The organism is Sphingomonas sp. Leaf38 (genome assembly GCF_001421825.1).
GTDB lineage: Bacteria > Pseudomonadota > Alphaproteobacteria > Sphingomonadales > Sphingomonadaceae > Sphingomonas.
Window position 1 is genome coordinate 134,117 of sequence record NZ_LMLD01000010.1, and the last position, 56,105, is coordinate 190,221.

A 56,105-nucleotide genomic window follows, 5' to 3' on the forward strand; every position below is an offset into this window, starting at 1 on the left:
GGCGACCGGGTCCTTCGCGGCGGTGGCGAGCGACGGTTCGGGATCGCGACCTTCGGCGTGCGCAACCCAGGCGTAGAGCGAGGGCGCGAGGACCACGAGCGGACCGGTCGCGAGCGTGGATATGGCGGCGCTCGCGGCTTTGGTATCGCCCTGTCGTGCGGCCTCGGCGAGCGGGAGCAGCGCGGCATCGGCGGGGGCAACGCCCGCCCTGCCGAGGACAGCGGCGGCGCGCGTGGCGAGCGGCATGTCACCCGCCTTGAGCGCTTCGCGATAGGCGCGGATCGCGACGACGGGATCGGCGGGCGATGCCGCCAGCACCTTGGCATAGCTGGCGGCGGCAAGGTCGGGTCGCCCCGCGGCATCGGCGGCGCGCGCCTTCAGATAGGCGGAGAGATCCCCCGTCTCGGCCGCGGCGGGTGCCGCCACGGCGAGACCGAGCAGGAGGAGGAGAGGCAGACAAAGGGGCTTACATGTTGGGATAATTGGGGCCTCCGCCGCCCTCGGGTACGACCCAGTTGATGTTCTGGGTGGGGTCCTTGATGTCACAGGTCTTGCAGTGGACGCAGTTCTGCGCGTTGATGACGAACTTCGGATCGCCCTCTTCGACGCCGACGACCTCGTAAACGCCGGCCGGGCAATAGCGTTGCGCGGGCTCGTCGTACATCGGCAGGTTGTAGGCGATCGGCACCGCCGGATCCTTGAGCGTCAGGTGGACCGGCTGGTCCTCCTCATGGTTGGTGTTCGAAATGAACACCGACGAGAGACGATCAAAGGTAAGGACGCCATCCGCCTTGGGATAGTCGATCGGCTTGACCAGATCCTTGCGCCACAGGCTCTCGTGATCGGGGTGATGGTGCATCGTGAAGGGCACCTTGATCCCCAGATGCTCGAGCCACATCGTCACGCCGGCGAGACCCGAGCCGACCAAGTCGCCGAACTTCTTGACCAGCGGCACGACGTTGCGGACGACCGACAGCTCCTTCTTGACCCACGACGTCTCGAACGCCGCGGGATAGGCGGCGAGCTCGTCATGGCCGCGCTGCGACACGATCGCCTCGACCGCGGCCTCGGCGGCCATCATGCCGGACTTCATCGCGGTGTGCGTGCCCTTGATCCGCGGCACGTTGAGGAAGCCGGCACTGTCGCCGATCAGCGCGGCGCCGGGCATCACGAGCTTGGGGATCGACTGCAGCCCGCCATCGCTGATCGCGCGCGCGCCGTAGCTGACGCGCTTGGCGCCCTTGAGCAGCGCGGCGATCTCGGGGTGCGTCTTCCAGCGCTGCATCTCGTGAAACGGCGAGAGATGCGGGTTGGTGTAGTTCAGCCACGTGACGAAGCCGATCGAGACCTGGCCGTTGGCCTGGTGATAGATCCAGCCGCCGCCGTTCGAGCCGTCGGTTTCGGTCAGCGGCCAGCCCTGCGTATGGATCACGCGGCCGGGGCTGTGGAGCGCGGGATCGATGTCCCAGAGCTCCTTGATGCCGAGGCCATAGACCTGCGGATCGCTGTCCTTGGCTAGATCGAACTTGGCGATCAGCTGCTTGGTCAGGTGACCGCGGCAGCCTTCCGAGAAGAAGGTGTACTTCGCGTGGAGTTCGAGGCCGGGGGTGTAGTCGCCCTTGTGCGTGCCGTCGCGCGCGACGCCCATGTCGCCGGTCGCGACGCCCTTGACCGAGCCGTCGTCGTTGAACAGGATTTCGGCGGCGGCGAAGCCCGGGAAGATCTCAACGCCGAGTTCCTCCGCCTTGCCCGCGAGCCAGCGACACAGATTGCCGAGGCTGCCGGTGTAGGTGCCCTTGTTGTGCATGAACGACGGCGTGACGAAGTGCGGCATTTCGCTCTTCTTCGTCTTGCTGAGGATCCAGTGGTGGTTCTCGGTCACCGGCACCTCGGCGAGCGGGCAGCCGTCCTCGCGCCAGTCGGGGAGCAGTTCGTCGAGGCTCTTCGGATCGATGACCGCGCCCGACAGGATGTGCGCGCCGACCTCGGAGCCCTTTTCGAGCACGCAGACGCTGATCTCGGCGTCCTTCTCGGCCGCCATCTGTTTGAGACGGATCGCTGCCGAGAGACCGGCCGGGCCTGCGCCGACGATCACCACGTCATAGGGCATCGATTCACGTGTCGTCATCATCGTCTCCCGGGGGATGTCCCCTGTCTGCCTGGCTTTCCGTCCGGCCCGCGCGCTTCGGCGTTCGTTCGGGCTCGGGCCGGCACCGTCTTGTCCATTATGGCGATTGCGCGAGTTGACCGCCACGTCAACCGTGCAGCATAGGTTACCCTGTGGGGGCGGACCAAACCATCGACTGGCGAAATGCCGCGGCGAGCGCGCTCGACTGGTGGCACGAGGCTGGCGTCGACACGCTGGTCGACGACGTCCCGCGCGACTGGTTCGCGGCGCCGGAGCCACTCGTGGTGCCCGCCGCGGCGCCTGCCGGACCGGTCGTCGCACAGTCCGCGATGCCGCTTTTGCTTGCCGATTTTCTCGACTGGCGGCGCGGCGCGGCGGTTCCCGAGGCGGACTGGAGCGGGGTGTCGCTGGCGGCCATGGGCCCGGCTGACGCTACGGTCATGGTGCTTGTCGATTGCCCGGATCGCGACGATGGCGATGCCGGGGCGCTCCTGAGCGGCGCCTCGGGGCGGCTGCTCGACCGGATGCTCGCAGCGATCGGGTTGACGCGCGATGACGTGCATCTCGCGGCGGTCTGCGCAAAGCGGCCGACCGCAGGGCGGATCCATAGCGACGTCGAGGAGCGATTGGCAGAAATCGCCAAGCATCACATCGGGTTGGTTGCGCCGCAGCGGTTGCTGCTGCTGGGCAATGCGGCGAGCCGTGCGATCCTCGGGACGGAATTACAGGCGGCGCGCGGGCGTTTACACGACTTTAACCATAAGACCGGAGAAACGGGGGCTGGTTCTACGGCGGTCGTCGCGAGCTTCCATCCGCGGTTTCTGATCGAGAAGCCGGCGGCCAAGGCCGAGGCCTGGAAGGACTTGCAGATGCTGATGGGCGCACAGATGTCGCAAAAGGGCGCACGATGATTCGAACTCTTGCTATCGTTCTGGGGCTAAGCGCCCTCCCCCTTCCGGCTTTCGCCGCTAAGATCGCGGGCGAGCCCGGTGGCAATACCCGGCTCGGCGCGACGCAGCTCGTCGGTGCGCCGACATTGGAGCAGATCCCCGACCAGCTCGATCCAGACCAGCGCGAGGCGTACAGGACCGTGTTCGCAGCGATCCGCGACGGCAAGTGGACCGACGCGCAGATCGGGCTCGACACGATGAAGCCCGGCCCGCTGCACGCCATCGCGCGTGCGGAGATGTATACGGCCAAGGGTTCGCCCAGGGTCGAGATGGAGCCGCTCGTCGCGCTGCTCAACGAAGCGCCGGAGCTGCCCGAGGCCGAGCAGATCTCGCGCCTCGCCGCGATGCGCGGTGCCGTCGACCTTCCCCCGCTGCCCGTCGCGCAGCGTCTGATCTGGCAGGACGGCGCGCCGCGTCGCGTCCGCGCCAAGAGCCTCAAGGGCGACATGATCGCCGCCGATCTCGCGCTCAAGATGCAGCCCTACGTCAAGGCGGACATGGGCCGCGAGGCGCAGTCGCTGCTCGAAAGCACGCCCGGGCTCACCCCCGAGGCGCTGACCGAGTGGCAGCAGAAGATCGCGTGGATCTATTTCCTCCAGGGCGACGATGCGAACGCACGGGTCATGGCTACCAAGGCGCAGGACGGCGTCGGCGACTGGGCGGTGCAGGGTCGCTGGGTCAACGCGCTGTCGGCATGGCGGCAGAACGACTGCGCGAATGCCGAAACCGGGTTCGAGGGCGTCGCGGCGCGCGCCGGCGACGTCGACCTGCGCGCGGCGGCGCTGTACTGGGCGTCGCGCGCGGACATGGTGTGTGCGCGCCCCGACAAGATCGAGGGTCGCCTGAAGGCGGCGGCGCAGTTCAGCGAGAGCTTCTACGGCCAGCTCGCGCGCCAGCAGCTGGCGATGAAGGACAAGGGGACGTCGGTCGGCGGGCTCGTCGCGAGCGACTGGAAGGTCGTCGGCAAGCGCCCCAACGTCCGCGTCGCCGCGGCGCTGGTCGAGGTCGGCGAGACCGATCTCGCCGATACCGTCATCCGCCAGCAGGCCAAGATCGGCGACCCGCGCGAATTCGCCAATCTGGTCCGCGTCGCCGAGGCGCTGAGCCTGCCCGCGACCACCGTGTTCCTCGCGCACAACTGCCCGCAGGGCGTCACGTCGACCGCCGAGGCGCGCTATCCGACGCCGAACTGGACGCCGGACAGCGGCTGGCACATCGACAAGGCGCTGGTCTATGCGCACACGCTCGAGGAATCGCGGTTCCGCAACACCGTGAAGAGCCCGGCGGGCGCCTATGGCCTGATGCAGATCATGCCCGCCGCCGCGACCGACTTCGCGCGCGAACGCGGCACCGCGATCGACATGAAGGCGCTCACCAAGCCGTCGACCAACATGGATATCGGCCAGCGCCATCTCGAGCGGCTTCGCGACATGGCGGGCGTGACCGGCGGGCTCCTGCCCAAGGTGATCGCCGCCTATAATGCGGGTCCCCGTCCGGTCGGCGACTGGAACGCGATCGTCCATGATAACGGCGATCCGCTGCTGTACATCGAGAGCATCCCCTATTGGGAAACGCGCGGCTACGTGACCACGGTATTGCGCAATTACTGGATGTACGAGGCACAGGGCGGCAAGAAGGCATCGACCAGCCGCAACGCGCTGGCGCAAGGCATGTGGCCGCGCTTCCCCGGTCTGCCGGGTGCGTCCGCGGTCCGGATGGCCGCCAAGCCGTACACGCAATATCACGCCAGCGTGACGCCGGTGCAGGCGACCCTCGCGGTCAATGCGAACGTCGGACCACGCTCCACCACCGTCACGCGCGCGGACTGAGTTTCATGCCGATCGATGAAAGCCGGACGTTCCTGCCGGTACGGATTGCCGTGCTGACGGTGTCCGACACGCGCGGCCTCGCCGAGGATCGCTCGGGCGACACTCTCGTCGCGCGGCTGACCGAGGCGGGTCACATCCTCGCCGATCGCCGGATCGAGAAGGACGATGTCGAGACGATCGTCTCGCGGCTGCACGCCTGGGTCGGCGATCCCGAGGTCGACTGCGTCATCACCACCGGCGGCACCGGCGTGACGGGGCGCGACGTGACCCCCGAGGCAATCGAGCAGGTCGCCGAGAAGATGATCCCCGGCTTTGGCGAACTCTTCCGCATGCTGAGCTACCAGACGATCGGCACCTCGACCGTGCAGTCGCGCGCCTGCGCCTGCGTGTCGCACGGCACCTATATCTTCGCGCTGCCCGGCTCGACCGGCGCGGTGAAGGACGGCTGGGACGGCATATTGCGCGACCAGCTCGACAGCCGCCATCGCCCCTGCAACTTCGTCGAACTGATGCCGCGGTTGCTGGAACGCTAAAAGCACCAATACCCCGTACATGGCACCAAATCATGGTGTTGCGATCGGAACACCGCTTCCGGTGCAAAACGGTCAGCCTCAAGAATATCGCATGATTCGAGCCCGCTGCGTGCGTGTATCGCCGTATTAGGAAACTGGCACACTCGATGCATTGGTCGTCATGCACCCGATCAGGGGTGCGACACCAACGATCCGAAGGACGCCATCATGCCATCGCTCATCCTGAACAGCTTCATCGCCGCCGCCATGGTCGTGACCGCTGCGCCGGCCCTCGCCGGCGAAACACAGCCGACCACGGCACTGAAATACGATGCAAAGACGCAGAAATATTGCCTGACCGATCCGGCCGTCACCGGCACACACCTCCAGCGCAAGACGTGCAAGAGCGCGACGCAGTGGAGCGCCGACGGACTCGACATGCCGAAGACGACGATGGCCGAGACCACGGTCCAGTCCACGACGGTGATGGTCGCGCAGAAGTGACGCGCCGCGGGCGGCGGCGGCACCGTACCGGTGCCGCCGCCGCCCTAGAGCCCGGTCATTTCGCCAACAAACGCTCGGCAAACGCGCGGACACCCGGGCCGATATCATCGCGCGACAAGGCAATCGCCAGATTGGCCTGGATATACCCGCCCTTGTCGCCGCAGTCATAGCGCTGGCCGTCGAAGGTAAAGCCGTGGAACGGCTGGACACCGATAAGCTGCGCCATCGCGTCGGTCAGCTGGATCTCGTCGCCTGCGCCCTTCTCCTGCGTTTCGAGTATGCGCATCACCTCGGGCTGGAGAATATAGCGACCGGGGATCATCAGGTTGGACGGTGCACTACCCCGTTTGGGCTTTTCCACCAGCGCCGTGACTTCGGTCAGGCGCCCGTCGATCGCCCCCGGCGAGATGATGCCGTATTTATCGGTCTCCGAATCGGCGACCTCAAGTGCGCCGATGACGTTGCCGCCGACCTGATTATACGCCTCGACCATCTGCTTGAGGAAGCCGGGCGTCCCGACCATCAATTCGTCGGGGAGCAGCACGGCAAAGGGTTCGTCGCCGACGATCTCGCGCGCGCACCATACCGCATGGCCGAGACCGAGCGGTTCCTGCTGGCGCACATAGACCGGCGAACCCGGCTTCATCCGGATATGGCTGATCGCATCGAGCGATTTGCCGCGCGCCTTCATCGTATCCTCTAGCTCGTAGGAGATATCGAAATGATCCTCCAGCGAGCCCTTGTTGCGGCCCGTGACGAAGATGATCTGCTCGATCCCCGCCTCGAGTGCTTCCTCGACGGCATATTGGATCAACGGCTTGTCGACGACCGTCAGCATTTCCTTCGGCATCGCCTTGGTGGCGGGGAGGAAGCGCGTACCCAATCCTGCAACCGGGAAGACGGCCTTACGCAGCGGTTTGATGGTCATTCGAAACTCCAATATCTATGTCACGGCACTATCCGCCCCTGCCCACAGGTGCAAATCCCCCCGCACCCAGGGTGCAGATTGCCCCGCACCCAAGGTGCAGATTGCTACGATCGTTTAGCGCGCCGTTAAGCACGCTGCGCTAGAGGCGTTACATGCAAAAGATCCTCGTCATCTTCGGAACGCGCCCGGAAGCGATCAAACTCTTCCCGGTCATCCGGGCATTGGCGGCGCTTCCCGACGTGACGGTGCGGACCTGCGTCACCGCGCAGCACCGCGGGCTGCTCGACCAGGTGCTGGCAATCGCCGATCTCGCGCCCGACATCGATCTTGACCTGATGGAGCCCGGCCAGACGCTCGATCGCCTGACCGCGCGGCTCCTGACCGGGCTTGGCGACGTGATGGACGCCGAATCGCCCGATCTGGTCATCGTCCAGGGCGACACCGCGACCGCGATGACCGGCGCGCTCGCCGCCTATTATCGGAAGGTTCCGGTCGCGCATGTCGAAGCGGGACTGCGGTCAGGTGATATTTATCATCCCTGGCCCGAAGAGGTGAACCGCCGGATCGTCGCACCGATCGCCGCGCTCCACCTCGCGCCGACCGAGACGTCGGCCGAGGCGCTCCGCCGCGAGACGATCGCACCCGACACGATCCACGTCACCGGGAATACCGTGATCGACGCGCTGCACTGGACCAGCGCGCGGGTTGCCGCCGATCCCGCGCTTGCCGCCGGCCTCGACGACATCGCCGCCCGGTTCGCGGGCAAGCGGATCATCCTGGTGACGACGCATCGCCGTGAGAATTTCGGTGACGGCATGGCCGCGATCGCACGCGCGATCGGCCGCATCGCCGAGCGGGACGACGTGGCGGTGCTGTTTCCGGTTCATCCGAACCCCAATGTCGTGTCGGTGATGGACGCCATCCTGGGCGAACGCGCGAACGTCGCACGGATCGCACCGCTCGACTATCCGCACTTCGTCCGCGCGCTCGGGATGGCGAACATCGTCCTGACCGATTCGGGCGGCGTGCAGGAGGAAGCGCCCGCACTCGGCAAGCCCGTGCTGGTGATGCGCGAGACGACCGAGCGCCCCGAGGGGGTGGCGGCGGGCACCGCCAAGCTGATCGGCACCGACGAAGATCGCATCGTTGCCGAGATAGTCGCGCTCCTCGACGATGAACCAGCCTATGCGGCGATGGCCCGCGCGCACAATCCGTTCGGCGATGGCCACGCCGCCCAACGGATCGCGACGATCATCGCCGATCTGTTTACCCCCGCCAACGCACAGGGACCCGCCGCGCATGCTCACCGAGACTGAACTCACCGTCGTCGTCATGGGGCTCGGCTATATCGGCCTGCCGACCGCCGCGGTAATCGCGCGGACCGGCGCGCGCGTGCTTGGCGTCGACGTAACCGAGCCGGTGGTCGAAACCGTCAATTCGGGCCGCGTCCATATCGAGGAGGTCGATCTCGACGGGCTCGTCTCGGGCGTGGTGGCGCGTGGTACGTTGCGCGCCTCGACCGTGATCGAGCCTGCCGACGTCTTCGTCATCGCGGTGCCGACGCCGTTCGACGACGATCACGCGCCCGACATCGGCTATGTCCTCGATGCCGCGACGACGATCGCCACGGTCTTGAAGGCCGGCGACACGATCATTCTCGAATCGACCTCCCCGGTCGGCACCACCGAGCGCGTGCGCGACCTGCTGGCCCGGCTCCGCCCGGATATCCGCGTGCCCGGCCGCGCGGGTGAGCAGGCGGATATCGCGATCGCCTATTGCCCGGAGCGCGTGTTGCCCGGCCGCATCCTGGTCGAGCTGATCGACAACGACCGCGTCATCGGCGGGATCACGCCGCGGTGCGCGCGAAAGGCCCTCACCTTCTACCGCCGCTTCGTCCGCGGCGCCTGCGTCACCACCACCGCGCGCGCCGCGGAAATGACCAAGCTGACCGAGAACGCGTTTCGCGACGTCAATATCGCCTTCGCCAACGAATTATCGCTGATCGCCGACACGATGGGCGTCGATGTGTGGGAGGTGATCCGCCTCGCCAACCGTCACCCGCGCGTAAACATCCTCCAGCCGGGCCCCGGCGTCGGCGGGCATTGCATCGCGGTCGACCCCTGGTTCCTGGTCCATGCCGCGCCCGACCAGACGCCCCTGATCCGGACCGCGCGCGAGGTCAATGACGGCAAGACCAATCACGTCATCGCGCAGGTCGCGGCGCTGGTCGACTCGATGCCCGGCGCACCGGTCGCGTGCCTCGGCCTCGCGTTCAAGGCGAATATTGACGACTTCCGCGAGAGTCCCGCGCTGAAGGTCGCGCAGGCCGTCGCAAACGCTTTCGGCGACCGGGTCCGGATCGTCGAACCCTATGCCCGAACGCTCCCCGCGGCGCTGGCCCATAGCGGCGCGACGCTGATCGATGTCGATACCGCGATCGAGACCTGTCCGATCATGGTCGTGCTGGTCGATCACGACGTCTTCAAGTCGATCCCTCTGGAAGAGCGCGCCGACAAACTGGTGCTCGATACACGCGGAATCTGGCCGGATCAGCCCCGCGCGTCGCCCGATCGGCGATAGTCAGCGAAGCGGCTCGTTCCGGGTCGCCACGACCGGCGGGATGAGGGGCCGGGCCGGGGTGGCGGCGATCGTCCGCGCCACCGCGTCCAGCGTGTCGGCGCGCGCTTTCGACGAGGCATGCGTCCGGCTGCGGAACAGCCCGCCATCAACCGTGCCACCCTTGTGTCGCCAGAACGCGGGCGCGGACATCGGATCATAACCGGCATTGGCGAGCAGGTAGATCCCGAGCAGGTCGGCCTGGTCTTCGGTTTCGCGGATCAGGCGGCCGTTGCGCCCGAGCTCCGCAAGCAGCCCCCGATTGATCTTCACGGCATCCAGCCGCGTGCGATGCCGCAGGATGTTGTGCGCGAGTTCATGCGCCACGACGACCGCAATTTCGGCATCGGTATAGCCCTCGAAAAACCGCTCGCCGATCTGCACCACGGATCCGTCGGCGCTCGCGTCAAGCCCGCTGCCGAGCAGAATCTCGAACCGCGATCGGCAGCCGGTCACCGGGTTTACCGCGATGGTCTGTCGGCGTCCCTGGCGCAGCACCGTCAACTGCAGCGGCCGACTCGGTGTGGCATCGGCGATCGTCGCTTCGGCGATGTCGCGACTCGCCGCGTTCTCGGGGGCGTCGGCAGCGGGCAAGCCCGGCAATGCGACATCGCCGATTGCCGCCAGGGAATCGTTCGCGCGAATCCCGGCGCGATCTGCCGGCGCGCCCGCCACCACCGCCTCGACGCCGATCAGCGACTCGAATCCGAACGCCGTCGCCGCCGGTCCGCGCGCTGCCGGGCCATATTGCGTCAACGCGTGGATCGGCATGCCGATCTGCGGCTGGACCCGGTCGCACAGCGCCGCATTGGCGGTCGTCAGCCGGTACGCGATCGTCGCCAGCCGCAGGTCCGCGGTCCGCAGAGCCTCGAAGAACGCTGGGGGCGGCGCGGCTTCCGGGGCGGGTGCGGCGGCGGTCAGCAGGAGAAGCGGCAACAGCCGGGCGGTAAGCGTCATAGCCTTGCATTAGCCGCGTCCGGCGACCGCGTCATGCGCACAAAGCTGGTCGCGGCCACGGGTCGGCGCGCGAACGTTGCGACCTGCCGCGTAACCCGGTACGCGCCACACCTCCGTGGTATTGCAGTTCGATACCGCACTGCACACATCTCGGCTTCATGATTTCAAAGCTTTTCAAGTCTCGCACCGCTGCCAAGGCGTCAGCCCCCTCCGTGCCCGAAGGCCAGCGCGTCTATGCGGTCGGCGACATCCATGGCTGCGCCGACCTACTCGACGAGTTGATCGCGCTGATCGACGCGGACGATGCCGAACGCGGCCCAGCCGACACCCTGCTAATCTTCCTTGGCGACCTGGTGGATCGTGGTCCCGCCTCGGCGGCGGTGATCGAGCGGTTGCGCACGCTGTCGGCGACTCGCGGCAACGTCCGATGTCTGCTCGGCAATCACGAGGAGATATTTCTGGGCGCGCTCGACGGTGAACCCAAGGCGTTGCGGCTGTTCTGCCGAATCGGCGGGCGTGAGACCGTGCTGAGCTACGGTATGGAATCGACCGAATATGAGCGGCTCGACTATGAGGAGCTCGTCCATCGTCTTACCGATCTCGTCCCGGGCGAGCATCGCGCATTCGTCGGCAACTTCGAGGACATGATCGTGATTGGCGACTATGCCTTCGTCCACGCCGGGGTGCGCCCCGACGCCCCGCTCGACCGTCAACGCACGGCCGACCTGCGCTGGATCCGCGATCCGTTTCTCGACCATCGCACCAGGCTGGAAAAGACGATTGTCCACGGCCATACGATGACCGACGACATCGAGCATCGCACGCACCGGATCGGCGTCGACACCGGCGCTTACAAATCCGGCAAGCTTACGGCTCTGGGGTTGGAAGGCAGCGATGTCTGGCATCTTCAGACCGCCGGACCGAGCCTTGAAGATGCTTCGACCTAGATCCGCGCTGTTTCAGCCGGTATTTATCACATCTGAGCGCCACGCCCCCTTCTCGAATTTCGGGCAGCCGCTATAGAGCGCAATGGCAGATGCATGTTGCACTGCCGCAACAGTGGGGAACGCTTCCGTTCCTTACCGGTTACGTTGGTTGCCATGTCACTGGTTTCGTGCCATTGGCAGCGCGACGAGCACAAAGGGAGTTCATCATGCGTCTTGGGAAGTACATCCTGACCGCAGCAGCCGCCACGATGGCAGTTGCTCCGGCCATGGCAGCAAATCCAGCAGCCAACCTGTCGGTTTCGAAGTCGGTTCGCACCGGTTCGGCGTCGGCAAAGAAGAACGAGCTTGCTGGCGGCGGCATCATCGTTGCCATCCTGGCAGCGGCTGCAGTCGTAGCCGGGATCGTCATCGTTGCAGACAACGACGACAACTCGGACAGCAACTAAGTCTAACGACTTCGTTGAAGGAAATAGCGGTCTTCGGGCCGCTATTTTTTTGCCCGGACTCCGTCACTCGCCGGCAGCGCATCGGAAGGTCCGCTCGGTGAGGTCCGCTCCGCAGACGCGCGCATGCGTTGGGCGCCGATTCTGCTCGGCGCGTCAGGTGCCAGACGACGCGTCTGGATCGAAGGACACGGCATGGACGAACTGACGCTTACCGTGGTCGGGATCGACTTTCCCAACGCAGACCGGAGCGGGAGCAACCGACGGATGGAGCTGATGCTCTGCACACCGGGCGAACCGGTCGAGCTCCGTCGCGAGCCGAAGAACCCGCATGACGCCAATGCCGTGGCGGTCTTCAGCGAACGCGGTGTGCAGATGGGATATCTTTCCGCCGAGCGCGCACCGCTGATCGGCCGGCGGATGCAGCAGGAGGGGTATGTCGCGGTGTTCCAGGCGCTGGTCGGCAGCATGGGCTATCTCCGCCTCCGCTTTGGCGGCGGCATGCCGACGCTCCCCCGTCCAAGCGAGGCGGAAACACCCGCGCCCGGCCGCACCGCCGCGTTCGATCCGGACGCCTTCTATCCCGATCCCGAAGGCCCCGAATGGGGAGCCTGAATCGCGCGCCGCGCTAGATCCCCTGTGCGCTGACGATTCGCCCGGTCGCTTCGAGATCGCGCGTCAAATCGGCCATGCAGCGGTCGACCAGCGCCTCGTCCGAACTCCGCACGACGAAGTTCGCACCCGTCCGCCCGTCGCGGAAGAACGGATAGCTGCCGATCGCGACGCCTTCATGCGTCTTCTCGGCGTCGCGCAGCAGATCGGCGACTTCGCTCTCCGCCACCCAGCAACCGATCGTCTTCGACACCACCGGGCGCCCGCCCTCGAGCGTCCCGGTCAGCGCGTCGAGCATCCCCGCGGTGATGTGCGGCACCCCCGCCATGATGAAGATGTTGCCGATCCGGATCCCCGGCGCGCCCGACACCTTGTTGTCGATCAGGTCCGCGCCGACCGGCACGCGCGCCATCCGCGCGCGCGTCTCGGTCAGCCCGCCGCGAGTCGCGTAATAGGCCTCCAGCACCGCCATCGCACGTGGATGATGCTCGACCGCGACGCCCAGCGCCTCGGCGATCGCATCCACGGTGATGTCGTCGTGAGTCGGCCCGATCCCGCCGGTCGTGAACAGATAATCGTTGCGTGCGCGCAGCGTGTTGACCGCCTCGACGATCGCCTCGGTCTTGTCGGCGACCACGCGCACTTCGGCGAGGCGGATGCCATGCACGTTGAGCCAGGCCGCGATCTGCGCGACGTTCTTGTCCTGCGTGCGGCCCGACAGGATCTCGTCACCGATGATCGTCAGCGCGGCGGTCCAGATGCGTTCTTGTGCCATGCCCCCGCATAGCCTCGCAAAAGAGCCGTCGCTACGCTATATCGCGCGGCATGACCGAATATGTAACCGTCACCTCGGACCAGCCCGACGCGCGCACCGGCGCCATCAAACTGCACGGCGCGTCGGCGTTCGCCGGCATGATGAAGGCGGGCCAGCTCGCCGCCGAGACGCTCGACATGATCGTGCCGCACATGGTGCCCGGCGTCACCACCGCCGAGATCGACCGGCTGATCTACGACTTCATCATCGCCGGCAGCGGCGTGCCCGCGACGCTCGGCTATCGCGGCTATACGCACAGCGTCTGCATCTCGATCAACCATGTCGTCTGCCACGGCATCCCGAGCGAGAAGGCGCTGAAATCGGGCGATATCGTCAATGTCGACGTCACGCCGTTGCTCGACGGCTGGCATGGCGACACGAGCCGGATGTACCTGATCGGCGACGTGCCGATCAAGGCGCGCCGCCTCGTCGAGGTGACGTATGAATGCCTGATGCTCGGCATCGAGCAGGCCAAGCCCGGCAACCGGATGGGCGACGTCGCCAACGCGATCCAGCGGCATGCGGAGAAGCACCGCTACGGCGTGGTCCGCGATTTCTGCGGTCACGGCGTCGGCCGGCTGTTCCACGACGCGCCCGAGGTCGTCCATGTCGGCAAGCCCGGCACCGGCCCCGAACTGCGCCCCGGCATGATCTTCACGATCGAACCGATGATCAACATCGGCCGCCCCGACGTAAAGCTGCTCGACGACGGCTGGACGGCGGTGACGCGCGACCGCTCACTGTCGGCGCAGTTCGAACATTCGATCGGCATCACCGAGACCGGCTGCGACATCTTCACGCTCAGCCCCAAGGGCTACACGCAGCCGCCCTACGTCTGAGCGGCGCTAGCGCGGGTCGTTTAGTCGGCGGGTCGCATTGCTGCAAACGCGGTCATTGCCGCGCATCGCCTGGTTTCCGTCATCCTGACTTTCGGCAGGATGACGGAATACTGGAACGGCCCCATCTCCCGCCGAGCTTTGCGCCTTGGCCAACCATACGCTGGCCGCGCTCGTCTCTTCCGGTATTGAAACAGCGCGCGATTTATCCACCCGCGTAGCCTATTCGCTCCGCTGGCAATGAACGTCGACCACGTTGGCGCTGCTTGTCGTTGTCGGGTCACGACGCCATCGATCCGAATCGGCGTCAACTGGTCGAAACGTTCTTCACCGTGCAATCGGTGATGACGTGGCCGCCATAGTCGAACGATCCCTTGCCGTTCCAGTCCTTGGTCACCGCGAGCGCCGCGCTGAAATGGGCGAGATACGATCCGATTGCGGGCGGCGGCACCGACACGACATATTGCCCAGTAAGATGCACGAGCAGCGTGTCCTGTCCGAAGCCGGTGTGCAGGATCGCACCCGTGATATAGGGAATCATCGTCGTTCCATAAGGTGGCGGCAGCGCCTGCGTGATCTGCGCCGATCCGGCAACCTGTCCGGTTACGGCATTCACGCCCAGATCGAGATGAAGTACCGGCGCACCGGCGAACCCGGCGTGCTGAACCTGCAGCTTTACTTGATAAAACCCCACCGACTCGGTCATGAATAGTTCCTCCTGTGGATCCTTGCTGGTCCTGTAGTGGATTTCCTCATAGCGCGACTGGCGAGTCCAGCGAGATTGGGTCCGAAACGAATGCGGCGAAGCCATCTGGACTTGGCCGTGACCTTTCGCGTGAATCTGACGCACAAAGGGTGACGCGGCCCCTCGCCGCCGCTATCTGCCCCCGCATGACCGAGATCACGCCCCAGATCGTCGCCGACCACGGCCTGTCCCCCGAAGAATATGAGCGCGTCCTGCACGCGATCGGCCGCGAGCCCAATCTCGTCGAGCTCGGCATCTTCTCGGTGATGTGGTCCGAGCATTGCAGCTACAAGTCGAGCAAGATCCACCTGATGAAGCTGCCCACCAAGGGCCCCCGCGTCATCTGCGGCCCGGGCGAGAATGCCGGCGTCGTCGATATCGGCGACAACCAGGCGGCGATCTTCAAGATGGAGAGCCACAACCACCCGTCCTATATCGAGCCCTATCAGGGCGCGGCGACCGGCGTCGGCGGCATCCTGCGCGACGTCTTCACGATGGGCGCGCGGCCGATCGCCAACCTGAACGCGCTGCGCTTCGGCCGGCCCGATCACCCGAAGATGCGCCACCTGATCTCGGGCGTCGTCCACGGCATCGGCGGCTACGGCAATTGCGTCGGCGTGCCGACCGTCGGCGGCGAAGTGAACTTCCACAGCGCGTATGACGGCAACATCTTGGTCAACGCGATGACCGTCGGGATCGCCGATCAGGACAAGATCTTCTATTCGGCCGCCAGCGGCATCGGCAATCCGATCGTCTATGTCGGCTCCAAGACCGGTCGCGACGGCATCCACGGTGCGACGATGGCGAGCGCGGACTTCGGCGAGGATTCGGATGCCAAGCGCCCGACCGTCCAGGTCGGCGATCCCTTCACCGAAAAGCTGCTGATCGAGGCCTGCCTTGAGCTGATGGCGACCGACGTCATCGTCGCGATCCAGGATATGGGCGCCGCCGGCCTCACCTCTTCGGCGGTGGAAATGGCGTCGAAGGGCGGCGTCGGCATCGAGCTGACGATGGACGACGTGCCGCAGCGCGAGACTGGCATGACGCCGTACGAGATGATGCTGAGCGAGAGCCAGGAGCGCATGCTCATGGTCCTCAAGCCCGGCCGCGAGGCCGAGGCCGAGGCGATCTTCAGGAAGTGGGAGCTCGATTTCGCGGTCATCGGCCGGGTCACCGACACCGGCCGCATGGTGCTGACGTTCAAGGGCGAGACGGTCTGCGACATTCCGCTCGGGCCGCTCGCCGACGAGGCGCCGCTCTACGATCGCCCGCACGTGCCGACGCCCAAGCCCGCGCCGCTCGAAAACGCGCCGCACAGCAACGACATCGCCGCCGATCTGGTAACGCTGATGGGCTCGCCCGACATCGCCTCGCGCCGCTGGATCTGGGAGCAGTATGACCACATGGTCGGCGCCGACACCGTCCAGCGCCCCGGTGGCGACGCCGCGGTCGTCCGCGTCCACGGCACGCAGAAGGCGCTGGCGATGACCACCGACTGCACGCCGCGCTATTGCTTTGCCGACCCCGTCGAGGGCGGCAAGCAGGCGGTCGCCGAAGCATGGCGCAACCTTACCGCGGTCGGCGCGCTGCCGCTGGCGGTGACGAACTGCCTCAACTTCGCCAACCCCCAGCGGCCCGAGATCATGGGCCAGATCGTCGGCTGCCTAGAGGGGATGAGCGACGCGTGCATCGCGCTCGACTTCCCGATCGTGTCGGGCAACGTCTCGCTCTACAATGAATCCAAGGCCACCGGCGGCGGCTCGGCGATCCTGCCGACTCCCGCGATCGGCGCGATCGGGTTGCTCGCGGACTGGCAGAAGAATGCGACGATCGCGTTCAAGGGCTCGGGCGACATCATCCTCGCGGTCGGCACGCGCGGCGGGCATCTCGGCCAGTCGCTGTGGCTGCGCGAGTGCCATGGCCGCGAGCAGCTCGACGCCGGCCCCCCGCCGCCCGTCGATCTCGCCGCCGAGCGCCGCGTGGGCGACCTGATCCGCGAGGCGATCAGCCTCGGCCAGCTGACCGCGGTCCATGACGTCTCCGACGGTGGCATCGCGGTGACGCTCGCCGAGATGGCGCTCGCGGGCGGCATCGGCGCGATGATCGACCGCAAGCAGCCGTTCGACTGCGCGCGCGCATTCTTCGCCGAGGATCAGGGCGTCTATATCGTCACCGTCGAGGACCATGCGATGCTCGACTTCCTCGGTGCGGCACACGCCGCCGACGTCGAAGCCGAACCGCTCGGGCGCACGGGCGGCAAGCGCCTGATCTTCGAGCGCCCCGACCGCGACGACGTCATCGCGCTGGAAACGCTCCGTACCGCGCACGAAGGCTTCTTCCCCAAGCTCATGGGCGTCGACGCCGCGCTGGCGTGACCGGATCGGGGCGCGAGTAAGTTAGAGCCCCCCCACACACAAACGCCCCCCCCGGTGAAGGCCGGGGCCCAATTGGAATGGCCGCAGTAACCTCGCGCTGCCATCCTTACCAAAGCCCTCCCATTTGGGCCCCGGCCTTCGCCGGGGTGGTCGCAGTTGTGGAGCACGGACGCCCAGCACGAACCGCGCCTTGCTCCCCCGCGAAGGCGGGGGCCCAGACTGGACTCCCGCCTTCGCGGGAGAACAAGAAATCCGCGCCCCCCCAGAACCCGTCCTGACGGTGCGCACAGCGACCGCACATCCCTGCGATCCAAAATCGCGCTGTCCTACGCCCCCCGGCTATGCGAGCAGGCCGGAATGGCACCGCCGCTCCCCTCACCCACTCCAACGCCGTCGCCCGACGCCATGCCGGTCCGCCATCAAGACACGCGTGAGCGTGTGAACTTCCTGATCTTCACTTTTCCCGCATGACCCCCGCCCCCGCCAGAATCGCCACGCTGGACGTCATCCGCGGCGTCGCCGTCATGGGTATCCTCGCCGCCAACATCGCCGCGTTCGGCTTGCCCGAATTCGCCTATATGACCCCCGCGTCGATGGGCTGGCCGAGCACCCCCGACCTGATCGCTTGGGTCACCACCTTCATCGTCATCGACGGCAAGATGCGCGGGCTGTTCTCGTTCCTGTTCGGCGCGTCGATGATGCTGGTGATCGACCGTGCGCGGGCGCGCGACGAAGACCCCGCCACGGTGCATCTGTGGCGGATGGCGTGGCTGTTCGTGTTCGGCATCGCGCACCTCTATCTGCTCTGGTGGGGCGACATCCTGACGCAGTACGCGCTCGTCGGCGCGTTCGCCTTCATGTTCGTGCGGCTGCCGGTGCGGTGGCTGATCGGAATCGGGCTCGCCTGCATCGCGGTGCAGATGGTCGAACTCACGACGCTGGTAGCGTATGCGTTCGATCTGCACGCTTCCGCCCATAAAGCCGGCGCCGCGCCCCGCGTCGTCGCGAACTGGCAGCGTCTGGCGGATCAATTTGGCCAGCCCAGCCCCGCCGTCATCGCCCGAGACCTCGCGATCGGACGCGGCGGATGGCGCGATCTGGTCGCATGGCGCTGGACGCACGCGGCCGGCCCGATCACGTCGCTCACGGTCAACGGACCCGAGACGCTAGGGTTCATGCTGTTCGGCATGGCCGGGCTGCGATCGGGGTTCCTGACCGGCCAATGGACACGGCGACGCTATCGGGTGATCGCGGTCGCCGGGATCGGGATCGGCTGGCTCTGCTATGCGGCGATCGCGGCCTTCGCCATCGCCCACCGATTCGACGCGCGCTACGTCGCGCTATCGTGGCTGGCGCTCGCGGCACCGCTCCGGCCGCCGACGATCATGGGCTATGCCGCCGCGATCATCCTGCTTGCCCGTCCCGGCGGCTGGCTGACGCCCCGCTTCTCGGCAGCCGGTCGGATGGCGTTCTCCAACTATCTCGGCACCACGCTGATCTGCACCACCGTCTTTTACGGCTACGGACTAGGCCTCTACGGCGGCCTGTCCCGCGCGCAGCTCTATCTGATTGTGGTCGCGGTCTGGCTGCTGATGCTCGCGTGGTCGAAGCCCTGGCTCGATCGGTTCCGCTACGGTCCGCTCGAATGGTTGTGGCGAAGTTTCGCGCGATTCGCGTGGCAGCCCATGCGAGGTTCCGCGTTCACGGTGAACCGATGACGCTTGTTGCGAACGCGACGCAATTTAGCTTGCGAGCGTGTCGCATTAGCTATACCTGAGTCGCAGAGCGAGGGAGCATTCATGGTCGTCTGCGTTTGCAATGCCATACGAGAATCCGACGTCCGCAGCTGCGCACGTGGTGGCTGCACGACCCCCTGCCAGGCGTTCCGGTCGATGGGCCGCACACCCAAATGCGGCCAATGCGCGTCGATAGCGCGAGCGATTATCGACGAGGAACGCGCTGCTGCATAAGCGTCGCAGCAGCTGACAAAGCCCAGAAAACTGCCATTCTTTGGGGTTGTATTGATCTGCGTCAGCCCGCTACATGACCGTCAGAGGTGACGGAGATATGGCCATGCGCGGCGACCCACAAGTAATCGACTATCTGAACGAGGCGCTCAAGAACGAGCTGACCGCGGTCAACCAATATTGGCTCCATTACCGGATGCTCGAGCATTGGGGCGTCTACAAGCTCGCCCAATATGAGCGGATGGAGTCGATCGACGAGATGAAGCATGCCGACTGGTTGTCGGAGCGCATCCTGTTTCTCGATGGCTTGCCCAACTTCCAGCTGCTCGGTCGCCTCCGCATCGGCGAGACCGTCGAGGAGGTCCTGAAGTCGGATCTCGCGCTCGAGGTTGAGGCGACCGTCCAGCTCAAGGGCGCGATCTCCTACTGCGAAGAGGTCAAGGATTACATCAGCCGCGACCTGTTCGCGCGGATCCTCGCGAGCGAGGAAGAGCATGTCGACACGCTTGAGCGCCAGTTCGAGATGATCGCGCGGATGGGCATCCACAACTACATCCAGCTGAACTCGATCTCCGAGCATGACTCGCCCAAGGCTGGCGCGGCACCGTATCTGAAGGGGTAATCACCTGAGGCGGTAATCACCAGGCGATGCCCCTGCCGGGTATCGCCTGTGCCTATCGGGCGGCCTGTATGCTCCCCCGTGCGGGCGAGGACGGGTCGGCTCGATCCTAGTGTTCGCCGAAACTGGTCGGCACGGCGCGACGGCCGAAACCACCCGCTACGGGCTTCCGCGCGATGATCGGGTTGGCCTCACGCTCGAGCAGCGTCAGTGTCTGGTCGAAGAGCGGGCGCAGGTTGACGATATGCTCCAGCGCCTCTTCGGGTGTGTCCTGCATCTCCACGCAGTCGCGCGCGATCGTCTCGATCGCCTCGGCCAGATCGGCGAGCGGCTCGGCTCCGAACTGCCGCGCTTCGCCCTTGAGCGTATGCGCCGGGATCACCATCGCGGCTGCGCTCAGCGACCGCATCGCGGCCTCGATCGACGCGACAGATTTCACGCCGTCCTCGCGAAAATAGCCGAGGATACGGACAAACCCGGCACCGAGTTCAGCCCGCGCCTGCGAAAATGCCGGCCAGTTGACCAAGGTGCTTCCTTCGAACGACACTGTCGCCTTCTCCCGTTGAGCAATAGCGCCACGAAGCTCAGAACCGCAACTTAGCCGGTCCGAGTAAATACAATGTTGTCACACTACCGACAAGTGACGACAAAGATCGGGTAAAAATTGTCCAAAACGATCTTCACCTCGGCATTCGACGCCTCGGCGACCGCCGAGAGTTCGGCCGGGGCCTGCGGGTCGTCGGCAAGTACCTCGACATGCCGCGCACCGTCGCGCAACGCGCGCGCCAGCCGCACCGCCGGCCAGGGACAGCGCATTCCCCGGGCATCGATGTGGACCACCCCGTACACCAGCGTCTAGCTGCCGCCGCCGCCCTTGCCATTATCGTCATACGGGTTCTTCGGTGCGCGGAACATCAGGCGCACTGGCACCGCGCCGAAGCCGAGGTCCTTGCGCATCGAATTGACCAGATACCGCTCATAGCTGGCGGGGAGCTGATCGACGCGCGTACCGAAGATGACGAAGCTTGGCGGGCGCGTCTTGACCTGCGTGACGTAGCGCATCTTGATCCGCTTGCCGCCCGGGGCCGGCGGCGGGGTCGCCTCGATCGCGCGCTCGAACCAGCGATTGAGTTCCCCGGTGCCGACGCGCTTCGACCACGCATCGCGCGTGTCGAAACACGCCTGGAGCAGCTGGTCGATGCCCTTGCCGGTCGCGCCGGACACGGTCATCACGGTGACGCCCTTGACCTGGCTGAGGCCATCCTCGAGCGCGCGCTTGACGCCGTTGAACAGCGACGACGCGCTTTCGGCAATATCCCATTTGTTCAGCGCGATGACGAGCGCGCGGCCTTCCTGCAGCACCTTGTCGGCGATGCGGAGATCTTGCGCCTCGAGCCCGAGCGTGGCGTCGAGCAGCAGCACGACAACCTCGGCGAAGTCGACCGCATGAAGCGCGTCCTCGACCGACATCTTCTCGAGCTTGTCCTGCACCTTGGCGCGCTTGCGCATGCCCGCGGTGTCGATCAGCCGCACCTTGCGCGCTTCGCCACCGGTCGGGTGCCAGTCGTAATCGACGCTGATCGAATCGCGCGTGATACCGGCCTCCGGACCGGTGATCATGCGGTCCTCGCCGAGGATGCGATTGACGAGCGTCGACTTGCCCGCATTCGGGCGGCCGACGATCGCGAGCTTCAGCGGGCCTTCATATTCGTTATCGGGCTGTTCCTCGGGCGGCTCTTCCTTGCCTTCGAGCAGCGGGAGCAGGCCTTCGAACAGGTCGCCCAGGCCTTCGCCATGCTCAGCGGACAACTGCACCGGATCGCCAAAGCCGAGGGCGAGCGACTCGAGGATACCGTCTTCGCCTGCCCGGCCTTCGGCCTTGTTGGCGACGAGGATGACCGGAACGTCGGCGGTACGCAGCCAGCGCGCAATCTCCTCGTCGAGGGGCACGATCCCGGCGCGCGCGTCGAACAGGAACAGCGCGACATCGGCCTGCTCGACCGCGGCTTCGGTCTGCTGGCGCATCCGGCCGGGCAGCGTCTGCGCGTCGTGGTCTTCGTAGCCGGCGGTGTCGATGATGCGGAATTCGAGCCCGATCAACGACGCATCGCCCTCGCGTCGATCACGCGTGACACCGGGCCGGTCGTCGACCAGCGCGAGCTTCTTGCCGACGAGGCGGTTGAACAGGGTCGACTTGCCGACATTTGGGCGGCCGACGATCGCGACCACGGGGAGTTTGGACATGGCAGGCCCTTAGCGCGTGTCGCGGCAAAGGTCACCTAGTCCCTATCCCGTCGGGACATGGGGAAGCGACATAGTCACGTTACGGTGAGGGCAACGTGTCGAAGCGTCACCCTCACCCTTCCTTACCTTCAATGTGGCCCCCTTCCCGCTTCCGACGGACGAGGGAGTTTTATCACCGGTAAGCGGTGACCTTGCCCTTCTGGTCGAGCGTATAGAGCGTCGAGTTCGCGACGATCGGCGGCAGCGAGAAAGGCGTCTTCGTCTCGATCGTTGCGCTGATCGTGCCATCGGTCGGCGAAACGAAATTGATCTCGCCGCGCGAGTTTGTCAGGATCAAGCGGTTGCCGGCCAGTATCGGGCCGAACCACGTGATCGCGTTGCTGCGCTTCTTCTCGTTCTGAAACCGCTTCAACTGCGCGATCCAGCGGGCCTTGCCGTTCGAACGCGACAGGCAGACGAGCTTGGCGTCGTCGGTGACCACGAACAGCCATTCCCCCGCGATCCAAGGCGTCGAAATGCCCGCGAAGTTCTGCTCCCATAGGCGCTGTCCGGTCGACAGTTCGAGTGCGACCATGCGCCCCCCCTGCCCGACTGCATAGACGCGGCCGCCGTCGATCACCGGTGCGGCATCGATATCGGACAGGCTCGACACCGAAGTGGTGACCGAGGTGCGCGACAAGGCGTCCTGCCACAGAATGCGGCCATTCTCGTAGCGATAGGCGCTGAGCTCGCCGCTGGAGAAACCCGCGACGACGGTACCCTGGCTTACCGCGGGGGCCGCGACACCGAACACGCCCTGCGTCTCGAGTGTCCCCGACTGGACCCACTGGACCTTGCCGTCGGTCTGGTTGAGCGAGAAGACTTGGTTGTCCTGGGTCAGAACGTACACCGCGCCATTGGCGACGGTCGGTGCGCCCCGCAACGGCGCGCCGGGCTTGGCACGCCACAAGATCTTGCCATCTGCCGCGCTCATCGCGACGACATCGCCGACGCCGTCGGTGGCATAGAGCTTGCCGTCGTCATAGCTGACGCCGCCACCGAAGCGCGCGGCACGGTTTATATCGCCTTCGGTGATCCCTGCGCTCCACAACGCCGCACCGGTATCGGCGGTGAACGCGTGGATCGTCGCGGTGACGTCGGTCACGAACAGCTTGCCGTCGGCGACGACGGGGGCGGCACCCAGCCGTTCGCGGTTCGAGCCGCCGTCGATCCCCGACTGCCACAGCCGCTTGGGCTGATCGGCAAGCGCGAGCTGGCCCATCGACTTGGCGGGGTTGCCACCGGGCTGCGACCAAGCATCGTTGACCGCAGGCGCGGGCAGCAGGACCTGCACATCGGCAATCGTCTTGTCGGTCTCGACCTCGTTTTCCGAGACCAGGATCGACACGCGATCACCCAGCGTAGGCGTCTTCTTGCCGCCGCCCTTGAAGATTCCGCAACCGCTGAGCGCCACCAACGCGGCGACGGCGACCGTCACCCGATATGTCTTCATCATTGCGCCTTGGTATCCTCGTTTGATGCGGCCGGAGCGATCACTCTGGCGGTCGGCCCGTCGGTAGAACCTTGGCTGCCAACAGCGTCCACGCCCAGTACGCCGGCCATCTGAACCGCACGTTGACGGATCGTCTCTGGTACGCCGGTATCGCGCGCGATCTGGCCGAACAACGCGCCCGCCTGCTGCCGCTGGTTCATCCGGAGAAAGGAAATCGCGACCATCTCACCCGCGCTACCGAGCCATGCACCACCGGGAACGGCGAGTGGACGGAGGCGCTCGACGACGACCTGCGGCTTCAGTGTATCGAACTCGGCCGAGGTCTGGCGGACCAAAGCGAGATCGCGGAACGGCTTGGCCAGCGACGCATCGGCGGCGATCGTGCCGAGCTTGGCCGCGGCTGCCTTCAGGTCGTTCTTCTGAAGCAGGATATCGGCCTGCGTGAACAGCGCGAGCGCACGGTAGCCGTCACGGTTCGACTTGGCGAGCTCGGCGAGCGGCTTCGACGCAGCAGCGGCATTGTTCGCGCCTAGCGAATCGTAGGCAGCCTGAAGCTGCTCACCGGCGACGCCGGCGGCCTCGCCATCGCGATGCTGCCAGTAGAGGAAGCCAGCAAACGCAGCGAGTGCGGCGACGACGCCAATCGCGACCCATTTGCCCCAAGTCGTCCAGAATCCGGCGAGTTGGTCACGGCGGAGTTCTTCGTCGACCTCGCGCAAAAATGCTTCATCGGTTTTCGGCGGGAGGGCCAAGGACAGCTCCGGAATATTTGGGGATGGACGGCGCGGACCTTAGCCGCGCCGGGACCGAAACGGAAGCGGATCAATCCTTGGGGGCGTAGACCTGCTCAGGCCCCGGAAATGCGCGGGTGCGGACGTCCTCGGCATAGGTCTGCGCCGCCGACGCGATCGTATCGGCGATATCGGCAAAGCGCTTCACGAACTTGGCGGTCCGCTCGAACATCCCCAGCATGTCCTCGGCGACCAGCACCTGCCCGTCGCACTGCGCCGACGCACCGATGCCGATCGTCGGGCAGGCGATCGTGGTGGTGATCTCGATCGCGATCGGCTCGACCACGCCCTCGATCACCAGCGCGAAGGCGCCGGCTTCGGCGATGCTCTGCGCGTCGGCGACGATCTTGGCCGCTTCCTCGGGCGTGCGACCACGCGCGCCGTAGCCGCCGAGCACGTTCACCGCCTGCGGGGTAAGGCCGACATGCCCCATCACCGGAATGCCACGCTCGGTCAGGAACTTGACGGTCGGCGCCATCGCGGTGCCGCCCTCGAGCTTTACCGCTGCCGCGCCGGTCTGTTTCAGCAACCACGCCGCGCTCTCGAACGCCTTTTCAGGCGAGGCTTCATAGCTGCCGAACGGCATGTCGATCACGACCACCGCATGATAGCTGCCGCGCACGACAGCCGCGCCGTGAGCGGCCATCATCTCGAGCGTGACGGGGACGGTCGACGGCAGGCCGTAGACCACTTGCCCCAGACTGTCGCCGACGAGCAGCATATCGCAGTGCGGATCGAGCAACTGCGCGGTCCGCACGGTATAGGCGGTGAGCATGACGAGCGGCGTCTTGCCCTTCTGCCGTCGGATCGCGGGAATCGTCAGGCGCTTGAGCGGCGCCGGCGTCGGGTTCGCGCGACTCGTCGCGGTGTCGAGGGTGTAGGTCGTGGACATGGCCGCTTTCTAGCGTGGGACCTTGGGCTCGCCCAGCCTTCCCATCGTCGGGCTTGCGGGCATCAGACCGCCCACCCCTTCAGCCGCGCATGGCCGACGAGCCAGATCGTGAATACCGCGATCGCGGCGATGAGGAGGGGGAAGACGAGCGTCTCGCCCGCGCCCTTGTGCGCGATGATATCGGTCGAGGCGAACAGCCAGGCGAACTGCGCGGTCGTCGCGACCAACGAGGCGATCAGGAATGGGCGGGCGGTAGCCCGTCGCATGAACAGCAGGACGCTACCCACTAGTCCGGTCAGCACGGCGATGGCGAACAGCGGCTCATACCAAGCGGGCAACGCCGCATAGAGCGCCCGATCATAGGCGGTCGCATGGCCCACAGCGTCGGCGCCGAGCCGTACCTGTTGCAAGCACATGAAGCATCCGACGAGCGCCCAGAGGACGAGCACGCCTGTTGTAAGTCGAAACCACAAGGGTCCCTGTCGTACGAAGAACATAGCGCCACCCCTGTTGTCTCCGGGTAACAGACTGCGCCGCGCAGAGGGTACAGGCAATAGGGCCCCGATATGCGGCAAGATGACGTCGTCTCGGAACCGGAGAGACGTCGGGAGCTTCCGACTGCGACGTCCCTCCGGGCCATGTTCACGGTTTATCGCGTGCAACCTGAACGCGTCGTGACAGTTTGCGAATGGCGATCAGAACGACCGCGAGACGGTCAGGCCATAGGTGCGCGGATCGCCCGGCTGACCGACGACCAATCCGGTGCTGCCGGATTGCAGCGCGAGCACTTCATAATAATTGTGGTCAAACGCGTTGCGCAGCCAGCCGAATACGTTCCAGCTGTCCTTCGCCTTGAATCCAAGACGGAAGTTGCTGAGCGCGTACCCGTTGATGTCGGTATACGCGGAGCGTGACGGGTTCGAAGAGAAGGTCGACCGGTAGCTGCCGTCATAGCCGAGATAGACCTGCCCATCGAGCCCGGCGAACGACGCCGGCAGGTCGTATTCCGCGCCGTAGGAGAACGCCCATTTCGAGACGCCGGGCAGGCGCTGGCCGGAGATGTCGCAATTGAGCGGGCTGACCGTCCCAGTGCCAGCCGCTCCCGCCGGGCTGGTCGCGGTCGGCGCGGAGCCGCCGGAGAGTTCGGGCGGGCACGGCGCGTCGACGAACCTGACGTATTTCGCATCGGTATACGCACCATTCGCATAGATGCTGAACCGCGACGACGGACGGAAGGCCGAGTCGAATTCGAGGCCGCGCGTGCGGACCTTGCCGGCGTTGGCGAGATACCCACGCAGCACGCCGAGCTGGCCGTTGGTGACGGTCGCCTGGTAATCGCTGATCTCGGTCCAGAAAGCGGCGAGGTTGAGCGTCAGCCGACGATCGAACAGCTGCGTCTTCAGGCCAAGTTCGAAGTGATTCACCTTTTCGGGCTTTACGGTCGCGGCAGACAGGATCGGCGCGTTGTCAAGGTCGAGCGGCAGGCCGGACAGGTTGATGCCGCCCGATTTATAGCTGCGCGCGTAAGTGGCATAGGCGTGGATGTCGGACGTCACGGTGTACGCGGCCGTGATGTCACCCGACAGGTTCCAGTTGTCGAAGTTCGGCCGATAGCTTTGCGGGGCGAGCACGCCGCACTGGTCCCTGACGACGCTGCTCGCCCCCTGTGCGGTGGCCGAGCAGTTGAGCGCCACGCCGGTGCCGGTCGTCACGGTCGAGACGTAGTCACCATTCTTCTTGTCGTAGTTGAGCCGCAGTCCGGGCGCGATCTGAAGCCGGTCGGTGACATGCCAGGTGAGCTTACCGAACAACGCCGCACTGGTGTTGGTGAAGCCGATCGTGTTGCGCGAGGTCAGACCGTTCAGCACGGCAGGGTTGCGGCTGTTGGCGCTGGTCGGGTTGAGCAGATAGGCGCTTGCCGCCGGGCCCTGGACCTGGAGGCCCTGCGTATCGATCGTCTGGTAGAAATAGAACGCGCCGAGCACGTAATCGAGCGTGTGCTTGCCGTTCGACGCGATCCGCAGCTCCTGGCTGTACTGCGTCTGCTGCGACGGATTGGCGGAGACGGTGGTGATCGGCAGGCCGATAAAATCGCGGTCGTTCGACGGATCCCAGTTCCAGAACCGCCAGGCGCTGACCGAGGTGATCGTCGCCGCACCCAGATCCAGATTGCCAAGCAGCGACACCCCGCCCAATTCCTGCCTCGCGCGCAGCGGCGTGTCGACATCAGTGATCCGATCGAATGCATTCGTCGATGGCACGACATAGCCTTGCGCAGCGGCGAGTGCGGCATATTGCCGCGTGAGCGGCCGCTGGGTGGCGCCGGTGCGTGCGTAATATTGCACGCAGCAATTTGGATTCTGCTGGCCGTAATCGCCTGACAGGACCAGATCGAGCGTGTCGGTCGGTTTCCAGTAGAGCTGTCCGCGCACGCTCTTATTGTCCTGCGCGTTGAGGTTTTTGCCCGTCGCGACGTTGTGGATCGTGCCATCGCGCTCGGTAATCGCCGCCGACAGCCGGATTGCGAGCTTGTCGCGGACCAGCGGGCCCGACACCGATGCCTTTGCCTGGATGAACTGATAATTGCCGGTCGTGAGTTCGATCCGCGCCTCGGGCGTGAAGCTGGGTTTGCGCGTGTAGATGTTGATGGCGCCGGCGGTCGTGTTCTTGCCGTAGAGCGTACCCTGTGGTCCGCGCAGAACTTCGATCCGCTCGGTGTCGGTGAAATCGAACGTCGCCGATGCGATCCGGCTGTAATAGACCTGATCGACATAAATGCCGACGCCTTGCTCGATCCCGTCGTTGGTCAGGCCGAACGGCGCGCCGAGACCGCGTATGTTGGCGGCAGAGTTGCGCGGGTTGGTCGAGTAGAATTGCAGCGTCGGCTGGAGCTGCGTCAACCGGCTGACGTTATACGCGCCGGTCTCGGCGAGCGCGGTGCCGCCGATCACCGACATTGCGATCGGGACCGTCTGGATGGTCTCGGCACGACGGCGGGCGGTAACGACGATGTCCCCCCCGCCGCCCTGCTGCTGGTTGCCGAGCCGCCCGCGCGCCTGCTCATCGACCGGGGCTTGCGGGGCAGTAGGCGGAGTGGAGGACGATGGAACGGTGGCGGCCTGACCGGCCAACAGCAGAGCGAGCGTAAACGACATCGAGTATTTCCCCTGAACCCTGGTGCATAATGTCCAGTAATTCAGGGGGGATTCAATGTGGCTGTGTCTTGGGTCTTGGAAAGCCGGACTTCGCCGCTGTCGACTCGAACGTCGGCTGCCTTTGTCGGGAGCCAGTCATCCCCAGGGAGGCGGGGATCCAGAGACACAAAGGTCAGCTATTTACGAGTCCCCGCCTCCGCGGGAATGACGATCGCGAGCAATCGCCCACGCCGCCTCTCCCGCCGGGAAATGCCGTTTTAGACCAGGCGGCTCTGCTTGACCGCGGCTTCGATGAAGCTGGCGAACAGCGGGTGCGGATCGAACGGCTTAGACTTCAGCTCCGGGTGGAACTGGACGCCGACGAACCACGGATGATCGGGACGCTCGACGATCTCGGGCAGTGTGCCGTCGGGCGACATGCCCGAAAAGACGAGGCCGCCCTGCTCGAGCGCTTCCTTGTAGCCGGTGTTCACTTCGTAGCGGTGACGATGACGCTCCGAAATATCGGTCCCGCCATAGATCGACGCGACCACGCTGTTGCCGTCGAGCTTTGCATCATACGCGCCGAGCCGCATCGTGCCGCCCATGTCGCCCTCGGCCGCGCGCGTTTCGAGGCCCTCGCGCCCCATCCATTCGGTGATCATACCGACCACCGGCTCGTCCGTCGGGCCGAACTCGGTCGACGAGGCAGCGGGAACGCCGCCAAGACCGCGAGCGCCCTCGACGCACGCCATCTGCATGCCGAAGCAGATTCCAAAATACGGAATTTTCCGCTCGCGCGCGAACTTGACCGAGGCGATCTTGCCCTCTGCGCCACGCTCGCCGAACGCGCCCGGCACGAGGATCGCGTCGCACGGCTCAAGCTGCCCGGCGATGTCGCTTTCGGCGTTCTCGAACAATTCGGCGTCGATCCAGCGGACGTTGACCTTGACGCGGTTGGCGATGCCGCCATGCACGAGCGCCTCGTTGAGCGACTTGTACGCGTCCTGCAGGCCGACATATTTGCCGACCACGCCGATCGTGACCTCCCCCTGCGGATTGGTCAGCCGGTCCATGATCTCGGTCCAGCGCGACAGGTCAGGCGCCGCGGCCGGTTCGATCCCGAACGCGCGGAGCACTTCGATGTCGAGGCCTTCGCCGTGATACTGGAGCGGCACCGCATAGATGCTCTTCGCGTCGAGCGCGGGGATGACCGCGCTGGCGGGCACGTTGCAGAACAGCGCGATCTTGGCGCGCTCCGACGGCGGCAGCGGATGCTCGCAACGGCATACCAGCACGTCGGGCTGAACGCCGAGCGCGGCCAGTTCGCGGACCGAATGCTGCGTCGGCTTGGTCTTCAGTTCGCCCGCGGCGGCGATGTAGGGGACCAGAGTCACGTGGATGCTGATCGCCTTGCCGCGGCCTTCCTCGTTTTTAAGCTGGCGAATCGCCTCGATGAACGGCAGCGATTCGATATCGCCGACGGTGCCGCCGATCTCGCACAGCACGAAATCGAGATCGTCGGTCTCCGCCCGTGCGAACGCCTTGATCGCGTCGGTGACGTGCGGGATGACCTGCACGGTCGCGCCAAGATAGTCGCCGCGCCGCTCGCGGGCGATGATCTGCTGATAGATGCGCCCCGAGGTGACGTTGTCCGACTGACGCGACGGAACGCCGGTGAAGCGCTCGTAATGGCCGAGATCGAGATCGGTCTCGGCGCCGTCGTCGGTGACGTAGACCTCGCCGTGCTGATAGGGCGACATCGTGCCGGGATCGACGTTCAAATACGGATCGAACTTCCGGATCCTGACGCTGTAGCCGCGTGCCTGGAGGAGAGCGGCAAGCGATGCCGCCATGAGACCTTTACCGAGCGACGAAACCACGCCCCCGGTGATGAAAATGTACCGAGCCATGGGAAGAGTCTCGTAGCGTGTGTTGGGGACGAACGACAAGAGCCCCGCGGTTCACGCAGGGGCTAATTATCGGCGAATGGAGTATTTATCGGGCGAGTGGGACCGCGCCGTTGTCGGCAGGGGTCGTTGCCGCCGCCGCAGCGCCGGCGTTTTCTGCGCCACCGGCGAACGGTGCGGCATCACCCTTGGGCTGAGCGGTCGGGACGGCCGTCGCGGCCGCCGGGGTCCGCGCAAGCGAGGTGTCGATCGTCGTGGTCCGGTGATTCGCGGCGAGAACCGCGAGCAGGATCGAGAACAGCACGAACATCGTCCCCAGAACGCCCGTCGCGCGAGTCAGGAAATCTGCCGCGCCGCGGGCCGACATCAGACCCGACGGACTGCCGCCCATACCCAGACCGCCGCCTTCCGACCGCTGCATGAGAATCACCGTGACGAGGGCGGCCGCGATGATCGCGTGGATGACAAGCAGAAAGGCGAACATTGCGCGGAAGACCCCGGAACTTTTGCGAAGGCGGGCACATAGGCGACCGCGCGGCTTCGATCAACCGGAACGGTGGCACGGCATATCGCACGCTGCATGCAAAACTACGGAAACAAGCCGTGCGGGCGGGCGTTGTGACCCCGTAATGACGCTCATGACTGGGTATCGTGCATATAAATTCAGATGGCGGATCAACGCTGTGGCATCAATGGCAGCCAATACCTTATCGACCTGGATGACCGCTCTGGTGGATTATGTCCGTTCGGGTGAACCCGATCTGACCAATCGCCAGATGGCGCTGCTTCTACTCGTATACCTCAAACCGGGCCCGCATACGGTACGCGGCCTGGCCCGTGCGCTGAACGTATCGAAACCGGTGGTCACGCGCGCCTTGAACAGATTGGGTGCGCTCGGCTATCTGCGCCGGCAACGCGATGACAGCGACAAGCGCAACATCTTCGTCGCGCGCACGACCGAAGGGGCAGATTTTCTTGAAGAGTTCGGGCAATTCATCGGCGACGGCCCCGCCCCCGCCGGCGCAAACGGCCACACCGCCGCTCACGCTTGAGCCGTTCGACGACAAGGCCCGTACCAGCTTCGCGCTGACGGGTCGCTCGGTGGATCTCGACCCGCGTACGCATGCCGTACGCCGCGATATCGCTGACATTCGTCTCGCCGAATACGTATTCGCTCCACACTACGCCGTGCCGATGATACGGCCCGTCGCACGCACAGCTTTATTGCGTAGCGGACGAAACGAAACGAGCGATACGATGGTCGACCTCAATCCTGGCGACAGTTTCGAAGTGCTGGAGATTGCTGGCGTTTCCGCCTGGGGCGTCGCACGCCCAAGCGGCCTTGTCGGCTATGTCGAGGCTGCAGCGCTCGATCTGGCGCCGGAAGCCTCCACATGACGAGCGTCTTCATCGATGGCGCGGTCGGCACCACCGGTCTCGAAATCCGCGAACGGCTCGCCGGGCGCGATGACATTTCGATCGCGCTGCTCGCCGAAGACCGGCGCAAGGACCCCGCCGCTCGGCGTGAGGCGCTGAACGATGCCGACTTCGTCATCCTTTGCCTGCCCGACGACGCCGCGCGCGAAGCGGTCGCGCTGATCGACAATTCCCGCACCCGCGTGATCGACGCGTCCAGCGCGCACCGTGTTGCGGCAGGCTGGACCTATGGCTTTCCCGAACTGCCGGGCCAGGCTGAGACGATCGCGACCGCGATGCGCGTCGCAAACCCGGGCTGCTATCCGACCGGCTTCCTCGCGCTTATCGCGCCGCTCGTTGCGGCCAAGCTCCTTCCCGCCGACCTGCTGCTCAGTGTCAATGCGACGTCGGGCTATTCCGGCGGCGGCAAGGCGATGATCGCCGAGTTCGAAGCGGGCGGGACGGCCACGGCGTTCCGCGCCTACGCGCTGGGCCTCGCGCACAAGCATATTGCCGAAATGACTCAGCATGCCGGCCTCGTTCACGCGCCGATCTTCGCGCCGGCGGTGGCCAACGCCTATCGCGGCATGGTCGTTGAGGTGCCGCTGCATCTCCACGCGCTACCCGGCCGCCCAAGTCTGGCGGCGATCGAGGATGTCTTGCGCGCCGCGTTCGAGGGTTCGACGCTCGTGACGGTCGCGGCTGGCGATATCGGCGCGATCGATATCGAGGAGAATGCCGGCACCGACCGCCTGACGCTACGCGTTTGCGGCAACGATGCCGTCGGCCATGCACGGTTGGTCGCCACGCTCGACAATCTGGGCAAGGGCGCCGGCGGCGCGGCGGTCCAGAACCTCAACATCATGGCCGGGGTCGATCCCGTGGCCGGCCTCGTTTTCTAAGACCGGCGTCCCAACCGGCGAGTTCCAGGAGCTTTCATGCACCGTAATCCCGTAGCCAAGCTGCTCCTGTTCGGCGCGACCGGCGATCTCGCGCAGCGCATGCTGCTGCCCTCGCTCTATGGCCTGCACGCCGACGGTTTGCTGCCCCATGAACTGACGATAACGGGCGCGGCGCGTCACGACTATGACGACACGCAGTATCGGGCGTTCGCCAAGAAAGCGCTCGACGAGTTCCTGTCGGACGATCGCAAGGACGAGGCCGCGATCGGATCGTTCCTCGACCGGATCCATTACCAGCCGACCGACCTATCCGATCCGGCCAGCTTCCAGCCGCTCGCGGACAAGATCGGCGACATCTCGGGTGGTCTGGCCATCTATCTGTCGACCGCGCCGTCGCTGTTCGAATCGGCGATCGAGGGGCTGCACAAGGTCGGCCTCGCCGGTGAAACCGTCCGGGTCGGCCTCGAAAAGCCGCTCGGCTATGATCTGGAGACCAGCCGCGAGATCAACGATGCGGTGGCAAAGGCTTTCCCCGAGGAGCGGACCTACCGGATCGATCATTATCTTGGCAAGGAAACCGTCCAGAACATCCTCGCGCTGCGGTTCGGCAACTCGTTTTTCGAGCCCGTCTGGAATGCGCAGGGGATCGACAACGTCCAGATCACGATCTCCGAAACGGTGGGGCTCGAAGAACGCGCCGGCTATTACGAGACCGCGGGTGCGCTGCGCGACATGGTCGCCAATCACATGCTCCAGCTGCTCGCGCTGATCGCGATGGAGCCGCCTGCGCGGTTCGAAGGCACCGATGTCCGTGATGAAAAGTCGAAGGTTTTCCGCTCGTTGCGGATGATCAAGCCCGAGGAAGCGCCGCACGTCACGGTCACCGGCCAATATGCCGACGGCGCGGTGAAGGGGAAGATCGTCAAGAGCTACTCCGACGAACTCGGCAAGCCGTCGAACACCGAGACGTTCGTCGCGATCAAGGCGCATGTCGACAATTGGCGCTGGCAGGGCGTGCCCTTCTACCTGCGCACCGGTAAGCGTATGGCGACGCGCCGCAGCGAGATCGCGATCCAGTTCAAGGCGGTGCCGCACTCGATGTTCGCCGGCCGTGGCGGGCTGTTGCAGCCCAACATGCTGATCATCCGCCTGCAGCCGGAGGAATATATCCAGCTGCTGGTGATGGCGAAGGAGCCGGGGCTCGATCGCGAGGGCGTCCGCCTGCGCGAGGTGCCGCTGAACCTGAGCATGGATGCCGAGTTCGCCGGCTCGCGGCGCCGGATCGCCTATGAGCGGCTGCTACTCGACCTGATCGAGGGCGACCAGACGCTGTTCGTGCGCCGCGACGAGGTCGAGGCGCAATGGACCTGGATCGATGCGATCCGCGAGGGGTGGAAGGCGAACGCGATGAAGCCCAAAAGCTATGCATCGGGCAGCTGGGGTCCGTCGGCCGCGATCGCGCTGACCGAGCGCGACGGCGTGACCTGGCAGGACGACTGAGTTTCAGGGGGAATACTCCCCCGCGTCCGTTCGTCCTGAGCGAAGTCGAAGGGCCGCCCGTTTGGTGGCAATGTCCTTCGACTTCGCTCAGGACGAACGGAAAAAGTTTTCAAGGAAAGATCAAATGACCGAGATCGAATGGTGGGACTACGAGGACGCGGACGAACTCGCCAGCGCCGTTGCGGGTGACATCCAGTTCGTCATCGAGAGCGCGCTCGACGCGCGCGGCTCGGCGGTGATCGCGCTGGCCGGCGGCAAGACGCCGATGGCGGCGTATGAAAAGCTCGCCCAGGCCAAGCTCGACTGGAAGAAGGTCACGATCATCCCCGGCGACGAGCGTATCGTGAAGCTCGGCGACCCGCTGTCGAACGTCACCGCGCTGGCGAAGATCTTCCTGCCCAAGGGTGCGCGCGTGAAGCCGATCGTCCCCGAGGCGATGTCGGATTACAAGGCGGCGGGCCGTTCGGCGGATGCGCTGATGCAGGATCTGCACTGGCCGCTCGATTTCTGCCTGCTCGGCATGGGCAACGACGGCCATACCGCGTCGATCTTCCCCGGCCCCGATTATGACGAGGCGCTGAGCGGTCCCAAGGAACGCCGCGCACTCGGCGTGATGCCCGATCCGCTGCCGCCGGAGGCAGGGCTGGCGCGCGTCACGCTCTCGGCAGCGGCGATCGCTTCGTCGAAGGCGCTGATGATCATGATCACCGGCGACGAAAAGAAGAAGGTGCTGGAACAGGCGATCGAACAGGGGCCGTCCTCGCGCTATCCGATCGGCCGCGTACTCGCCGAAGTCGAGCTGCCCGTCGACGTCCACTGGGCCGCTTGAGATGCTGAACGCCGTCGTCGCCGCAGTCACCGACCGGATCATCGACCGCTCGCGCGACAGCCGCGCCGCCTATCTCGCGCTGATCGAGCGCGAGGCGGCGGCGCAGGTCCGGCGTCCGGGTCTAGGCTGCGCGAACCTCGCGCACGCCTATGCCGGGACAGAGGAGGACCGCGACGCGATGAAGGCCGATGCCGGCATGAACATCGGCATCGTGACGGCGTATAACGACATGCTGTCGGCGCACGCCGTCTACTATCGCTACCCCGAGCTGATGAAGGTCTGGGCGCGCGAGGCGGGTGCCACCGCGCAGGTCGCGGGCGGCGTGCCGGCGATGTGCGACGGCGTGACGCAGGGCTATCCGGGCATGGAGCTGTCGCTGTTCAGCCGCGACACGATCGCGCTGAGCACTGCGATCGCGCTGAGCCACGGCACGTTCGAAGGCGCGGCTCTGCTCGGCATCTGCGACAAGATCGTCCCCGGGCTGCTCATGGGCGCGCTGCGCTTCGGGCATCTGCCGATGGTGCTGATCCCCGGCGGCCCGATGCCGACCGGCCTGCCCAACAAGGCGAAGGCCGCGGTGCGCGAGAAGTTCGCCGAGGGACTCGTCGGCCGCGAAGAACTGCTCGAGGCCGAGATCGGCGCCTATCATTCGAAGGGCACCTGCACCTTCTACGGCACCGCCAACACCAATCAGATGATGATGGAGGTCATGGGCCTCCACATGCCCGGCGCGGCGTTCGTCAATCCGGGCACGAAGCTGCGTCAGGAACTGACGCGCGCCGCGGTCCACCGGCTCGCGAAGATCGGTGCGCGCGGCGACGACTACCGGCCGCTTGGCCACTGCGTCGACGAGAAGGCGATTGTGAACGCGGCGGTCGGCCTGCTCGCGACCGGCGGGTCGACCAACCACCTGCTCCACGTCCCCGCGATCGCGCGTGCGGCGGGCATCATCATCGACTGGGAGGATTTCGACCGCCTCTCCTGCGCGGTGCCGCTGATCGCGCGCGTCTATCCCAACGGTTCGGCCGACGTGAACGCGTTCGAGGCGGCGGGCGGCATGCCCTATGTGATCCGCGAGCTGCTGAGCGAGGGCCTGCTGCACGGCGACATCATGACGATCGGCGGACAGGATCTGTCGGCCTATGCGAAGACCGCGGTCGTCGAGGACGGTACGCTCGGCTGGCGCGATACGCCCGACAGCGGTGACGAGACGATCCTGCGCCCCGCCACCGCGCCCTTCTCCCCCGATGGGGGCATGCGCATCCTCGCGGGTAATATCGGCCGTGCGTGCATCAAGGTGTCCGCGGTCGAGCGCGAGCGCTGGATCGTCGAGGCACCGGCGATGGTGTTCGACGACCAGCTCGACGTGATCGAGGCGTTCAAGCGCGGCGAACTCGAGAAGGACGTCGTTGTCGTCGTCCGCTTCCAGGGGCCGCGCGCGAACGGCATGCCCGAGCTGCACAAACTGACCCCGCCGCTTGGCGTGTTGCAGAATCGCGGGTTCAAAGTGGCGCTCGTCACCGATGGCCGCATGTCGGGCGCGAGCGGCAAGGTGCCGTGCGCGATCCATTGCTCGCCCGAGGCGCTCCTCGACGGCGCGATCGGCCTGATCCGCGACGGCGACATGATCCGCGTCGATGCGGTCAACGGCACGCTGGAGGCGCTGGTCGACGCGGACGTCTGGGCGACGCGCGAGATGGTCGCGACGCCGCCACCGGTCAGCGGCATGGGCCGTGAACTGTTCGGCATGTTCCGTGGCCTCGCCGACGAAGCCGAAAAGGGCGCATCGGCGATGCTGGCAGGCGCCGGGCTCTAGAGTTCCCGCTAAAGCCCCGCGATTTTAGCACCAACGCCGTCATCCCAGCGAACGCTGGGATCTCCCGCCACGGGGACGGATCATGCGGGACGAGATCCCAGCGTTCGCTGGGATGACGGGACTTGGGGCGACGGGGATGAGACAAGACATGGACGGAGAGACGAGATGGAAATCGTAGCGGCAGATATCGGCGGGACGCACGCGCGATTCGCGATCGCCGAGGTCGAGAATGGCCGCGTCGTCGCGCTTGGCGAGCCGGCGACGATGAAGACCGCTGACCACGCGTCGCTGCAGACCGCCTACCAGGCGTTCGAGGCGGGCCTGGGCCGCCCCCTCCCCCGCGCCTTGGCGATCGCCGTCGCATCACCGGTGGCGAACGACGTCATCCGCCTCACCAACAACCCGTGGATCATCCGCAAGTCGTTGATCACCGAGCGGCTGAAGGCGGACCAGTGGGTCGTCGTCAACGATTTCGGCGCGGTCGGCCATGCGGTCGCGCAGGTGCCCAGCAACGACTTCATCCACCTCTGCGGCCCCGACACGCCGTTGCCGTCCGAGGGCATCACGACGATCTGCGGACCCGGCACCGGGCTCGGCGTCGCACAGCTTCTGCGGCACAAGACTGGCTATCAGGTGCTCGAGACCGAGGGCGGGCATATGGACTTCGCCCCGCTCGACGGGATCGAGGACGCATTGCTCAAGCGCCTGCGGAAAACGTTCACGCGCGTCTCGGCCGAGCGGGTCGTCGCGGGGCCGGGCATCGTCGCGATCTACGAAACGCTTGCCGCGCTGGAGGGCCGTGCGGTCCCCAGCCATGACGACAAGACGATCTGGACCGAGGCGATCGACGGCACCGATTCGATCGCGCTGGCAGCGCTCGACCGCTTCTGCCTCGCGCTCGGCGCGGTGGCGGGCGATCTCGCGCTTGCGCAGGGTGCAAAGGCCGTCGTGATCGCAGGCGGCCTGGGCTTCCGGATCAAGGATCGCCTGATCCGCTCGGGCTTCGACCAGCGCTTCGTCGCCAAGGGCCGCTTCCAAGGCATGATGGCAGCGATGCCGGTCAAGCTCATCACCCATCCCCAGCCCGGCCTGTTCGGCGCCGCGGCGGCCTTCGCACAGGAACACACGCAATGACCGTCACTATCGCAGATATCATGCAGACCAGCGCCGTCATCCCGGTGCTGGTGATCGAGGACGCAGCGCTTGCGCGGCCGCTCGCCGAGGCGCTCGTCGCGGGTGGCCTGCGCGTGCTCGAAGTGACGCTGCGCACGGGTGCCGCGCTCGAAGCGATCGCCGAGATGAAGAAGGTGCCGGGCGCGATCGTCGGCGCCGGTACCGTCGTCAACACGCAGCAGTTCGCACAGGTCCGCGATGCGGGCGCCGAGTTCATCGTCTCGCCGGGCCTCACCGAACGGCTCGCGACGCCGATCATCGAGAGCGGCATTCCGTTCCTGCCGGGCATCGCCAACGCCGCCGACATTATGACCGGGCTCGACCTGGGGCTCACGCACTTCAAGTTCTTCCCCGCCGAGGCCAATGGCGGGTTGAAGGCTTTGAAGGCGCTCGCCGCGCCGTTCTACCAGTGCAGCTTCTGCCCGACCGGGGGAATCACCGAAGCAAGCGCACCCGAGTGGCTCGCGTTCAAGCCTGTGCTCTGCGTTGGTGGTAGCTGGGTAACCGGCGGCACGATGACGGAGATCGAAATAAAGGCCCGCGCGGCCAACGCGTTGCGGGCGTAACTCCTCCCCGGCGCGGGGAGGGGGACCGCGACGCGCAGCGGCGGGGTGGAGGGGGAGCGCCCAAAGCGTAGCGCCTGCCTTAGTCGCCTCTGCTGGTACACGCGCGGTGAGCCCCCCTCCACCATCCTGCGGATGGTCCCCCTCCCCGTTCCGGGGAGGATTACATCTCGCCGCGGGCTTTGCGGATGGCGTACCATTTCTTCACGTTGGCGTTGTGTTCGGCCAGCGTGTTCGCGAAGACGTGGCCGCCGGTGCCGTCCGCCACGAAGTACAGTGCCTGGGTCTGCGCCGGGTCGAGCACCGCGTCGATCGATGCGCGGCCGGGATTGGCGATCGGGCCGACCGGCAGGCCGGCTTCGGCATAGGTGTTATAGCCGTTCTTGGCGTGCAGTTCCGATCGCAGGATGCGGCGCCCAAGCGGACGCCCCTTGGTGATCGGGTAGATCACTGTGGGGTCGGCCTGGAGCGGCATGCCGTTACGAAGGCGATTGCCGTAGACCGCAGCGACGGTGCGGCGCTCGGACGGCTTGCCGGTTTCCTTCTCGACGATCGAGGCGAGGATGATCGCCTGTTCGGGAGTCGTCACCGCGATGCCCGGCTTGCGTGCGGCCCATGCCTTGGCGAGATAGGCCTTCATCGCCGACTGCATGCGCGTGACGACCGACGCGCGCGTGTCACCCGCCTGGAACGCATAGCTGTCGGGAAGGATCGAACCTTCAGCCGGAACGGGCACGTCGCCGGTGAGGCCGTCCGCCTTTATCAGCGCGTCGTGGACGAGAACCGAGGGATAACCCTCGGGAACCGCCACCAGCCGCTGGACGACCTTGCCGCCCTGCATCAGCTTGAGGATGTCGGACTGGCTGGTGTGCGGCGCAATGCGGTATTCGCCGGCCTTGATCGGATCGCCCGAGCCGAACACGCGCGCGTACATCCGGAAGCGCCGGGCCGAGGGTATCGCGCCGGCCTTTTCGAGTTCGGTGGCAGCACCGGCGAGCGTGCTGCCTTCGCCGATCTGCACCGTCAGCGTGCGAGGGGCCGGTCCGGCGCCGCCCCAGCCTTGGACGACCAGGAACAGCGCTACTACCGCCGCTAGGCCGACGATCAATCCGAAACAGCCGACCTTGCGCATTGGTACTCCTTGGATCCCCGCGAAGGCGGGGACCCAGTCTGGGCCCCCGCCTTGAGCCCCATCGAAGTATTACTTCGATGGGCGGCCCTTCGCGGGGGTACAAGCCTTACTGAACCTTCGTCATCACCAACGAGGCATTGGTACCGCCGAAGCCGAACGAGTTGTTCAGCACCGCGCGGACTTCACGCTTCTTGGCGACGTGCGGAACGAGGTCGACACCCACACAGCTGTCGCTCGGATTGTCGAGATTCAGCGTCGGCGGGACGATCTGGTCGCGCAGCGCGAGGATGCAGAAGATGCTCTCGACCGCACCGGCGCCGCCGAGCAGATGCCCGATCGCCGACTTGGTCGACGACATCGACAGGCCCGCGATCGCGTCGCCGAACAGACGACGCACCGCGCCGAGCTCGAGCTCGTCACCCAGAGGCGTCGAGGTGCCGTGCGCGTTGATGTAATCAATGTCCTCGAGCTTCAGACCCGACTTCTTGATCGCCATCTGCATCGATCGGAACGCGCCATCGCCTTCCGGGTGCGGCGCGGTGACGTGATACGCGTCGCCCGACAGACCATAGCCGATCACCTCGGCATACATCTTCGCACCGCGTGCCTTGGCGTGTTCATATTCCTCGAGCACCAGCACGCCGGCGCCCTCGCCCATCACGAAGCCGTCGCGGTCCTTGTCGTACGGACGCGAGGCCTTTTCGGGCGAATCGTTGAAGTTGGTCGACAGCGCGCGTGCCTGCGCGAACCCGGCGATGCCGAGCGGGCAGACGGTGCCCTCTGCGCCGCCCGCGAGCATCACGTCGGCGTCGTCCATCGCGATCATCCGCGCGGCGTCGCCGATCGCATGCGCGCCGGTCGAGCAGGCGGTGACGACCGCATGATTCGGACCGCGCAGACCGTATTTGATCGAGACCTGACCAGAAATCAGGTTGATCAGTCGACCGTGCACGAAGTGCGGCGACACGCGGCGCGGGCCCTTGGTGTGCAGAACGATCGATTCGCTCTCGATACCCGGCAGGCCGCCGATGCCAGAGCCGATCGAGACGCCGGCACGCCAGCTCTCTTCCAGCGTCATTTCGGTCAGCCCGGCGTCTTCCAGGGCCTGCCCTGCGGCGTCGATGCCATAGATGATGAACGGATCGACCTGGCGCTGGACCTTGTGATCGACGCGCTTGCCGGGATCGAAGCCATACTCATGGTCGGCCGGCTTCACCTCGCAGGCGATGCGGCACACCTGATCCGACGCGTCGAAGCGCGTGATCGGGCCCGCGCCCGACTTGCCGGCGAGGATATTCGCCCAGGCCGTTTCAACATCCGCCCCCAGGGGGGTGACCAGGCCTAGCCCGGTTACGACGACACGCCGCATGGCTTCAAACTCCGTCTGCTCGCAAAACGAAACGGCTCCCCGCCCTCTTTGCCCAAGGACGGGGAGCCGTTCAAATCATACCCATCGGGGCAGGTCCAATGTAATGGACCTTAGACCCTGATCAGGCCTTGTGCTCGTCGATGTACGTGATCGCATCCTTGACGGTCGCGATCTTCTCGGCGGCGTCATCGGGGATTTCGACACCGAATTCTTCCTCGAACGCCATGACGAGTTCGACGATGTCGAGGCTGTCTGCGCCCAGGTCGTCGATGAAGCTCGCGTCCTCGGTCACCTTGTCGGCTTCGACGCCGAGATGCTCGACGACGATTTTCTTCACGCGGTCAGCGGTCTCGCTCATGGTAGTTCCCTCTTCAAATCTGGGGGTTTTCGGTATTTCCTGAACGCACCTAGAACGCGGCAGTTCAGCGCGCAAGTTCAGATCATCGCCATCCCGCCGTTCACGTGCACGGTTTGTCCCGTGACGTAGCCGGCTTCGCGGCTTGCGAGATACACGACGGCGGCGCCGATGTCTGCGCCTTCGCCGAGGCGACCGGCCGGAATCTTGGTCGTCAGCGCGGTCTTCTGCGCCGCGGGCAACGCGTCGGTCATCGGCGAGGTGATGAAACCGGGCGCGACGCAATTGACGGTGATGCCGCGGCTGGCGAGTTCCTGCGCCATCGATTTCGACATGCCGATCAGCCCCGCCTTCGACGCCGCATAGTTCGCCTGCCCCGGATTGCCCGTGACGCCGACGATGGAGGTGACCGAGATCATGCGGCCGAAGCGCGCCTTCATCATCGGCTTGGCGGCGGCGCGCATGAGGCGGAACGCGGCTTCGAGGTTGACGCGGATGACGCTGTCCCACTCCTCGTCCTTCATCCGCATCGCGAGATTGTCGCGCGTGACGCCGGCATTGTTGACGAGGATATCGATTTTCCCGAGCGCCTCGACCGCCTGCGGCACGAGCGCATCGACCGCGGCGCCATCGGACAGGTTGCACGGCAGCGCCACATGATCGCCACCGAGGCCGGCGCGAAACGCCTCCAGCTTGTCGGCGTTGGACCCGGATACGGCCAACCGCGCGCCTTGGGCTGCGAGCGCCTTGGCGATCTCGGACCCGATCCCGCCCGAAGCGCCGGTAACCAGCGCGGTCATACCTGTGAGGTCGAACATTTTTATCTCCAGATTCAAGAAATTTGTTCGCGCAGAGGCGCGGAGGACGCAGAGGGGCGGTAGTTGTTGACGAGACGGCGAACGCCCTCTTTCAGGGTGTCGCCCCCAAAGTTGATGAGCAAGCCGACGGGCTGTTTGGTCAATCTGAGATAGGTCAGCAGTTGCTTCGCGTGGACGGGCAGAAGGCGCTCGACCGATTTGATTTCGACGACCAATCGGTCGTCAACCAGCAGATCGAGCCGGAAAGCCGCCTCAAAGCGCAAGCCTTCGAACTCGATATCGATCGCCCGTTGCCGCGCAACGCTGTAGCCCATCGCCAACAACCGACCGGCGAGAACGGCTTCGTAGACGCTTTCGAGAAGCCCCGGCCCCGGATCCCGGTGCAGGCGCAGAGCGACATCGAGAACGTCGCCACTGACCGCATCGATATCTTTCATAAGTTCTGCGTCCTCTGCGCCTCTGCGCGAAATCTAAAGCACCTTAACCAACGCCTCGATGTCGTCCATCGTGATGACGCTGAGCGTCTCGGCGTCGGGCGCGATGCGCTTGACCATCGGGCCGAGCACCTTGCCACCGAATTCGACGAACTGCCCGACACCCGCCGCGTGCATCGCCAGCACCGATTCGCGCCAGCGGACCATGCCCGTCACCTGCTGCACCAGCAGGTGCCGGATCGCGCCCGGCTCTGCGACCGCCACCGCGTCGACATTGGCAAACACCGGCACCAGCGGCGCGCGCAGGTCTGCCTCGAGCAAAGCCGCCTCCATCGCGTCGGCGGCGGGCTGCATCAGTGGGCAGTGGAACGGCGCGGAGACGGGGAGCAGGACGGCACGCTTGGCGCCCAGGTCCTTGGCGAGCGTGATCGCCTTCTCGATGGCGAGGCGGTGGCCTGAGATGACCACCTGCGACGGATCATTGTCGTTGGCGACCGTGCACACCAGCTCGGGTCCGCCCTCGGCGAGGATCGAATCGACCGCGGCGCCCGCGATCAGCTGCGCCTTTTCCAGATCCGCGCCGAGCAACGCCGCCATCGCCCCCTCGCCGACCGGCACCGCCGCCTGCATCGCCCGGCCGCGCAGCTTCAAAAGACGCGCGGTGGTGGAAAGGTCGAGCGCGCCCGCGGCACACAAGGCTGTATATTCGCCGAGGCTGTGCCCCGCGACATAGTCGGCCTTGTCGGCAAGGCGCAGACCGCCCTCCTTCTCGGCGACGCGCAACGTGGCGATCGCGTTCGCCATGATCGCGGGCTGCGCATTCTCGGTGAGGAGCAGGTCGTCCGCGGGCCCCTCGCTCATCATCCGGAACAGATGCTGGCCGAGCGCCTCGTCTACTTCGGCGAAGACCTCGCGGGCGACGCTGCTGGCGTCGGCAAGCGCCTTGCCCATGCCGACCGACTGGCTCCCCTGGCCGGGGAAGATGAACGCGCGCATGACCTCTCCTCTTTGAAGCGGGCGGACTAGAAAGGTGTGGGCCGAGTTGCAACCGCGCGAACCTGAACGAACCCGCCGGGTTTGCGACAAACTGCGACCATTTCGCCGCCCTTGCGACAAGCGCCTGCGACAACAGCCCCCCAGATTATGGAGGACGCCGCAGCAACGGCGCCGTGTTTCAACGGGAGACTACCATGAAGAAGTTCATCCTCAGCGCGCTCGCCGCCACCCTCGTCGCCAGCCCGCTGCTCGCCGCCGCCCCGGCCGAAGCGCAGACGCGCCGCGAAGTGACCACCGTGCGCCAGAACAGCAACGGCCGCACCGTCGTCACCAAGAAGACGGTTGTCCGCCCGAACCAGTATCGCAACTGGCGCACCGGCCAGCGCTTCGATCGTCGCCAGGCGCAGAACTACCGCGTCATCACGACCTACCGTAACTATCGCCTCGCCGCTCCGCCGCGTGGCAGCCAGTGGGTCCGCTCGGGCAATGATGCAATTCTGATCAACGGCCGCGGCAACGTGGTTCAGGTACGTGGTGGCGCGTTCCGGTAAGGTCTGGGTTCCGTTACTGCGTCATCCTGACGAACGTCAGGACCCAGATTAACCACGCGCTGCCCTGCCTGCCCCTGGGTCCTGACGTTCGTCAGGATGACGGGAGTGGTTGGGAAGACGGACCGACACCTTGCCTTTCCCCGTCAATCGGGTAAGGGCCATGGCAACCGGGGTGAGAGATTCGCGTCTCTCGCCCCTGTTTGCATTCTAGACGACAGCCGGAGGGGTGCACGCATGGGGCGTGTATCAGCGATCGGCCAAGACGAAGGACAAGACATGGCTCTTTACGAGCACGTGTTCCTTGCGCGCCAGGATCTGGCACAAGCGCAGGTGGACGCTCTGGCGGAAATCGCCACCAAGATCGTGAACGACAACGAAGGTCGGGTCGTAAAGACCGAGAACTGGGGCTTGCGTTCGCTGGCGTACAAGATCGCCAAGAACCGCAAGGCGCACTATGTGATGCTCGAGATCGATGCCCCGGGCAGCGTGATCGCAGAGCTGGAGCGCCAGACGCAGATCAACGAAGACATCATCCGTTACATGACGGTCAAGGTCGACACCCTCGAAGAGGGCCCGACCGTGATGATGCGCAAGTCGGACCGCGACCGTGAGCGTCGTGGCGACCGCGAAGGTGGCCGTGAAGGCCGTCCTGACCGCGGCGATCGTCCGGACCGTGGTCCCCGTCGTGACCGCGAAGAGGGAGCTGAATAATCATGGCACGTCCATTCTTCCGCCGCCGCAAGAGCTGCCCGTTCTCCGCCAAAGACGCTCCCCGGATTGACTATAAGGACGTCCGGTTGCTGCAGGGCTTCGTGTCCGAGCGTGGCAAGATCGTCCCGTCGCGTATCACTTCGGTGGCCGCAAAGAAGCAGCGCGAACTGGCCCAGGCCATCAAGCGTGCGCGTCATCTGGGCCTGCTGCCCTACATCGTTAAGTAAGGAGCGCCCACATGGACGTCATTCTGCTTGAGCGCGTCGAAAAGCTCGGCGCCATCGGCGACGTGGTGAAGGTAAAGGACGGCTACGCCCGTAACTTCCTTCTCCCGAACAAGAAGGCGCTTCGTTCGAACGAAGCCAACCGCAAGGTGTTCGAATCGAACCGTGCGCGGATCGAGTCGGACAACGCATCGCGTCGCAGCGATGCCGAGACCGAAGCGAAGACCTTCAACGACACGACCATCACCCTGATCCGTCAGGCGTCGAACACCGGTCAGCTCTACGGTTCAGTCGCGGTTCGCGATCTGGTCGATGCGCTGGTGGCCGATGGTCACAAGGTGGCCAAGTCGGCGATCGTGCTCGACAAGCCGATCAAGGCGATCGGCGTGTACACCGTCAAGGTTGCACTCCACCCCGAGGTTTCGGTGGCCGTCAAGGTCAACGTCGCCCGCTCGCCGGAAGAGGCCGAGATGCAGGCTTCGGGCGTCGACGTGATGTCGTCGATGTTCGAGCGTGACGAGGCTGGCTTCGTCGAGGATTACGATCCGAACGCAGAGCCCGGCGCCACCGCCGAAGCTCCGCGCGACCAGGAGGACGAGGCGCAGGGCTAACCCCCTCGCCTTATCCGGCCGCTACGAAAAGGCCCGCCCGGAGCGATCCGGGCGGGCCTTTTTCTTTGCGTAGTCGAGATGCGGATCAGGGGCAGGTCACGCAGGCGCCGATGACGGCTGCGAAGGGAATGAGCGCGCAGAAAATGGGGACGAGGTGCTTCATGGCCGGGTCACTCTAAGGGGTGTTGCCGGGATAATGCGCGGCCTCGCGAAAGGTTTCCGGGAGGTGAACGCATTTTGTACCGATCGGTTTTTGCGTGACCAGCTACGATCGCTACCACCACCCCGGCGAAGGCCGGGGCCCAATTGGAATGGCAGATGTAACGGCGTCCTGCGCTCAGTTAGCACCGTCCCCCAATTGGGCCCCGGCCTTCGCCGGGGTGGTTTCTATAACGGTATCAGCTTTCGACAGTCTCCGGCTTCTCGATCAGCGCAGGCCCCTCGCCTAGCGCCAGCGCATCGACCGAGGACACGTCTTCCAGATCGCGTGCGCCCGTCTCGATGTTGAGGTCGCGGAACTTGCGGCCGGTGACCATCAGGCGGCCGTTGAACGAGTTGGTGAAGCCGTTGAAGTTCTTCACCGCGCTGTTGAGGCCGACGCCGACCTTGCGCAGATCGTCGGCTACCTTCGCAAGGCGGTCGTGCATCTCCTTGCCGAGTTCGCCGATCTTGCGCGCTTCGTTGGCGAGCTTCTCCTGCCGCCATACCGCCGCGACCGTGCGCGCGATCGCGATCAGGTTGGTCGGCGTCGCCAGCAACACGCGCTTTTCGAAGGCGAAATCCCACAGCGTCGGGTCATGCTCGAGCGCCGCCGAGAGGAAATGCTCGCCGGGGACGAACATGATCACATAGTCCGGCGTGTCGGCGAACTGGCTCCAATAAGCCTTGTTGCCGAGGCCGTTGACGTGCGCGCGCATCGACGCCGCGTGCGCCGCAAGACCGATCAGCCGCTCGGCATCGTCGACCGCGCCGAACGCGTCCTGATAGGCGTTGAGCGACACCTTCGCGTCGATGACCAGTGCGCGGCCACCGGGGACGCGGATGATCGCGTCCGGGCGCAATCTGGCGCCGTCATCGCCCACTGCGACGCTGACCTCGGTCTGGAAGTCGGTGTGTTCGCTGAGGCCGCAGGTTTCGAGGACGTTCTTGAGCTGCTGCTCGCCCCAGCGGCCGCGCGACTTGGGGGCGTTGCGCAAGGAATTGACGAGCTTGGCCGCCTCGGTCGACACCTTTTCCTGGCCGAGCCGCATCTGTTCGATCTGGCCCTTCAGGTCGCCAAACGCGTCGCGGCGCTCGGCCTCGACCTTGGCGACGCCCTCTTCATAGCGTTGCAGGCGATCGCTGACCGGCTGGAGCATCGACTTGAGGTTCAGCCCGGCGGATTCCTCGGACTGGCGGAAGCGCGCGTCAGCGCGGTCGAGGAAGGTCTTCTGCGCATCGCTCAGCAGCTTGTTGGCGACGTCGCCGAACTGCGCAGCCATGACGTCCTTCGCCTCGCGCAGTTCGAGCAGGCGTGCCTCGAACGCCTCACCCTGCGCCTTGAGCGTCGCGATCTCGGTGCGCGCGGCGTCGCGGTCGGTGCGGATCGTCGCAAGGTCGAGGCGCAGGCGGTCGGTGTCGGTGGCGCGCTCGGCGTTCTGCGCGCGCAGCGTGGCGAGATCCTGCATCGCGGCGTTGCGCTCGCGCTCGACCGCGTCGCGCGCGGTGCGGATCAGGTCGGCGTCGGCGACCTTGGTCTGCGCGACGGCGAGGTCGCTGGCGAGGGCCGTGGCGCGGCGGGACGCCAGGAGCCAGCCTAGGAGGACGCCCGCGGCGAGCGCGAGGACGGCGATGATGGCGAACTCAGCCATTTTGCGCGGCCGAAACCAGAGTGAAGTTCACAAAGTGCAGACGCAGGTGCAGCATGTTTCGAGGGGACGATGCGCGCGTCAGCGAGCGGGTTTGGGATGCGGATAGAGACGTCATGCGCGGAACATACGTCGAACGCGCGGGGTAGGACAGCCTGAATATTCTGCTCTCGCGCGGGCGGTAGGCTGGGTCGCACGCGGTGGCGTTTGTGGTCCTGAGCTCCCGCCTTCGCGGGAGAACTAGAGGGGAGCGGTGCCTACCACAATATATGGGTACCACCCCGGCGGAGGCCGGGGCCCAATTGGAGAGGTCGTGGTAACGGAAGACTGCGCTCTGTCAGCACCGTCCCCCACTTGGGCCCCGGCCTTCGCCGGGGTGGTAGGGTGTTGGGTGGGCGGACGCGCCCATAAGACGCTTACACCCGCGGGCTTATACCCACGCGGTCACTCCCGCGCGCGCAAACCCGCCCCTCACCCCAGCTTGCGCGCCTTCGCCAGCTTCTTCAGCACCATGTCGCGCTTGAGGCGGCTGATGTGGTCGATGAACAGCACGCCGTCGAGATGGTCGATCTCGTGCTGCATGCAGGTCGAGAGCAGCCCGTCGAGCTCTTCCTCGAACGCCGCGCCGGTCTCGTCGAGCCACTTCACGACGCAGCGCGACGGGCGGGCAACCTCGGCATATTGCTCGGGGATCGAGAGGCAGCCTTCATTGTACGTCGACATCTCGTCGCTGACCGACAGGATCTCGGCGTTGATATACGCCTTCGGTGCCTTGATCGGCTTGTCCTCCTCGTCCTTCTCTTCCTGAAGGTCGATGACGAGGACACGCTTCTGCACGCCGACCTGAGTCGCTGCCAGGCCGATGCCGTTGAAGTCGTACATCGTCTCGATCATGTCGGCGACGAGCGTGCGGATGGAGTCGTCGACCGTGTCCACCGGATCGGCGACGAGGCGCAGGCGGGGATCGGGGACTTCGAGAACGGTCATTACGGTCATGATGCGCAGCTAAGTACAGCGCGGGGGGCCGTCAAGCACTTGGCGCAAGCCACGGGAATCAGGCCATCGGCCGGCGCGCGCGCAACGCCTGCGCGAGCGTGCCCTCGTCGAGATAATCGAGCTCGCCGCCGACGGGCAGCCCGTGCGCCAGTTGCGTGACGCGGACCGGGAAGCGTTCGATCCGCTCGGCGATGTAGTGCGCGGTCGTCTGCCCCTCGAGCGTGGCGTTCATCGCGAGCACGACCTCGTCGATCCCGCCCGCCTCGATCCGGCGGACGAGGCCGTCGATGCTGAGGTCCTCGGGGCGGATGCCCTCGAGCGCGGACAGCCGACCGCCCAGCACGTGGAAGCGGCCGGGGAACAGCCGCGAGCGATCGAGCGCCCAGAGATCGGCGACCTCCTCGACCACGCACAAAGACCGCTGGTCGCGGCGCGGGTCGGCGCAGATCGCGCAGGGGTTGGTGGTATCGACGTTGCCGCAGGTGGTGCAGTTCTCCAGCCGCTCGTCGACCGCGGTCAGCGCCTCGCGCAACGGGCCCAGCGCGGCGTCGCGCTTCTTGAGCAGATGCAGCACGGCGCGACGTGCGGACCGGGGGCCGAGGCCGGGGAGCCGGGCCAGCGCCTGCGTCAGCGCCTCGATCTCGGGGGATGCCATCGGGAACAGATAGGGGGTTGCGCGGCTCCCCGCCAGCGTGTTCGAGAGGCGTCATGCGGATCATCTTCATGGGAACGCCGGACTTCGCCGTGCCGGTGCTGGAAGCCCTCGTCGCGGCGGGGCATGACGTGGTGGCGGCCTATTGCCAGCCGGCGCGACCGGGCGGGCGGCGCGGGCGCGAGCTGGTGCCCTCGCCGGTGCAGATGCGGGCGGAGGCGCTGGGGATCGAAGTGCGGACACCGGTGTCGTTCAAGGCGTCGCTGCCCGAGGGGCTGGCCGCGCGGGAAGCGTTTGCGGCTTTGGGGGCGGATGTCGCGGTGGTCGCGGCGTATGGCCTGATCCTGCCGCGCGCGGTGCTCGATGCGCCGCGGTTCGGGTGCCTGAACGTGCACGGCTCGCTGCTGCCGCGGTGGCGGGGGGCGGCGCCGGTGCAGCGCGCGATCCTTGCGGGCGATGCGGAAACCGGCGTCGGGATCATGCAGATGGAGGCCGGGCTGGATACCGGGGCGGTGCGGCTCGAGGGGCGGACTGACGTTGCGGGGAAGACAGCGGGCGACCTCACGGCCGAGCTCTCGGCGATGGGCGCGCGGTTGATGGTCGAGGTGCTGGGCGATCTCGACGCCTACCCTGCCCGACCGCAGCCCGAGGAGGGCGTAACCTATGCCGCCAAGATCGCCAAGGCGGAGGCGCGGATCGACTTCGAGCGGTCGGCGGTCGATGTCGAGCGGCTGGTGCGCGCGATGAATCCCGCGCCCGGCGCGTGGTTCGAGGTCGCCGGCGAGCGCGTGAAGGTGCTCGCGGCGGACGTATTGCCGTTCAGCTTCTTGGGGTGCGAGGGGCTGACGGTGAACGCAGAGCTGACGATCGGGTGCGGTGATGGCGCGATCCGGCCGACCTTGGTGCAGCGGGCCGGGCGCGGCGTCACCTCGGCGGAAGAGTTGCTGCGCGGGTTTGCGATTCGCTCGGGGACGCAGCTTTGACGCGGTTCGCGTTGACGGTGGAATTCGATGGCCGGCCGTTCATGGGCTGGCAGCGGCAGAAGCACGGGCCGAGCGTGCAGGCCGCACTCGAGGCGGCGGTACTCAAGATGACCGGCGAGACCGCCGCGGTGCAGGCGGCGGGGCGGACCGATGCGGGGGTGCACGGGATGGCGATGCGCGCGCATGTCGATATCGACAAGCCGCTCGCGGCGTTCCGGTTGATGGAGGGGCTGAATGCTCTGGTTAAGCCGGCGCCGGTTTCGGTGCTGGCGTGCGAGGTGGTCGACGACGATTGGCATGCGCGGTTTTCGTGCGTCGGGCGGTCCTACGAGTACCGGATCGTCAACCGGCGGGCGCCGCTGAGTTTCGAGGCGGGGTTGGCGTGGCAGGTGCCGCAGTCTTTGGATGCGGAGGCGATGGCGGCGGCGGCGCAGGCGCTCGTCGGGCGGCATGATTTCACGACGTTTCGGTCGGCGCATTGCCAAGCGGACAGTCCGGTGCGGACTCTCGACCGCCTTGAGGTGGTGCGCGAGGGCGAGCGGCTGTTTATCTACGCGGCGGCGCGGTCGTTCCTGCATCATCAGGTGCGGTCGATGGTCGGGTGCCTGGCGTTGGTCGGGATGGGCCGCTGGGCGGTCGGCGACGTAGCCAAGGCGCTGGCGGCGAAGGATCGGGCGATGCTGGGGCTGAATGCGCCGCCCGACGGGTTGTTCTTCGTGAGTGCCGTTTACCCGCCCCCGTCATCCCGGACTTGATCCGGGACCCAGGGTTACGCGGCGCAGCTTTCGTGGCTCTGGGTCCTGACTTTCGTCAGGATGACGATGGGGGTGCGATGCGCGTGAACTTGGCGGCGAGCTCGACATGCGTGGACCAGCGGAACTGCCCGACCGGCTGGACCCAGTCGATCCGCCAGCCCGCGTCGCATAGCTCCTTCGCATCGCGCGCAAAGGTGGCCGGGTTGCACGAGATATAGGCGATCACCGGCGTCTTGCATGCCGCCAGCGCCGTCGCCTGCTCGCGCGCGCCCGAGCGGGGTGGATCGATCACGACCGCGTCGAAGCGATCGAGTTCGGCCACCGTCAGCGGGCGCCGATACAGATCGCGGTGCTCGGTATAGACGGGGCGCTGCGTGCGGTGCGCGGCGGCCTTTAGCGAGGCGAGTGCGTCGCGCGCGCCTTCGGCGGCGTAGACCTTAGCGGGGATCGCCATCGTGAAGGTGCCGAGCCCTGCGAACAGATCGGCCACGGTGGTGGCCTTGCCGATCGCCTCGAGCACCGCGGCGGTCAGCGCGGCCTCGCCATCGGGCGTCGCCTGCAGGAACGAGGCGGGCGGCAGCGGCACGGGGACGCCGCCGAGCGTGATCGTGACCGCGTCGGGCTCCCAGCGCGTCTCGGGCCCGAGACCGTCGTCGAACGCGACGCGCGCGATTTTGTGATCTTCACAGAATTTGGTGAGCGCTTCGGCGGCGGCGAGGCCTTCGGGGGCGAAACCGGTGATCAGGATGTCCGCGCCCTGGTCCGCGAGCGTCAGGTGGATGTCGGCGCGGCGGCGGAAGTTCAGGCGCCTCAGCAACTGGCGGAGCGGCTGGACGAGCGCGAACAGGCGCGGATCGAGGATCCAGCATTCCTTGATGTCGACGATCGTGTGCGCCTTCTCGGCGGTGAAGCCGAGCGTGATCTTGCCGCCCTTGCCGTCGGCATGGAGCGTCGCGCGGCGGCGGCTGCGGACGGGCGAGATGTGCGGGGTGCGGATCGGGGCCGACAGGTCCTGCCCGTCGAGCGCGGAGGCGATCCGGTCGGTGACGAACGCGGCATAGCTCTGGTCGTCGAGATGCTGGAGCTGGCAGCCGCCGCAGGTCGGGAAATGGATGCAAGGCGGCGTCTGGTGGTGCGGTCCGGGGGTGACGGTGCCGTCCGCGGCGAGCGTGTCGCCGGGGGCCGATAGCGGCGCGTGGCGGCCGTCGGCGGTGATCCCGTCGCCGCGCGCCGCGACGCGGATGATGGTGTCGATAGTGGATTCAGAAGTCATAGCGCCGCTCTGGCGCACCGCAGCGCGTCCGCCAAGTCGTCGGCGATAAATGCTGCGCCCAATCGGCGGGCGGCGTCACCGTGGAGCCACACGCCGGCGCCGGCGGCATCGAGCGGATCGAGCCCTGCGGCGAGCCCCATCGCTAACATGGCGCCGATCGCTCCGGCGAGCACGTCGCCGGTGCCCGCGGTCGAGAGCCAGTCGCTGGCGCCCTGCGCGATGCGGACGCGGCCGTCGGGCGCGGCGATGACGGTGTCGGCGCCCTTGAAGACGACGACTGCGTTCGCACGGGTGGCGGCGTCGCGGGCGCGGGTGATCTTGTCGGCATCGGACTTGCCGAAGAGCGCGTCGAACTCGCCTGCGTGCGGGGTGAGGATGACGGGGACGTTAAGCGCCTTGATCCTGTCGGGGTCGATCAAGCGGAGCGCGTCGCCGTCGATGATCATCGGGTGGCCTGATTTTAGGGCGGCGTCGAGGCGGGTCCTGGCGGTGTCGTCGCGGCTGAGGCCGGGACCGATGACGAGCGCGCCGATGCGGTCGTTGGCGAGGGCGTCGGTTGAGAACGGTGTGCGGACGAGCGCGTGGGGCGGCCCTTGGCTATCGCCGACCAGCGTGACGTAGCCGGCGCCGGCGCGCATCGCCGCAAGGGCTGCGAGGTCGGCGGCGCCGGACATGACGCCGGCGATGATCGCGACCATGCCTCGGGTGTATTTGTGCGAGTCGGGGCCGGGAGTCGAGAGGATTGGGGTTGCTAGGACTTGGGCCTGGCTGGTCGCGGGGACGCCGGTGTCGAGCAGGCGGATCTGACCGCAGTAGCGCGCAGCGGGCTGGAGGAGATGCGCGGGCTTCACCGCGCCGAGGGCCAGCGTGAGCGTGAAGACGGGGGGTGTGCTGAGCACGTGGCCGGAGTCGGTGGCGAGCCCGCTGGGGAGGTCGACGGCGATAGTCAGTTGCGCGGCGGTGGCGAGAAGACGGAGGCATTCAACAACAGGCTGTTCCCCCGCGGACGCGGGGGAACAGGATAGGCCGTCAGGTGCGCCGTTGAAACTTAGCTGGGCCCCCGCGTCCGCGGGGGAACAATCCGGGTTGGAAGCTCGGCTCGGGGCCTCGGTCGCATCGAGTGGGCGGGTCAGGCCGGTTCCGAACAGGGCGTCGACAAGGACCGGTGCAGGCTCGGCCTCCCCGAGCCGTTCGACCGGGCCGCGCCACGCAGCCCGCGCCGCCCTCGCCGCATCCGTCTTGGGTTCCGACAGCGCCGCGACGCGGACCATCGCCCCCATCTCGGCCAGCACGCGCGCGGCGACATAACCGTCGCCGCCATTGTTGCCGGGGCCGCACAGGATCAGGATTTCGTTCGCCCCCGACAGGCGGCGGACCGCGTGCGCGATCGCGGTGCCGGCGCGCTCCATCAGCGTTTCGACCGAGACGCCGGTCGCGATCACCACCTCTTCCGCCGCGCGCATTTCGGCGGCGGTCAGGATCGACTCGCCCTCGATCGCGATCATGAGGGCTTGTTCGCACCCTTGACCGTAGCCGGCAGGCGATAGCGCTCGCCGCCCAAGGCGACCTCGATCTTGTTGGCCGCGGTGATCGTGACCGTCGCGGCCTCGGCGCCGTCTGCCGCAATCACCCCGCGCCCGTCCTGCGTGACGAGCAACCGCCGGAACGCGCCATCGGGGTTGCGGATCGTCAGGATCAGCCCGTCCTTGCCCTGCGCCTGCTCGACCGTGCAGATCGACGCAAACGGCGCGTCGCCTCGCGCGCACGCGATACGGCTGTCGCTCGCGGTTTCGCTGCGCTGCTGCGTTCCGGCTTGCGTACCGGTCGGCTGCTCCTGCCCGCACGCCGCGAGCGGGAGCGAAAGCAGCACCGCGAGCCGTACCGGCTTAGATATCCGCGTAGACATGGGTTTCGGCTGCGGCTCCTGGATGCGTGACCGCGCCCTTGTACGCGGGGCCGACGGTCTTCGCATAGCGCCAGAGTGCACCCGACCCGTAATCGTTGGTGCGCGGTACCCAGGCGGCGCGGCGGGCCGCCATGACATCCTCGGAGACGTCGAGATCGATCGTGCCCGCCTCGGCGTCGATATGGATGATGTCGCCATTCTCGACCAGCGCGATCGGGCCACCGTCCGCGGCTTCGGGGCCGACATGGCCGATGCAGAAGCCGCGCGTGCCACCGGAGAAACGGCCGTCGGTGATCAGCGCGACGCTCTCACCCATGCCGAGGCCGTAGAGCGCGGCGGTGGTCGACAGCATCTCCCGCATGCCGGGGCCGCCCTTGGGTCCTTCGTAGCGGATGACGATGACCTCGCCTTCGTTGATCTCGCGGTTCTCGACCGCGGCGAAGGTGTCCTCCTCGCGGTCGAACACGCGTGCCGGCCCGGAGAACTGGAGGCGATGCATGCCCGCGACCTTCACGATCGCGCCGTCGGGGGCGAGACTGCCGCGTAAGCCCACGACGCCGCCGGTCGGCGTCAGCGGAGTGTTGATGTCGTAGATGACCTTCTGGTCGGGGTTCCACGTCACCTGGTCGATGTTCTCGCCCAGCGACTTGCCCGTCACGGTCAGGCAGTTGCCGTCGAGGAAGCCGCCCGCGAGCATCGTCTTCATCAACATATAGACACCGCCGGCCTCGTACATGTCCTTGGCGACATACTTACCGCCAGGCTTGAGATCGGCGATGTAGGGCGTCGTCTTGAAGATTTCGGCGACGTCGAACAGGTCGAACTCGATGCCGGCTTCGGACGCCATTGCGGGCAGATGCAGCGCGGCGTTGGTCGAGCCGCCGGTCGCGGCGACGACTCGCGCGGCGTTGATGAATGCCTCCCGCGTGCAGATGTCGCGCGGGCGGATGTTGTCGGCAAGGCACTCCATGACCTGCGCGCCGGCCGCGACCGCGATCTGTTCGCGAGTCGTGTAGGGTGCAGGCACCATGTTGCTGTTCGGGATCGACAAACCGATCGCCTCGGCGACGCAAGCCATCGTGTTGGCGGTGTACTGGCCACCGCAGGCGCCGTGGCCGGGGCATGCGACCTTCTCGAGCGCGTGAACCTCGGACAGCGGGCAGGCGCCCGCCGCATATTTGCCGACGATCTCGAACACGTCGACGACGGTGACGTCGCGTTCCTGATAGCGGCCGGGCAGGATCGAGCCGCCATAGACGAACACCGACGGGATATTGAGGCGGAGCATCGCCATCATCATGCCCGGCAGCGACTTGTCGCAGCCGGCAAAGCCGACGAGCGCGTCGTAGCAATGGCCGCGGACCGAGAGCTCGACCGAGTCGGCGATGACTTCGCGGCTGACGAGGCTCGCCTTCATCCCCTGATGGCCCATGGCGATGCCGTCGGTGACGGTGATCGTGTTGAACCGGCGCGGCATGCCTCCGCCCTGGATGACGCCGGCCTGCGCGGCATCGGCCTGCGCGTCGAGCGTGGTGTTGCAGGGCGCGGAGTTGTTGCCGGCGGAGGCGAGCGCGACGAACGGGCGCGCGATCTGCTCCTCGTCGAGGCCCATCGCGTAGTAATAGCTGCGGTGCGGGGCGCGTTCGGGACCGACGGAGACGTGACGGCTCGGCAGGCGTGATTTATCGAATGTGCGGGTCATGGCGAACGCCTATGTCGCGGGAGGGGGTATTTGCGCAAGAGAGTTGCGACACCGAACCTGCGATTTACCGGGGGGCTGCGATTTACCGCGTCAACGCCATGAGTGCGATCAGGAGGACCATGATACCGACCGTGAGCACGAGGAGCGTCGCGAGCACCAGAAACGTCCCGCTTGCGTTGTCGTAAGCCCAGGCAAGCGCGGGAAGCGACAGGATGCCGACCGCGACGGCGACGCCCATGCCGCCCAAACCGTAGCCGACACTCAATGCCGACACTACGCACAGGAGCGTGATCGGTCGTGCGCCCGTCACGCGCATCAGTTGAGGTGGGGTGGAGGCATGAAACGG

At 66.2% G+C, this 56,105-nt stretch carries 58 protein-coding genes (1 of these 58 cut by a window edge); 28 read left to right on the forward strand and 30 right to left on the reverse strand.

Going from position 1 to position 56,105, the window contains the following annotated elements; all coding sequences use genetic code 11:
• Positions 1–426, reverse strand: partial view of a tetratricopeptide repeat protein gene (locus ASE88_RS06195; protein WP_056476687.1) — the 5' end (the start) only. It extends 960 nt beyond the left edge of the window; the window shows 426 of its 1,386 coding nt (coding positions 1–426); it begins with the start codon at positions 424–426; its stop codon lies off the left edge, out of view.
• 40 nt (positions 427–466) lie between these two features.
• Complete coding sequence (locus tag ASE88_RS06200; RefSeq protein WP_056477149.1) at positions 467–2,128, reverse strand: electron transfer flavoprotein-ubiquinone oxidoreductase; 1,662 nt, start codon at positions 2,126–2,128, stop codon at positions 467–469.
• Positions 2,129–2,280: 152 nt separating this feature from the next.
• On the opposite strand from ASE88_RS06200, the gene ASE88_RS06205 reads away from it, so the two are divergent.
• The 4 genes from ASE88_RS06205 to ASE88_RS06220 all read left to right on the forward strand — a co-directional run bounded on the left by ASE88_RS06205 (position 2,281) and on the right by ASE88_RS06220 (position 5,923).
• Positions 2,281–3,039 carry a uracil-DNA glycosylase gene (locus ASE88_RS06205; RefSeq protein ID WP_055879553.1) on the forward strand — a complete coding sequence of 253 codons (759 nt, stop codon included), beginning with the start codon at positions 2,281–2,283 and terminating at the stop codon, positions 3,037–3,039.
• A complete protein-coding gene (locus ASE88_RS06210; RefSeq protein ID WP_056476691.1) occupies positions 3,036–4,907 on the forward strand; it encodes a lytic transglycosylase domain-containing protein in 1,872 nt (623 codons plus the stop codon). Before ASE88_RS06205 ends, ASE88_RS06210 begins: the two co-directional genes overlap by 4 nt.
• A gap of 5 nt (positions 4,908–4,912) precedes the next feature.
• Positions 4,913–5,440 carry a molybdenum cofactor biosynthesis protein B gene (gene moaB / locus ASE88_RS06215; RefSeq protein ID WP_055879548.1) on the forward strand — a complete coding sequence of 176 codons (528 nt, stop codon included), beginning with the start codon at positions 4,913–4,915 and terminating at the stop codon, positions 5,438–5,440.
• 207 nt (positions 5,441–5,647) lie between these two features.
• Positions 5,648–5,923: a hypothetical protein gene (locus ASE88_RS06220; protein WP_055879545.1), complete on the forward strand. Its 276-nt coding sequence runs from the start codon at positions 5,648–5,650 to the stop codon at positions 5,921–5,923.
• A gap of 55 nt (positions 5,924–5,978) precedes the next feature.
• Here the strand turns inward: ASE88_RS06220 and galU are convergent, their stop codons facing one another.
• Complete coding sequence (gene galU, locus ASE88_RS06225) at positions 5,979–6,851, reverse strand: UTP--glucose-1-phosphate uridylyltransferase GalU (RefSeq protein WP_055879542.1); 873 nt, start codon at positions 6,849–6,851, stop codon at positions 5,979–5,981.
• A gap of 152 nt (positions 6,852–7,003) precedes the next feature.
• Between galU and wecB the strand changes: the two genes are divergently transcribed.
• Together wecB and wecC are read left to right on the forward strand one after the other, a co-directional pair.
• On the forward strand, positions 7,004–8,167 hold the full coding sequence (gene wecB / locus ASE88_RS06230; protein ID WP_056476694.1) for a non-hydrolyzing UDP-N-acetylglucosamine 2-epimerase: 1,164 nt from the start codon (positions 7,004–7,006) through the stop codon (positions 8,165–8,167).
• Complete coding sequence (gene wecC, locus ASE88_RS06235; RefSeq protein ID WP_056476698.1) at positions 8,151–9,431, forward strand: UDP-N-acetyl-D-mannosamine dehydrogenase; 1,281 nt, start codon at positions 8,151–8,153, stop codon at positions 9,429–9,431. The genes wecB and wecC overlap by 17 nt, the downstream gene beginning before the upstream one ends.
• On the opposite strand, the gene ASE88_RS06240 is transcribed toward wecC, so the two are convergent.
• A complete protein-coding gene (locus tag ASE88_RS06240; protein ID WP_056476704.1) occupies positions 9,432–10,424 on the reverse strand; it encodes a M48 family metallopeptidase in 993 nt (330 codons plus the stop codon).
• Positions 10,425–10,582: 158 nt separating this feature from the next.
• Here ASE88_RS06240 and ASE88_RS06245 point away from each other — a divergent pair, with 158 nt between their 5' ends.
• The 3 genes from ASE88_RS06245 to ASE88_RS06255 all read left to right on the forward strand — a co-directional run bounded on the left by ASE88_RS06245 (position 10,583) and on the right by ASE88_RS06255 (position 12,429).
• The gene (locus ASE88_RS06245) at positions 10,583–11,371 is read left to right on the forward strand and encodes a metallophosphoesterase family protein (RefSeq protein WP_056476707.1); all 789 of its coding nucleotides are present in this window, start codon (positions 10,583–10,585) and stop codon (positions 11,369–11,371) included.
• A 206-nt stretch (positions 11,372–11,577) separates the two neighbouring features.
• Positions 11,578–11,817 carry a hypothetical protein gene (locus ASE88_RS06250; protein WP_056476711.1) on the forward strand — a complete coding sequence of 80 codons (240 nt, stop codon included), beginning with the start codon at positions 11,578–11,580 and terminating at the stop codon, positions 11,815–11,817.
• Between the two features lie 192 nt (positions 11,818–12,009).
• The gene (locus tag ASE88_RS06255; RefSeq protein WP_055879522.1) at positions 12,010–12,429 is read left to right on the forward strand and encodes an HIRAN domain-containing protein; all 420 of its coding nucleotides are present in this window, start codon (positions 12,010–12,012) and stop codon (positions 12,427–12,429) included.
• A gap of 13 nt (positions 12,430–12,442) precedes the next feature.
• Here the strand turns inward: ASE88_RS06255 and ASE88_RS06260 are convergent, their stop codons facing one another.
• Positions 12,443–13,201, reverse strand: a complete 759-nt coding sequence (locus tag ASE88_RS06260; protein ID WP_056476713.1) for a competence/damage-inducible protein A — start codon at positions 13,199–13,201, stop codon at positions 12,443–12,445.
• Between the two features lie 50 nt (positions 13,202–13,251).
• Here ASE88_RS06260 and map point away from each other — a divergent pair, with 50 nt between their 5' ends.
• Positions 13,252–14,079 (forward strand): type I methionyl aminopeptidase, encoded by an 828-nt coding sequence (gene map / locus ASE88_RS06265; protein ID WP_056476718.1) that lies wholly within the window; start codon positions 13,252–13,254, stop codon positions 14,077–14,079.
• 304 nt (positions 14,080–14,383) lie between these two features.
• Here map and ASE88_RS06270 read toward each other — a convergent pair whose 3' ends face one another.
• Positions 14,384–14,782 (reverse strand): DUF1842 domain-containing protein, encoded by a 399-nt coding sequence (locus ASE88_RS06270; protein WP_055879511.1) that lies wholly within the window; start codon positions 14,780–14,782, stop codon positions 14,384–14,386.
• A 185-nt stretch (positions 14,783–14,967) separates the two neighbouring features.
• On the opposite strand from ASE88_RS06270, the gene purL reads away from it, so the two are divergent.
• The 4 genes from purL to bfr all read left to right on the forward strand — a co-directional run bounded on the left by purL (position 14,968) and on the right by bfr (position 19,785).
• Positions 14,968–17,196 (forward strand): phosphoribosylformylglycinamidine synthase subunit PurL, encoded by a 2,229-nt coding sequence (purL, locus tag ASE88_RS06275; protein WP_056476720.1) that lies wholly within the window; start codon positions 14,968–14,970, stop codon positions 17,194–17,196.
• 467 nt (positions 17,197–17,663) lie between these two features.
• On the forward strand, positions 17,664–18,914 hold the full coding sequence (locus ASE88_RS06280) for a DUF418 domain-containing protein (RefSeq protein ID WP_056476726.1): 1,251 nt from the start codon (positions 17,664–17,666) through the stop codon (positions 18,912–18,914).
• A gap of 81 nt (positions 18,915–18,995) precedes the next feature.
• Positions 18,996–19,166, forward strand: a complete 171-nt coding sequence (locus ASE88_RS19420; RefSeq protein WP_082463413.1) for a bacterioferritin-associated ferredoxin — start codon at positions 18,996–18,998, stop codon at positions 19,164–19,166.
• Positions 19,167–19,269: 103 nt separating this feature from the next.
• On the forward strand, positions 19,270–19,785 hold the full coding sequence (bfr, locus tag ASE88_RS06285) for a bacterioferritin (RefSeq protein ID WP_055879504.1): 516 nt from the start codon (positions 19,270–19,272) through the stop codon (positions 19,783–19,785).
• 106 nt (positions 19,786–19,891) lie between these two features.
• Here bfr and ASE88_RS06290 read toward each other — a convergent pair whose 3' ends face one another.
• The 10 genes from ASE88_RS06290 to secG form a co-directional block, all read right to left on the reverse strand.
• Positions 19,892–20,329: an Hpt domain-containing protein gene (locus ASE88_RS06290; RefSeq protein ID WP_056476730.1), complete on the reverse strand. Its 438-nt coding sequence runs from the start codon at positions 20,327–20,329 to the stop codon at positions 19,892–19,894.
• An 83-nt stretch (positions 20,330–20,412) separates the two neighbouring features.
• Positions 20,413–20,631 carry a sulfurtransferase TusA family protein gene (locus tag ASE88_RS06295; protein WP_321163403.1) on the reverse strand — a complete coding sequence of 73 codons (219 nt, stop codon included), beginning with the start codon at positions 20,629–20,631 and terminating at the stop codon, positions 20,413–20,415.
• 6 nt (positions 20,632–20,637) lie between these two features.
• Positions 20,638–22,026 carry a ribosome biogenesis GTPase Der gene (der, locus tag ASE88_RS06300; RefSeq protein WP_055879492.1) on the reverse strand — a complete coding sequence of 463 codons (1,389 nt, stop codon included), beginning with the start codon at positions 22,024–22,026 and terminating at the stop codon, positions 20,638–20,640.
• 172 nt (positions 22,027–22,198) lie between these two features.
• Positions 22,199–23,521, reverse strand: a complete 1,323-nt coding sequence (locus ASE88_RS06305) for a PQQ-binding-like beta-propeller repeat protein (RefSeq protein WP_055879489.1) — start codon at positions 23,519–23,521, stop codon at positions 22,199–22,201.
• Positions 23,518–24,270, reverse strand: coding sequence for a tetratricopeptide repeat protein (locus tag ASE88_RS06310; protein WP_056476734.1), 753 nt, complete (start codon positions 24,268–24,270; stop codon positions 23,518–23,520). Before ASE88_RS06310 ends, ASE88_RS06305 begins: the two co-directional genes overlap by 4 nt.
• A gap of 70 nt (positions 24,271–24,340) precedes the next feature.
• Entirely contained in the window at positions 24,341–25,201 is an 861-nt protein-coding gene (gene panB / locus ASE88_RS06315) for a 3-methyl-2-oxobutanoate hydroxymethyltransferase (RefSeq protein ID WP_055879481.1), read from the reverse strand.
• Between the two features lie 62 nt (positions 25,202–25,263).
• A complete protein-coding gene (locus tag ASE88_RS06320; protein WP_235525797.1) occupies positions 25,264–25,617 on the reverse strand; it encodes a hypothetical protein in 354 nt (117 codons plus the stop codon).
• 279 nt (positions 25,618–25,896) lie between these two features.
• The gene (locus tag ASE88_RS06325; protein ID WP_056476736.1) at positions 25,897–28,356 is read right to left on the reverse strand and encodes a TonB-dependent receptor; all 2,460 of its coding nucleotides are present in this window, start codon (positions 28,354–28,356) and stop codon (positions 25,897–25,899) included.
• Positions 28,357–28,613: 257 nt separating this feature from the next.
• Entirely contained in the window at positions 28,614–30,248 is a 1,635-nt protein-coding gene (locus tag ASE88_RS06330) for a CTP synthase (protein ID WP_056476739.1), read from the reverse strand.
• Between the two features lie 85 nt (positions 30,249–30,333).
• Positions 30,334–30,729: a preprotein translocase subunit SecG gene (gene secG / locus ASE88_RS06335; RefSeq protein ID WP_056476742.1), complete on the reverse strand. Its 396-nt coding sequence runs from the start codon at positions 30,727–30,729 to the stop codon at positions 30,334–30,336.
• A gap of 235 nt (positions 30,730–30,964) precedes the next feature.
• Here secG and ASE88_RS06340 point away from each other — a divergent pair, with 235 nt between their 5' ends.
• From ASE88_RS06340 to eda, 8 genes are all read left to right on the forward strand, one after another.
• Complete coding sequence (locus ASE88_RS06340) at positions 30,965–31,297, forward strand: MarR family transcriptional regulator (RefSeq protein ID WP_055880475.1); 333 nt, start codon at positions 30,965–30,967, stop codon at positions 31,295–31,297.
• Between the two features lie 49 nt (positions 31,298–31,346).
• On the forward strand, positions 31,347–31,643 hold the full coding sequence (locus tag ASE88_RS06345; protein ID WP_056476743.1) for a hypothetical protein: 297 nt from the start codon (positions 31,347–31,349) through the stop codon (positions 31,641–31,643).
• A complete protein-coding gene (gene argC, locus ASE88_RS06350) occupies positions 31,640–32,563 on the forward strand; it encodes an N-acetyl-gamma-glutamyl-phosphate reductase (protein WP_056476746.1) in 924 nt (307 codons plus the stop codon). The genes ASE88_RS06345 and argC overlap by 4 nt, the downstream gene beginning before the upstream one ends.
• Positions 32,564–32,599: 36 nt before the next feature.
• Positions 32,600–34,063 (forward strand): glucose-6-phosphate dehydrogenase, encoded by a 1,464-nt coding sequence (gene zwf, locus ASE88_RS06355; RefSeq protein WP_055879464.1) that lies wholly within the window; start codon positions 32,600–32,602, stop codon positions 34,061–34,063.
• Between the two features lie 124 nt (positions 34,064–34,187).
• Positions 34,188–34,892: a 6-phosphogluconolactonase gene (gene pgl / locus ASE88_RS06360; RefSeq protein WP_056476753.1), complete on the forward strand. Its 705-nt coding sequence runs from the start codon at positions 34,188–34,190 to the stop codon at positions 34,890–34,892.
• A 1-nt stretch (position 34,893) separates the two neighbouring features.
• Complete coding sequence (gene edd / locus ASE88_RS06365; protein ID WP_056476760.1) at positions 34,894–36,708, forward strand: phosphogluconate dehydratase; 1,815 nt, start codon at positions 34,894–34,896, stop codon at positions 36,706–36,708.
• Between the two features lie 165 nt (positions 36,709–36,873).
• Complete coding sequence (glk, locus tag ASE88_RS06370) at positions 36,874–37,842, forward strand: glucokinase (protein WP_056476762.1); 969 nt, start codon at positions 36,874–36,876, stop codon at positions 37,840–37,842.
• Positions 37,839–38,447 (forward strand): bifunctional 4-hydroxy-2-oxoglutarate aldolase/2-dehydro-3-deoxy-phosphogluconate aldolase, encoded by a 609-nt coding sequence (eda, locus tag ASE88_RS06375; RefSeq protein WP_056476765.1) that lies wholly within the window; start codon positions 37,839–37,841, stop codon positions 38,445–38,447. Before glk ends, eda begins: the two co-directional genes overlap by 4 nt.
• A gap of 160 nt (positions 38,448–38,607) precedes the next feature.
• Here eda and mltG read toward each other — a convergent pair whose 3' ends face one another.
• The 6 genes from mltG to fabD form a co-directional block, all read right to left on the reverse strand.
• Entirely contained in the window at positions 38,608–39,576 is a 969-nt protein-coding gene (mltG, locus tag ASE88_RS06380) for an endolytic transglycosylase MltG (RefSeq protein ID WP_056476768.1), read from the reverse strand.
• Between the two features lie 106 nt (positions 39,577–39,682).
• Positions 39,683–40,945 (reverse strand): beta-ketoacyl-ACP synthase II, encoded by a 1,263-nt coding sequence (fabF, locus tag ASE88_RS06385; RefSeq protein ID WP_055879441.1) that lies wholly within the window; start codon positions 40,943–40,945, stop codon positions 39,683–39,685.
• A gap of 121 nt (positions 40,946–41,066) precedes the next feature.
• Entirely contained in the window at positions 41,067–41,303 is a 237-nt protein-coding gene (locus ASE88_RS06390) for an acyl carrier protein (protein WP_031393971.1), read from the reverse strand.
• Positions 41,304–41,380: 77 nt separating this feature from the next.
• Positions 41,381–42,118, reverse strand: coding sequence for a 3-oxoacyl-[acyl-carrier-protein] reductase (fabG, locus tag ASE88_RS06395; protein WP_056476773.1), 738 nt, complete (start codon positions 42,116–42,118; stop codon positions 41,381–41,383).
• 14 nt (positions 42,119–42,132) lie between these two features.
• Entirely contained in the window at positions 42,133–42,555 is a 423-nt protein-coding gene (locus ASE88_RS06400; RefSeq protein ID WP_056476775.1) for a GxxExxY protein, read from the reverse strand.
• A 33-nt stretch (positions 42,556–42,588) separates the two neighbouring features.
• Positions 42,589–43,548, reverse strand: coding sequence for an ACP S-malonyltransferase (gene fabD / locus ASE88_RS06405; RefSeq protein ID WP_056476777.1), 960 nt, complete (start codon positions 43,546–43,548; stop codon positions 42,589–42,591).
• 194 nt (positions 43,549–43,742) lie between these two features.
• Between fabD and ASE88_RS06410 the strand changes: the two genes are divergently transcribed.
• From ASE88_RS06410 to rplI, 4 genes are all read left to right on the forward strand, one after another.
• Entirely contained in the window at positions 43,743–44,099 is a 357-nt protein-coding gene (locus ASE88_RS06410; RefSeq protein WP_056476779.1) for an RcnB family protein, read from the forward strand.
• Between the two features lie 276 nt (positions 44,100–44,375).
• Positions 44,376–44,810, forward strand: a complete 435-nt coding sequence (gene rpsF / locus ASE88_RS06415; RefSeq protein ID WP_055879421.1) for a 30S ribosomal protein S6 — start codon at positions 44,376–44,378, stop codon at positions 44,808–44,810.
• A 2-nt stretch (positions 44,811–44,812) separates the two neighbouring features.
• Entirely contained in the window at positions 44,813–45,037 is a 225-nt protein-coding gene (rpsR, locus tag ASE88_RS06420) for a 30S ribosomal protein S18 (RefSeq protein ID WP_031393978.1), read from the forward strand.
• Between the two features lie 11 nt (positions 45,038–45,048).
• Positions 45,049–45,645: a 50S ribosomal protein L9 gene (gene rplI, locus ASE88_RS06425; RefSeq protein ID WP_055879418.1), complete on the forward strand. Its 597-nt coding sequence runs from the start codon at positions 45,049–45,051 to the stop codon at positions 45,643–45,645.
• Positions 45,646–46,043: 398 nt separating this feature from the next.
• Here the strand turns inward: rplI and rmuC are convergent, their stop codons facing one another.
• The 3 genes from rmuC to recR form a co-directional block, all read right to left on the reverse strand.
• Positions 46,044–47,495: a DNA recombination protein RmuC gene (gene rmuC / locus ASE88_RS06430; protein ID WP_056476781.1), complete on the reverse strand. Its 1,452-nt coding sequence runs from the start codon at positions 47,493–47,495 to the stop codon at positions 46,044–46,046.
• Positions 47,496–47,963: 468 nt separating this feature from the next.
• Positions 47,964–48,488, reverse strand: coding sequence for a peptide deformylase (gene def / locus ASE88_RS06435; protein WP_056476796.1), 525 nt, complete (start codon positions 48,486–48,488; stop codon positions 47,964–47,966).
• Positions 48,489–48,546: 58 nt separating this feature from the next.
• Positions 48,547–49,143 carry a recombination mediator RecR gene (gene recR / locus ASE88_RS06440; protein ID WP_055879407.1) on the reverse strand — a complete coding sequence of 199 codons (597 nt, stop codon included), beginning with the start codon at positions 49,141–49,143 and terminating at the stop codon, positions 48,547–48,549.
• Positions 49,144–49,196: 53 nt separating this feature from the next.
• Here recR and fmt point away from each other — a divergent pair, with 53 nt between their 5' ends.
• Positions 49,197–50,123 (forward strand): methionyl-tRNA formyltransferase, encoded by a 927-nt coding sequence (fmt, locus tag ASE88_RS06445; RefSeq protein WP_056476798.1) that lies wholly within the window; start codon positions 49,197–49,199, stop codon positions 50,121–50,123.
• Positions 50,120–50,878: a tRNA pseudouridine(38-40) synthase TruA gene (truA, locus tag ASE88_RS06450; RefSeq protein WP_056476801.1), complete on the forward strand. Its 759-nt coding sequence runs from the start codon at positions 50,120–50,122 to the stop codon at positions 50,876–50,878. The genes fmt and truA overlap by 4 nt, the downstream gene beginning before the upstream one ends.
• A gap of 55 nt (positions 50,879–50,933) precedes the next feature.
• Here the strand turns inward: truA and ASE88_RS06455 are convergent, their stop codons facing one another.
• The 5 genes from ASE88_RS06455 to ASE88_RS06475 all read right to left on the reverse strand — a co-directional run bounded on the left by ASE88_RS06455 (position 50,934) and on the right by ASE88_RS06475 (position 56,075).
• Positions 50,934–52,151, reverse strand: a complete 1,218-nt coding sequence (locus ASE88_RS06455) for a class I SAM-dependent RNA methyltransferase (protein ID WP_056477152.1) — start codon at positions 52,149–52,151, stop codon at positions 50,934–50,936.
• A complete protein-coding gene (locus ASE88_RS06460; protein WP_056476804.1) occupies positions 52,148–53,656 on the reverse strand; it encodes an NAD(P)H-hydrate dehydratase in 1,509 nt (502 codons plus the stop codon). Before ASE88_RS06460 ends, ASE88_RS06455 begins: the two co-directional genes overlap by 4 nt.
• Positions 53,653–54,021 carry a hypothetical protein gene (locus ASE88_RS06465; RefSeq protein ID WP_321163404.1) on the reverse strand — a complete coding sequence of 123 codons (369 nt, stop codon included), beginning with the start codon at positions 54,019–54,021 and terminating at the stop codon, positions 53,653–53,655. Before ASE88_RS06465 ends, ASE88_RS06460 begins: the two co-directional genes overlap by 4 nt.
• Before the next feature lie 16 nt (positions 54,022–54,037).
• Positions 54,038–55,759: a dihydroxy-acid dehydratase gene (gene ilvD, locus ASE88_RS06470; RefSeq protein WP_056476811.1), complete on the reverse strand. Its 1,722-nt coding sequence runs from the start codon at positions 55,757–55,759 to the stop codon at positions 54,038–54,040.
• 82 nt (positions 55,760–55,841) lie between these two features.
• Positions 55,842–56,075 (reverse strand): hypothetical protein, encoded by a 234-nt coding sequence (locus ASE88_RS06475; protein ID WP_056476814.1) that lies wholly within the window; start codon positions 56,073–56,075, stop codon positions 55,842–55,844.
• Positions 56,076–56,105: the final 30 nt, after the last annotated feature.

Coding starts and splice junctions, on each gene's coding strand:
- moaB (WP_055879548.1), top strand. CDS start 4,913: ATGCCGATCGATGAAAGCCGGACGTTCCTGCCGGTACGGATTGCCGTG.
- ASE88_RS06460 (WP_056476804.1), bottom strand. CDS start 53,656: ATGATCGCGATCGAGGGCGAGTCGATCCTGACCGCCGCCGAAATGCGC.
- ASE88_RS06270 (WP_055879511.1), bottom strand. CDS start 14,782: ATGACCGAGTCGGTGGGGTTTTATCAAGTAAAGCTGCAGGTTCAGCAC.
- ASE88_RS06340 (WP_055880475.1), top strand. CDS start 30,965: ATGACCGCTCTGGTGGATTATGTCCGTTCGGGTGAACCCGATCTGACC.
- def (WP_056476796.1), bottom strand. CDS start 48,488: ATGACCGTAATGACCGTTCTCGAAGTCCCCGATCCCCGCCTGCGCCTC.
- pgl (WP_056476753.1), top strand. CDS start 34,188: ATGACCGAGATCGAATGGTGGGACTACGAGGACGCGGACGAACTCGCC.
- ASE88_RS06305 (WP_055879489.1), bottom strand. CDS start 23,521: ATGATGAAGACATATCGGGTGACGGTCGCCGTCGCCGCGTTGGTGGCG.
- ASE88_RS06320 (WP_235525797.1), bottom strand. CDS start 25,617: ATGTGCTTGCAACAGGTACGGCTCGGCGCCGACGCTGTGGGCCATGCG.
- rmuC (WP_056476781.1), bottom strand. CDS start 47,495: ATGGCTGAGTTCGCCATCATCGCCGTCCTCGCGCTCGCCGCGGGCGTC.
- rpsF (WP_055879421.1), top strand. CDS start 44,376: ATGGCTCTTTACGAGCACGTGTTCCTTGCGCGCCAGGATCTGGCACAA.
- mltG (WP_056476768.1), bottom strand. CDS start 39,576: ATGCGCAAGGTCGGCTGTTTCGGATTGATCGTCGGCCTAGCGGCGGTA.
- secG (WP_056476742.1), bottom strand. CDS start 30,729: ATGTTCGCCTTTCTGCTTGTCATCCACGCGATCATCGCGGCCGCCCTC.
- panB (WP_055879481.1), bottom strand. CDS start 25,201: ATGTCCACGACCTACACCCTCGACACCGCGACGAGTCGCGCGAACCCG.
- zwf (WP_055879464.1), top strand. CDS start 32,600: ATGCACCGTAATCCCGTAGCCAAGCTGCTCCTGTTCGGCGCGACCGGC.
- ASE88_RS06400 (WP_056476775.1), bottom strand. CDS start 42,555: ATGAAAGATATCGATGCGGTCAGTGGCGACGTTCTCGATGTCGCTCTG.
- ASE88_RS06280 (WP_056476726.1), top strand. CDS start 17,664: ATGACCCCCGCCCCCGCCAGAATCGCCACGCTGGACGTCATCCGCGGC.
- ASE88_RS06240 (WP_056476704.1), bottom strand. CDS start 10,424: ATGACGCTTACCGCCCGGCTGTTGCCGCTTCTCCTGCTGACCGCCGCC.
- ASE88_RS06390 (WP_031393971.1), bottom strand. CDS start 41,303: ATGAGCGAGACCGCTGACCGCGTGAAGAAAATCGTCGTCGAGCATCTC.
- wecB (WP_056476694.1), top strand. CDS start 7,004: ATGCAAAAGATCCTCGTCATCTTCGGAACGCGCCCGGAAGCGATCAAA.
- ASE88_RS06200 (WP_056477149.1), bottom strand. CDS start 2,128: ATGACGACACGTGAATCGATGCCCTATGACGTGGTGATCGTCGGCGCA.
- rplI (WP_055879418.1), top strand. CDS start 45,049: ATGGACGTCATTCTGCTTGAGCGCGTCGAAAAGCTCGGCGCCATCGGC.
- eda (WP_056476765.1), top strand. CDS start 37,839: ATGACCGTCACTATCGCAGATATCATGCAGACCAGCGCCGTCATCCCG.
- ilvD (WP_056476811.1), bottom strand. CDS start 55,759: ATGACCCGCACATTCGATAAATCACGCCTGCCGAGCCGTCACGTCTCC.
- ASE88_RS06210 (WP_056476691.1), top strand. CDS start 3,036: ATGATTCGAACTCTTGCTATCGTTCTGGGGCTAAGCGCCCTCCCCCTT.
- ASE88_RS06250 (WP_056476711.1), top strand. CDS start 11,578: ATGCGTCTTGGGAAGTACATCCTGACCGCAGCAGCCGCCACGATGGCA.
- galU (WP_055879542.1), bottom strand. CDS start 6,851: ATGACCATCAAACCGCTGCGTAAGGCCGTCTTCCCGGTTGCAGGATTG.
- recR (WP_055879407.1), bottom strand. CDS start 49,143: ATGGCATCCCCCGAGATCGAGGCGCTGACGCAGGCGCTGGCCCGGCTC.
- fmt (WP_056476798.1), top strand. CDS start 49,197: ATGCGGATCATCTTCATGGGAACGCCGGACTTCGCCGTGCCGGTGCTG.
- der (WP_055879492.1), bottom strand. CDS start 22,026: ATGTCCAAACTCCCCGTGGTCGCGATCGTCGGCCGCCCAAATGTCGGC.
- ASE88_RS06325 (WP_056476736.1), bottom strand. CDS start 28,356: ATGTCGTTTACGCTCGCTCTGCTGTTGGCCGGTCAGGCCGCCACCGTT.
- ASE88_RS19420 (WP_082463413.1), top strand. CDS start 18,996: ATGGTCGTCTGCGTTTGCAATGCCATACGAGAATCCGACGTCCGCAGC.
- bfr (WP_055879504.1), top strand. CDS start 19,270: ATGCGCGGCGACCCACAAGTAATCGACTATCTGAACGAGGCGCTCAAG.
- fabF (WP_055879441.1), bottom strand. CDS start 40,945: ATGCGGCGTGTCGTCGTAACCGGGCTAGGCCTGGTCACCCCCCTGGGG.
- ASE88_RS06410 (WP_056476779.1), top strand. CDS start 43,743: ATGAAGAAGTTCATCCTCAGCGCGCTCGCCGCCACCCTCGTCGCCAGC.
- ASE88_RS06455 (WP_056477152.1), bottom strand. CDS start 52,151: ATGACTTCTGAATCCACTATCGACACCATCATCCGCGTCGCGGCGCGC.
- purL (WP_056476720.1), top strand. CDS start 14,968: ATGACCGAGATCACGCCCCAGATCGTCGCCGACCACGGCCTGTCCCCC.
- ASE88_RS06220 (WP_055879545.1), top strand. CDS start 5,648: ATGCCATCGCTCATCCTGAACAGCTTCATCGCCGCCGCCATGGTCGTG.
- argC (WP_056476746.1), top strand. CDS start 31,640: ATGACGAGCGTCTTCATCGATGGCGCGGTCGGCACCACCGGTCTCGAA.
- edd (WP_056476760.1), top strand. CDS start 34,894: ATGCTGAACGCCGTCGTCGCCGCAGTCACCGACCGGATCATCGACCGC.
- fabD (WP_056476777.1), bottom strand. CDS start 43,548: ATGCGCGCGTTCATCTTCCCCGGCCAGGGGAGCCAGTCGGTCGGCATG.
- fabG (WP_056476773.1), bottom strand. CDS start 42,118: ATGTTCGACCTCACAGGTATGACCGCGCTGGTTACCGGCGCTTCGGGC.
- rpsR (WP_031393978.1), top strand. CDS start 44,813: ATGGCACGTCCATTCTTCCGCCGCCGCAAGAGCTGCCCGTTCTCCGCC.
- ASE88_RS06260 (WP_056476713.1), bottom strand. CDS start 13,201: ATGGCACAAGAACGCATCTGGACCGCCGCGCTGACGATCATCGGTGAC.
- ASE88_RS06255 (WP_055879522.1), top strand. CDS start 12,010: ATGGACGAACTGACGCTTACCGTGGTCGGGATCGACTTTCCCAACGCA.
- glk (WP_056476762.1), top strand. CDS start 36,874: ATGGAAATCGTAGCGGCAGATATCGGCGGGACGCACGCGCGATTCGCG.
- ASE88_RS06475 (WP_056476814.1), bottom strand. CDS start 56,075: ATGCGCGTGACGGGCGCACGACCGATCACGCTCCTGTGCGTAGTGTCG.
- ASE88_RS06330 (WP_056476739.1), bottom strand. CDS start 30,248: ATGGCTCGGTACATTTTCATCACCGGGGGCGTGGTTTCGTCGCTCGGT.
- ASE88_RS06245 (WP_056476707.1), top strand. CDS start 10,583: ATGATTTCAAAGCTTTTCAAGTCTCGCACCGCTGCCAAGGCGTCAGCC.
- map (WP_056476718.1), top strand. CDS start 13,252: ATGACCGAATATGTAACCGTCACCTCGGACCAGCCCGACGCGCGCACC.
- wecC (WP_056476698.1), top strand. CDS start 8,151: ATGCTCACCGAGACTGAACTCACCGTCGTCGTCATGGGGCTCGGCTAT.